Consider the following 56,482-nt stretch of genomic DNA (forward strand, 5'->3'; position numbering starts at 1 on the left):
CGTCTTGACTACGAAATTCTTCATGTGTCTGATCGTGACAGAAGAGATCGGATGCAAATAGTGAGGCGAGGGCGACAACCGCGATGAAGGCATTCCGGCTGGACGAACTGGAGGCGGAACGCGCCGCCAACGACGGGGCTTACCTGCAGTTCCTGCGGGAGCGGAACATGTCGGTCGGTCTCTACGCCCTCGACGCGGGCTCGCACGACCCGCAGCAGCCGCACAACCAGGACGAGGTCTACTTCGTCGTCAGCGGCCGCGCCGCGATCACCGTCGGCATGGAGACCACGCAGGTGGCGCGCGGCAGCGTGGTGTACGTTCCGGCCGGGGTGGCCCACAAGTTCCATCACATCAGTGAGGATCTGAGGGTTCTGGTCGTCTTCTCTCCCCCCGAGGCCTGACCTCGGCTCTCGGGGTTCCCTAGGGGAAGGGTCAGGGGAGGACAAGGGATCGGAGCTCTCCGAACGGCCCCCTCGCGGCTCTAGCATCGAGTGCAGGACATCGCATCGTGCGGGACGCACGAGACCGTACGTGCCGGAGCGCACGAGAAGGCGGAGGACAGGGCAATGCGAGAGATCTTCACGGGTCTGCCGTGGTGGGTGAAGTGGATCGCGGTGCCGGTCATCGCGCTGGTGGTGTTCGGCGGCCTGATCACGGCCGTGATCAGCTGGGTGGTCTTCCTGCTCTTCAAGCTGCTGATCTTCGTGGCGCTGGTCGGCGGACTGATCTACATCGTGCGGAAGTTCATGTCGAACTCCTCATCGAAGAGCGACTGGTGAGGACCGTGGGAATCGGTGGCCGGTAACAGGAATCACCGGTTCCCTCGGGGGAGGGAAGTTTCCCGCACAGGCGGACCGGGAGCGGTGGCGGACGGTTAGAGTCGCTGACCCCCTCGCGCTCCGGGAGTGACCCTTGGCCACGCTTGACGCCGCCCCCGCACCCACGGAACATCCAGCACCCCCCGCCCAACGACGTTCCAGCACACCCCCCGTGCAGCGGCCGGCCGCCCCGGTCGACCCCGCACAGCCGCACTCGGCCACGCTCATCGGCTCCGTACAGCGCGCGATGCGCCTGCTGGAGTGCGTCGCCGGACACACACACGGCGCACCCGCCAAACAACTGGCCCGCGAGACCGGCCTCGCGCTGCCCACCGCCTACCACCTGCTGCGCACCCTGGTCCACGAGGGCTATCTGCGCCGCGACAAGGGGCTGTTCTTCCTCGGTGAGGCGGCGGAGCGGCTGAGCAGCAGCGGGGCGCAGCAGAAACGTCGCAGCGCGGTCGTCGACACCCTCGCCCACTGGCGCGATTCGATCGGTGTCCCGGTGTACTACGCCATGTACCGGGACGGCGAGATCGAGGTCATGTGCGTCTCCGACTCCCCGGGTACCCCGGCGGTCGAGGAGTGGGCCGGGTTCCGCGAGACCGGACACGCGCACGCCATCGGCCAGTGCCTCCTCTCCCAGCTGGACGAGGACGTCCGCCGCGACCATCTGGGCCGCTATCCCGTGCGCCCCCTCACCCCGTACACGGTCCGTGACGACCAGGCACTGCTGCGACGGCTGGAACGGACGCGGCGGATGGAACCGGTGGTGGAGCGCCAGGAGTACGCACTGGGGACGGTGTGCGCGGCGATTCCTCTCACCGTCGGCACCACGGCCGCCACGATCGCCGTCTCCCTCCCCCTCCACCAGGCCGACCGGCTGCTGCCAGCCGTGCACCAGCTGCAGGCCGAAGTGGGTCGCCATCTGGGGTCCCTGGCGATCGCTATCAGTATCTGAAAACTCACTCCTTGTGATCTCTCGTGTACGTTCAGCAAGATTTGACCACCATCAAAGGGATAGAACCCGGCCAGTCGGTGTCATATGACGGGGTAGGCAATGCGCGAGTCCGTACAAGCAGAAGTCATGATGAGCTTTCTCGTCTCGGAGGAGCTCTCCTTCCGCATCCCCGTGGAGTTGCGCTACGAGACCTGTGATCCCTATGCCGTACGGCTCACCTTCCACCTGCCCGGAGACGCGCCGGTGACCTGGGCCTTCGGCCGGGAGCTGCTGATCGACGGGGTGGGGCGGCCGTGCGGCGAGGGTGATGTGCACATCGCGCCCGCCGATTCCGAGGTGCTGGGCGAGGTGCTGATCCGGCTTCAGGTCGGCGGCGACCAAGCGGTGTTCCGGTCCTCCGCACCCCCGTTGGTGGCTTTCCTCGACCGTACGGACAAGCTGGTGCCGCTCGGCCAGGAGGGCTCGCTCGCCGACTTCGACGCCCACCTCGACGAGGCCCTGGACCGCATCCTGGCCGAGGAACAGAGCGCAGGCTGAAGCGTTGCGGCACGGGGCGCACGCCGCTCCGCCGAGCCGCGTGAGGACGCGCAGGAACGCTTCAGCGCGTTCGGCGCCGGGCCCCTGCCGGAACGCTTCTTCTCATGCGGACCGTCGTCCATGCCTCACTTCGTGGACGGCCTCCTCCCGGGCCGTCCACCGCGCCTCACCGCTTTCGGCGCCGTCCATGTCCGCCGCGGGCCGCGGCCGGCGCGGCCTCCACTGACACGGCTGTCTCCGTGCCCGGCCGGTCGGCCGACACCACCAGGGCCGCGAGCAGTGTGGTGACCGGCACGGAGGCGACCAGGCCGATCGAGCCGACCAGGGTACGCACGATCTCCTCGGCGACCAGCTCGCTGTTGGCGACCGTGGCCACACTGCTCTGCGCGATCGAGAAGAGCAGCAGCAGCGGCAGCGCGGCGCCCGCATAAGCCAGCACGAGGGTGTTGACGACGGACGCGATGTGGTCTCGGCCGATGCGGATGCCCGCCCGGTACAGCCCGCGCCAGCCCATCGTCGGGTTGGCCTCGTGCAGTTCCCAGACGGCCGAGGTCTGGGTCACCGTCACGTCGTCCAGGACACCGAGCGAGCCGATGATGACACCGGCCAGCAGCAGACCGCTCATGTCGATCGACGGATACAGGCCGTGGATCAGGCCGGTGTTGTCGTCGGTGTTGCCGGTGAGCGCGGCCCAGTCGATGAACTCCGAGCCGAGCAGGCCGATCAGGCAGAGCGAGACCAGCGTGCCGAGCACAGCCACCGAGGTCCGGGCCGACAGCCCGTGGCAGATGTACAGGGCGATCAGCATGATGGCGCTCGACCCGACCACCGCCATCAGCAGCGGATTCGAGCCCTGCAGGATCCCCGGCAGGATGAACATGGTCAGCACCAGGAAGCTGACGGCCAGCGCGACCAGCGCCATCACGCCGCGCAGCCGGCCCACCACCACGACGGCGAGCGCGAAGATCCCGGCCAGCAGCGCCATCGGGAACTTCCGGTTCACGTCGGTGACCGAGTACTGCAGGTCCTTGGGTGCGGAGGGCTCGTACGCGGCCACGACCTTCTCGCCCTCGTGCAACTGCCGCGGCTGGTCGGGCTGCACGATCTCGGTGAAGGTACGGCCCTTGTCCTTGCCGGCGTCGACCCGGACTGTGGCCTTCTTGCAGGTGCCGCCCTCCTCCTCCTTCGAGGAAGTGCCGTCGGCGGTGGAGGTGTCGCCGGTCGAGCCGCCTCCGGAGGCGTTGACCGACTTGCAGCTGACCGAGACGACCTTGGTGACCGTCGCCGCCTGCGTCTGGCGGTCGAAGCCGACGCCGGTGCGCTCGTGCGGCGGGGCACCGCCGGGCCAGAGCACCACCAGGCCGACCACGACCGCGGCGGTGAAGGGGATCAGGATCGCCGCGATGACCTTGCGCAGATGCTTGGAGACGGGCGCGGCGGGGCCATGGCTGTGGCTGTGTCCGTGCGAATGGCCGTGACCGCCGCCGGGCCCGGAGCCGCTCTGGCCGGTGCTCGGACCGGGCGAATGGCCATGGGCCTCTCCGTGGCCGTGGCCGTGGCCCTGGGCTTGGCCGTTGTCGTGGGCTTGGCCGTTGTCGTGAGGGTAGGCGTGGCTGAGGGCGTGCCCCTGGTCGTAGTACTCGCCCTGACCGTGGATGTGTCCGTCACCGGCACCATGGCCCCCGTGGCCGGGTCCGCCACCCTGCGAGGCGCCGTTGCCGCGCCGCGGGTCGGGGGGCGGGTAGGGGTGCTGCTGTGTCGAGGTCACCGCCCGATCATCGCAAGAACGGTAGGGGCCCTCTGTTCACCGCGCCCGAATTGACGCTAGCGTGGAGGCACCTTTGCACACGCGGGAGCTCGGAGCACCGGGCTGAGAGGGCGCTGACCTCCGTATTCGCGATGTTTCACGTGGAACGAGTGATGTTTCACATGAAACGCCGCCCGACGGAAGCCGCTGCGTCGACCGCCGAACCTGTTACCGGGTAATGCCGGCGTAGGGAGTAGGTCTCATGACCAACAAGGACGCACGCACGCCTGCCTTCAGCCAGGACGAACAGCCCATTGCGGGTGAAACGTCCCCGGAGGTCGGGAAGTCCATCGGCTGGCACAAGGGGTATGTCGAGGGTTCCCGCCCCGATCTGCGGGTGCCGGTCCGTCAGGTGCATCTCACCAACGGGCAGTCGGTCACGCTCTACGACACCTCAGGCCCGTACACCGATCCGCTCGTCGAGACCGACGTCCGCAGGGGTCTGCCGCCGCTGCGAGAGAACTGGATCATCGCCCGAGGCGACACCGCCGAGTACGCGGGCCGGCCCGTCCGCCCCGAGGACGACGGGATCAAGCACACCTCGCCGCGTGGTGGCCTGCGCAACCTGGACGCGGTCTTCCCGGGCCGCCCGCGCCAGCCGCGCCGCAGCCGGGACGGCGAGGCGGTGACGCAGCTCGCGTACGCCCGCCGGGGCGAGATCACCCCGGAGATGGAGTACGTGGCCATCCGCGAGAACGTTTCTCCCGAGGTGGTCCGCGAGGAGATCGCGGCGGGCAGGGCCGTACTGCCCGCCAACGTCAACCACCCGGAGATCGAGCCGATGATCATCGGCAAGCGGTTCCTGGTGAAGGTCAACGCCAACATCGGCAACTCCGCGGTCACCTCCTCCATCGAGGAGGAGGTCGAGAAGATGACCTGGGCGACCCGCTGGGGCGCCGACACGGTCATGGACCTCTCCACCGGCCGCAACATCCACACCACCCGCGAGTGGGTGCTGCGCAACTCCCCCGTCCCCATCGGCACGGTGCCGCTCTACCAGGCCCTGGAGAAGGTCGACGGCAGGGCCGAGGAACTGACCTGGGAGATCTACAAGGACACGGTCGTCGAACAGGCCGAGCAGGGCGTGGACTACATGACCGTCCACGCGGGCGTGCGCCTCCCGTATGTGCCGCTCACCGCCAACCGCAAGACCGGCATCGTCTCGCGCGGCGGCTCCATCATGGCGGCCTGGTGCCTCGCGCACCACAAGGAGTCGTTCCTGTACGAGAACTTCGAGGAACTCTGCGAGATCCTCGCCGCCTACGACGTCACGTACTCCCTGGGCGACGGTCTGCGCCCCGGCTCCATCGCGGACGCCAACGACGAGGCCCAGTTCGCGGAACTGCGCACGCTCGGGGAACTCAACCGGATCGCGAAGCGTTTCAATGTACAGACGATGATCGAGGGCCCGGGCCATGTCCCGATGCACAAGATCAAGGAGAACATCGACCTTCAGCAGGAGATCTGCGATGAAGCTCCGTTCTATACGCTCGGCCCGCTGACCACGGACGTCGCACCGGCGTACGACCACATCACCTCCGGCATCGGTGCCGCGATGATCGCCTGGTGGGGCACGGCGATGCTCTGCTACGTCACGCCCAAGGAGCACCTGGGCCTGCCCAACCGGGACGACGTCAAGACCGGCGTCATCACCTACAAGATCGCCGCCCATGCGGCCGACCTCGCCAAGGGCCACCAGGGTGCGCAGGAGTGGGACGACGCGCTGTCCGACGCCCGCTTCGAGTTCCGGTGGGAGGACCAGTTCAACCTCGCCCTGGACCCGGACACGGCTCGCGAGTTCCACGACGAGACGCTCCCGGCGGAGCCGGCGAAGACGGCCCACTTCTGCTCGATGTGCGGGCCGAAGTTCTGCTCGATGAAAATCTCGCAGGACATCCGCCGCGAGCACGGCGGGAGTCGGGCCGAGGTCGAGGCTGGGATGGCTCAGAAGTCGAAGGAGTTCGCGGCCGCGGGCAACCGGGTGTATCTGCCGATCGCGGACTGACGGCGGGCCCGGGAGTGTGCCGGAGGCTCGGGAAGCGGGCTCCGGCGCACTGCCCCGGCTATCGGGCTCGCCATGCCTCGACGTGGGCCAGCACGTACGCGGCGAGTTCGGGTGGATGCAGGTCGAGTGCGGCCACGGCGGTGGGATCCAGCGGGATCCGGACCGGCTCGAAGTCGCCGGTGTCGGGGGCGTCCACTTCGCGGCCGTCGCGGCGGTCCAGGTGCATGTCCAGCAGGTCGGCGAGGAAGAAGTGCTGTGTGACGGTGAGTGTCTCGCCCGGTTCGGTCACGGTCAGGAGGGGGGTGGCGGGGCCGATCGTGGCGCCGATCTCCTCCATGACCTCGCGGCGCGGTGCCGCGTCCAGACCGGCGTCGTCGGGTTCGACGCTGCCGCCCACGGTCGTCCAGTACGGGGAGCCACCCGGCCATCCCCGGCGCAGGAGAACCAGGTGGTCACCGTCGAGCAGGACCACGCGCACCTTGTGACGGACCTTTATGGACGGACCTTCATAGGGGGACGGTAGTGCCTCTCACGGGACCAGGACGAGCTTTCCGGTGGTGCGGCCGGACTCGATCGCGCGGTGGGCCCCGGCGGCCTCGGACAGCGGGTAGGTGTCCTGGACGAGTACCCGCAGCCGGCCCGACTCGATCCGTTCCGTGATCCGTTCCAGCAGCTCACCGGAGGGAGCAGCAGTGACCCACACATAGCGCACCCCGCGCTCGGCCGCCTGGAGTTCGTCCGTTCCCGGGTCGATCGACGCGCCGACGAGCAGGCCGCCGGGGCGCAGCACATCGAGGGAGCGTGGTCCGTAGGAGCCGCCGACCAGGTCCAGGACCGTGTCCACCGGAGCCACGGCGGACTCGAAGCCGGTGGTCGTGTAGTCGATCAGTTCGTCGGCGCCCAGCCCGCGCAGCAGGTCGTGCCGGCCGGCCCGGGCCGTGCCGATGACGTACGCCCCCAGCTCCTTGGCCAGCTGCACCGCGACATGGCCGACGCCACCGGCCGCCGCATGGATCAGCACCCGGTCACCGGGCCGGACCCGCGCCAGCACGGCCAGCGCCTGCCAGGCGGTCACCGCGGCCAGGGGAACGGCACCCGCGGCCACGAGCTCCAGGTTCCCGGGAGCGGGGGCCAGTGCCCCGGCCGGTACGGCGGTGAACTCGGCGTACGCACCACGCCGGGAGACCGGCAGCATGCCGTACACCCCGTCGCCCGGGGCGAACCGTGCCACGCCCTCGCCGACCCGCTCGACGACACCGGCGACATCGTTGCCCGGCGTCCACGGCAGCTCGACCAGCTCCGGCACCCGGCCGGAGCGGAGCACCGCATCGCCGGGATTGACCCCGGCACCGGCGACCCGCAGCAGCACCTCGCCGGGGCCCGGCTCCGGTATGCCGGTCTCGGCGTACTCCAGCGTCTCGGGACCACCGAACACGGACTGGACGACGGCATGCATACGGGCGGACATCAGGACTCCTCGTCGGCGGGGATCGGGTCGCGGGTCGCGGCGGGTCGCGGCGCGTCCCATGCTCGGTCCCGGCAACGGCCCTGTGGAAGAAGGCACTTCTCTGATATCGAGGTTCCTCATGGATACCGGCTTCGACCTGAGAGAACACGGCGGCGTGGACGTCTTCCTGCGCGACTGCCCCACCCGTGCCGTGCTGGACGTGATCGCCGGCAAGTGGACCATGCTGGTGCTGGTGGCCCTTGCGGACGGCCGGCCCATGCGGTTCGCGGAGCTGCGCAGACGGCTGGACGGCGTGACACCGAAGGTGCTGACGCAGACCCTGCGCGCGCTGGAGCGGGAGGGACTGCTGACCCGCACGGTGTATCCGACGGTGCCGCCGCGGGTGGAGTACCGGCTGACCCGGCTGGGCCAGGAGGCGGGCGGGCTCGTGCAGCGCATCACCGACTGGTCGCAGGCGAACGTCGCCGCCATGCAGGCGGCGCGGGAGGAGTACGACGGGCGCGCCGCCCGCCAGCTCCCCGACGCGGCCTCATAGACCGGGTGTCCGGCCTGCGCCCCCTGGCCGGGGGCGCAAGCCGGGTTATTCCGGCTGGTGTTCCGGGCCTCCGAAGTCCGGGCTGGTGTAGTCCGGGCTGGTGAAGCTCGGTCGGGGGGCGGGGGCGGCGCCGTCGTCGGTGCTGAAGCCGGGACGGCCGTAACCGAGACGCGGCATCCGGCCCGCCGGGCTCGACGGGGCGGTATGGCGCAGCCCGGCCGTGCCGGTGTCGGTGGCCAGCGCTTCCCGCAGGAAGGGCAGGATGCCGCGCTCCAGCAGGGCGTCCCGCCAGGCCTCCCGGGCCTTGGCCACCTCCCCGCCGGGTTCGCCGTAGGCTCCCGCTTCCAGCGAGGGGCTGTTGCGCAGTGCGGTGAGCAGCAGTCCCGCGCCGGCCATGACGATGGCGGCCGCGGTCACGACGCCGAACACCCAGCCCGCGGTGAGCATGGTCTGGGCGAACGCCGGGGCCGGGTCCAGCATCTTCAGGACGTAGCCGACGAGCAGGAAGATCGCGGCGGCGGTGCCGGCGAGCACCGGCGCCAGGACCAGGGCGAGGGCGAAGCCTCCGGCGCCGGTGGTCTCGGCGGCCTCGCCGAGGGTGGTGGCGAGCCCCATCGCGCCGCCCGTGCCCGGCTCCGCGGAACCGGACTCCTGGACGGCGGCCGGGGTGGACCGCGCCGGATTGCGCAGTTCCTCGCGGACCTTCACATAGTGCTGGTACTCGGTCGCCGCGGCCGCCGTGATCAGTGCGGTGGCGTTGAGCGCCATGGTGCGCAGCTGTTCGGTGTTCAAACGCTGGCCTATACCGGCCAGTTCAGGACGGTACTGGGCGGAGCGCAGCGCCTCATCGAGGATCCGCTCGTATTCCTGGCGGTCCTCGCTGTGCAGGTGCTGCGGAACGCTGTTCATGTGCATCCCCCGATGCTCCGTAGGGCTTGTGGCTCGCACGCCGGCGAGCCGTCGGGCAGAAACGGAGGGGAGCCTGCTACGGATAAACCGATGGTAGAGCCGTTACGGCACGCGGTGACAGGGGGTTGCCGGAAATTGGGTGTGGCCCGCGTGTGACGTCGGGGGGATGAAACAGCCCGGCGAACGCTCAGTTGGCCAGCGGAAGTTGCCTCACCAGCAGCTTTCCGGCCATGGTCACGCCGCCGTCCATGGCGATGGCGAGCCCGTCGGCGTAAACGTGCGGTCCCTCCACAACGGGGCCGCTGCCCTCTTCGCCCTCCTCGGAGCCGACTTCCCCCAGTAGATAGGGAATCGGGCTGTGTCCGTGAACGATACGGGTGCCGCCGTACGTATCGAGAAGGGAACGGACGGCGTCTGCACCCCCCTCGTCGCGGAAGGAGAAGCGCTTGGTGAACTTGCGGAACAGATCCCACACCTCGTCCGCGTCGTTACGCGTGATGGTCTCGCGGACGGTGTCGTTGACCGCCTCGATCGAGTCGCCGTAGTCGAGGTAGGCGGTGGTGTCGGAGTGGACCAGCAGATAGCCGTCGACCTCCTCGACGGCGTCCAGGCGGGCCATCCACTGGAGGTGGTGGTCCTGGAGCCGGTCCATGTCGGTCTTCTGGCCGCCGTTGAGCAGCCAGGCCGCCTGGAAGGTGGCCGTGCCCGCGCCGGAGTTGACGGGCGTGTCGCCGAACCGCTTGGCGCCGAGCAGCAGCAGTTCGTGGTTGCCCATGAGGGCCTTGCAGTAGCCGCCGGCCGCGGCCGCCTCGGCGGACAGCCGCATCACCAGGTCGATGACGCCGATACCGTCCGGACCCCGGTCGGTGAAGTCGCCGAGGAACCACAGCCGGGCGGTGCCCGCGCACCAGTGCCCGTCGGCGTCGATCAGGCCCTGCTCCCGCAGCGCGGCGAACAGCTCGTCGAAGTAGCCGTGCACGTCACCGACGACGTACAGCGGGCCGGGGCCGTTCGCGGGCTGCGCGGCAGGGCCGGCGGCCGGTTCGACGGGCGTCTGGAGCGTGTCGCCGCGGTTGATGACCGGCAGGTCGCGCTGGGTGGGCGTGTACCCGTCCGGATACCCCTCGGGGTACATGTCGTCGAGCGGCGGTACGACGTCGCCGGGGTGGGTGCTGGGGGCGTACGGACCGGTCTCGTTGACGTACCCGGGCACCCGGAAGTCGCGCAACGTCGCCATCCGCTCCGCCTCGGGTCCCTGACCGGCCCCCTGAGTCATCAGACCCCTCCACCATCGCGCCGCATCTGCACCGCTTCGGACTGCCTGGTCGCAGCGGCCCGCGGTGTCGTGGGCCCATCATAGGAATGCCCGTCGCGCCGTGTGATGACCCAGGGGTGGTGAATCCGGGCAGGAGTCCGGTTCAGCGTGGCTTTCGCCCCGGTTGGGCAGGGGTTCGACACCCAGCCGTTCAGCTGCCGGCCGTCGTCCGAAGACGCCCGGCAGCCGCGCCGCCCCGCTCTCCACGCGTTCGTGCTACTCCTCCTCCGGTGCCCGCGGCGGGCTGACCGTGGTGCGCTGCGTGCGTCGCTGGGAGGAGGTACGCACGATCAGTTCGGTCGGTATCACCTGCTCGACCGGCTGGTCCGACTCGACCCCCTCGATCGCGTCGATGAGCAGCTGCACCACCGCCGTGCCGATGCGCCGCGGCTTCAGGGAGAGCGTGGTGATGGGCGGCTCGGTGTTGGCGTACACGGTCGACTCGCTGCAGCACACCAGGAGCAGGTCGTCGGGGACGCGCAGCCCGTAGCGGCGGGCGGCGGCGAGCAGGTCGGTGCCGTTGGGGTCGAACAGGCCGTAGACGGCGTCGGGGCGGTCCGGGCGGGCGAGCAGCCGGTCGGCGGCGACGGCGCCCGCGCACGGGTCGTGCGCCGGGTAGGCCTCGTAGACCGGGTCCTGGCCGACGCGTTCGCACCAGCGCAGGTAGGCGGTGGTCGACAGGTGCGTGTACGTGTCCGTCGTGGTGCCCGTGAGCAGGCCGATCCGGCGGGCGCCCGCGTCGGCGAGGTGGTCGAGGATGCCGAGGACGGCAGCCTCGTGGTCGTTGTCCACCCAGGCGGTGACCGGGAGCGAGCCGGCCGGGCGGCCGTCGGAGACCACCGGCAGGCCCTGCCGGACCAGTTCGCTGACCACCGGGTCCTGGTCGGAGGGGTCGATGACGACCGTGCCGTCCAGGGCGACGTTCGACCACACGTCGTGGCGTGAGGTCGCGGGCAGGATCACCAGGGCGTAGCCGCGGGCGAGTGCGGCCGAGGTGGCGGCCCGCGCCATCTCGGCGAAGTACGCGAACTCGGTGAAGGTGAAAGGTTCATCCCCGTACGTCGTCACGGTCAGGCCGATGAGTCCCGACTTGCCGGTACGGAGGGTGCGGGCGGCGGCCGACGGACGGTACCCCAGCCGGTCGGCCACTTCTCTGACATGGCGGCGGGTGGCATCCGGGAGCCGCCCCTTGCCGTTCAGGGCGTCGGAGACGGTCGTGATGGAGACTCCGGCGGCGGCGGCCACGTCTCTGATGCCCGCCCGGCCCGGCCGGCTGCCTCGCCGAGAGGTTTCCGCGCGGCTCACCTGGTGCTTCCCTGCTGCTGTCATGGCGAGCCGATAGTAGGGCTCATGCGGTGGGGTAGTGCGGACGCATATGCACGCGTTGACAGGCACGTTTCTGCAAGGTCAATATGGGTCAACTACCTTAGAAAGAAAGTCAGTTGAACGATCCAATAGTGAGACGTGACTTGTCGGCACGGATGGGCCTGCCAAGTGCCCGATGTTTCGAAGAGGTCTCAACTCACCTGCACGGGTGATGCGCGCCACGGCGCGAGCCACCGGCGCGTAGATATATGTAGGGCGCGCCCCCGAAAAATGCGCCTTCGTGCGGTGATGCCCGTGATGCCAGTGGGGCGGATGAGGTTCGCCGCTCCGGTTGATCTCCCACTTGGCTGTTGCGTTGCTCCGGCTCTGCGCGCTTCTTCGCTGTACGCGGCGGCGCCGAATCCTCATAAGGTGAGGAGTATTGGATGCCGGCGGCGCGGACGGTCCGCCGGTGGTCGCGAGGAGGACTGCGGTGAGCGAGACGAGCCCCAAGCTGCGCGCCGAGCTGGAGGGTATCCCCACCTACAAGCCGGGCAAGCCGGCGGCGGCCGAAGGCCCGGTCGCGTACAAGCTCTCCTCCAACGAGAACCCGTATCCCCCGCTGCCCGGTGTGATGGAGTCCGTCACCGCGGCCGCCTCCTCCTTCAACCGCTACCCGGACATGGCGTGCACGGGGCTGATGAACGAGCTGTCGGACCGCTTCGGCGTCCCGCTCGGCCACCTGGCCACCGGCACCGGGTCGGTCGGTGTCGCCCAGCAGCTGATCCAGGCCACCAGCGGCCCCGGCGACGAGGTGATCTACGCGTGGCGGTCCTTCGAGGCGTACCCGATCATCACGCAGATCAGCGGCGCCCGGTCGGTCCAGGTGCCGCTCACGCCCGGTGATGTGCACGACCTGGACGCGATGGCGGACGCCGTCACCGACCGCACCCGCCTGATCTTCGTCTGCAACCCCAACAACCCGACCGGCACGGTCGTGAAGCGGGCCGAGCTGGAGCGGTTCCTGGACCGGGTGCCGAGTGACGTGCTGGTGGTCCTCGACGAGGCCTACCGGGAGTTCATCCGCGATCCCGAGGTGCCCGACGGCGTCGAGATCTATCGTGAGCGGCCGAACGTCTGCGTGCTGCGGACCTTCTCCAAGGCGTACGGCCTCGCCGGGCTGCGCGTCGGATTCGCGATCGCTCATGAGCCGGTGGCGGCGGCGCTGCGCAAGACGGCCGTCCCCTTCGGCGTGAGCCAGCTCGCCCAGGAGGCGGCGATCGCCTCGTTGCGGGCCGAGGACGAGCTGCTCGGCCGGGTCGGCTCGCTGGTGTGCGAGCGGCAGCGCGTGGTCGAAGGACTGCGCGGCCAGGGCTGGACGGTGCCTGAGACCCAGGCCAACTTCGTGTGGCTGCGGCTGGGGGAGCGTACGACCGCCTTCGCGCAGCTCTGCGAGGAGCACGGCGTGGTCGTCCGGCCGTTCCCGGGCGAGGGGGTCCGGGTGACGATCGGCGAGACCGAGGCGAACGACATCTTCCTGAAGGTGGCGGAGGCGTTCAGCAAGGAGCTGTAGAGCCCGCGGGGCCTGCGGGGGACTCTCCGCGGGCCACGGTGGGTGCCGCAGGTGCGGGGTCGTAGGGCCGACATGAGGGCCGGACGGCCCCGTACGCATCTCCCGGAGGGTGCCGAACGGCTCAAGCGCGACCCCCCTTCGATGGTCGACCATCAGTGCGTCATAATGGCTTGTGAATGTGAATGCATTCACAAGCTCGACCCTTTTGCTCCGTTATGCACGTCACAAAGGGGTCATGTGCCGCTGTACCACGGCGACGTAAGGAGACTGACGACGTGTACCTGGCTCTGGCGCCGGAGACACTGGCGCGCTGGCAGTTCGGCATCACCACCGTCTACCACTTCCTGTTCGTCCCGCTGACGATCTCGCTGGCCGCTCTCACGGCCGGCCTGCAGACCGCCTGGGTGCGCACGGAGAAGGAGAGGTACCTCAGGGCGACCAAGTTCTGGGGCAAGCTCTTCCTGATCAACATCGCGATGGGCGTGGTCACCGGCATCGTGCAGGAGTTCCAGTTCGGTATGAACTGGTCCGACTACTCGCGGTTCGTCGGCGACATCTTCGGTGCCCCGCTCGCCTTCGAGGCACTGATCGCGTTCTTCTTCGAGTCCACCTTCATCGGGCTGTGGATCTTCGGCTGGGACAAGCTGCCCAAGCGGATCCACCTGGCCTGCATCTGGATGGTCTCCATCGGCACGATCCTGTCCGCGTACTTCATCCTCGCGGCCAACTCGTGGATGCAGCACCCCGTCGGATACAAGATCGACAAGGCGAAGGGGCGGGCCGAGCTCACCGATTTCTGGGCGGTCCTGACCCAGAACACCGCGCTGGCCCAGGCCTTCCACACGCTGTCCGCGTCCTTCCTGACCGGCGGCGCGTTCATGGTCGGCATCGCCGCCTTCCACCTGTTCCGCAAGAAGCACATCTCCGTGATGAAGACCTCGCTGCGGCTCGGTCTCGTCACCGTCGTCATCGCCGGCATGCTCACCGCGATCAGTGGTGACACCCTCGGCAAGGTCATGTTCAAGCAGCAGCCGATGAAGATGGCCGCCGCCGAGGCCCTGTGGGACGGCCAGAAGCCGGCGCCCTTCTCGATCTTCGCCTACGGCGACGTCAGCAAGGGCCACAACACCGTCGAGCTGTCCGTCCCCGGTCTGCTGTCGTTCCTGGCCGACGACGACTTCAACTCGTACGTCCCCGGCATCAACGACACCAACAAGGCCGAGCAGCAGAAGTACGGCGCCGGCGACTACCGGCCCATCATCCCGGTCACCTTCTGGGCGTTCCGCTGGATGATCGGCTTCGGCATGGCGTCCTTCGCCATCGGCCTGGCCGGGCTCTGGCTGACCCGCAAGAAGTTCATGCTGCCGCAGCACCTGAGGGTCGGTGAGGACGAGGTGCCGCATCTGGTCCTGTTCAAGAACAAGGCGCTCAGCCCCAAGCTCGGCCGGCTGTACTGGCTGGTGGCGATCTGGACGCTCGGCTTCCCGCTGATCGCCAACTCCTGGGGCTGGATATTCACCGAGATGGGCCGTCAGCCCTGGGTCGTCTACGGCGTCCTGCAGACCCGTGACGCGGTCTCCCCCGGTGTCTCCCAGACCGAGATCCTCATCTCGATGATCACCTTCACCGCGCTCTACGCCGTCCTCGCCGTCGTCGAGGTCAAGCTGCTCGTGAAGTACGTGAAGGCGGGCCCGCCCGAGCTCACCGAGGACGACCTCAACCCGCCCACGAAGATCGGCGGCGAGCACCGTGACGCCGACAAGCCGATGGCCTTCTCGTACTAGGCCGAGGGAGACGCAGTCATGGAACTTCACGACGTCTGGTTCGTCCTGATCGCCGTCCTGTGGACCGGCTACTTCTTCCTGGAGGGGTTCGACTTCGGGGTCGGCATCCTCACCAAGCTGCTCGCCCGGGACCGCCTGGAGAAGCGGGTGCTGATCAACACGATCGGCCCGGTCTGGGACGGCAACGAGGTATGGCTGCTCACCGCGGGCGGCGCGACCTTCGCAGCCTTCCCCGAGTGGTACGCCACGCTCTTCTCCGGCTTCTACCTTCCGCTGCTGGTGATCCTGGTCTGCCTGATCGTCCGGGGCGTCGCCTTCGAGTACCGGGCGAAGCGGCCCGAGGAGAACTGGCAGCGCAACTGGGAGACCGCGATCTTCTGGACCTCGCTGATCCCGGCATTCCTGTGGGGCGTGGCCTTCGGGAACATCGTGCACGGCGTGAAGATCGACCGGAACTTCGAGTACGTCGGCACCCTCTGGGACCTGTTCAACCCGTACGCCCTGCTCGGCGGACTGGTGACGCTGACCCTTTTCACCTTCCACGGCACGGTGTTCACCGCGCTCAAGACTGTCGGTGACATCCGGGTGCGGGCGCGGAAGCTGGCGACCAAGGTCGGTGTCCTCACCGCCGTACTGGCGCTGGTCTTCCTGCTGTGGACCCAGGTCGACAGCGGGGACGGCAAGAGCCTGGTGGCCGTGATCGTGGCTGTCGTCGCGCTGGTCGCCGCCCTCGGGGCCAATCTGCGGGGCCGCGAGGGATGGGCGTTCGCCCTGTCCGGCGTGACCATCGTGGCCGCCGTGGCGGTGCTCTTCCTGTCGCTCTTCCCGAATGTCATGCCGTCGTCGCTCAACGGGGACTGGAGCCTCACGGTCACCAACGCCTCGTCGAGTCCGTACACCCTGAAGATCATGACGTGGCTGGCGGCGATCGCCACGCCACTCGTCCTGCTCTACCAGGGGTGGACCTACTGGGTGTTCCGCAAGCGGATCGGTACGCAGCACATAGCGACCGAAGCCGCGCACTGAGTCCGAGGGGAGGGTGTCTCATGGTGATGGTCGCGGCGGTCTGTGACGTTTCACGTGAAACACCCTCTCCGGGCCGAAGGGCATGTTTCACGTGAAACCAATCGATCCGCGTCTGCTGCGTTACGCCCGTGCCACCCGCCTCTTCCTGGTGGCCGTCGTCGGCCTCGGTGCCGTCGGTGCCGGGCTGGTCATCGCCCAGGCCATGCTCCTTGCCGAGGTGGTGGTCGGCGCCTTCCAGCATGGGCACTCGGTCTCCGAACTCCGCACCCCGCTTCTGCTGTTGGCGGCCGTGGCGGTCGGCCGGGCGCTGGTCTCCTGGCTCACCGAGCTGGCCGCGCACCGGGCGAGCGCGGCGGTCAAGTCCGAGCTTCGAGGCCGGCTTCTCGACCGAGCGGTGGCGCTCGGTCCCGGCTGGCTGAGCGGCCAGCGGACCGGGTCGCTGGTCACCCTCGCCACGCGCGGGGTCGACGCCCTCGACGACTACTTCTCGCGCTATCTGCCGCAGTTGGGGCTGGCGGTGGTCGTGCCGGTCGCGGTGCTGGCGCGGATCGTCACCGAGGACTGGGTGTCAGCGGCGATCATCGTCGGGACGCTGCCGCTGATCCCGCTCTTCATGGTTCTGATCGGCTGGGCCACCCAGTCCCGGACGGACCGTCAGTGGCGGCTGCTGTCCCGGCTGTCCGGCCACTTCCTGGACGTGGTCGCCGGGCTGCCCACACTGAAGGTGTTCGGGCGGGCCAAGGCACAGGCCGAGTCCATTCGCCGGATCACCGGCGAGTACCGGCAGGCGACCATGCGGACGCTGCGGATCGCCTTCCTCTCGTCCTTCGCGCTGGAGCTGCTGGCCACGCTGTCGGTGGCGCTGGTCGCCGTGACCATCGGCATGCGGCTCGTGCACGGCGACATGGACCTGTACATCGGGCTGGTCATCCTGGTGCTGGCGCCCGAGGCGTATCTGCCGTTGCGGCAGGTGGGCGCCCAGTTCCACGCGGCGGCGGAGGGGCTGGCGGCGGCGGAGGAGATCTTCGAGGTGCTGGAGACGCCGATGCCGGCGTCCGGGGCGGGTGAGGTCCCGGTGGGGGCCGGCCTGGCCTTCGAGGGGGTGACGGTTCGTTATCCGGGCCGGTCGGCGGACGCGGTGACCGATGTGTCGTTCACCGTCGAACCCGGGGAGACCGTCGCCCTGGTCGGCCCCAGCGGGGTGGGGAAGTCGACGCTGCTGAACGTGCTGCTGGGGTTCGTACGGCCGGTGGCGGGGCGGGTGCGGATCGGGGGAGCCGACCTCGCCGAACTCGACCTGGAGGAGTGGCGGTCGCGGATCGCATGGGTGCCGCAGCGGCCGCATCTGTACGCCGGGACGATCGCCGAGAACGTACGGCTCGCGCGTCCCGACGCGGACGACGACGCCGTACGGAGGGCGTTGCGGGACGCCGGGGCGCTGGAGTTCGTGGATGCGCTGCCGGAGGGGGTGGAGACGCTTCTCGGCGAGGACGGGGCCGGTCTTTCTGCCGGGCAGCGGCAGCGGCTGGCGTTGGCGCGGGCGTTTCTGGCCGACCGGCCTGTGCTGTTGCTGGATGAGCCGACGGCTGCGCTGGACGGGGTGACCGAGGGGGAGGTCGTGGCGGCGGTACGGAGGCTCTCCGAGGGGCGGACCGTGTTGCTGGTGGTGCATCGGCCGGCGTTGCTCTCGGCGGCGGACCGGGTGGTGCGGCTCTCCGGCGGCGAGGTCCCCAGGGGGCTCCGCCCCCTGGACCCCCAGAACCTTCGCCCACCCACCACCCGACTCGGTCAATTGGAAGGCGAGGCCGCGGAGCGGAGCGGCCGACCGGGAAGCGAGGGTGTGGGGCGGGACGGGCAATCGGAAGGCGCGGTCGCGGAGCGGCTCGGTGGGCTGGGAAGTGAGGCCGTGGGGCGGGGCGGGCAATCGGAAGGCGCGGTCGCGGAGGGGCTCGGTGGGCTGGGAAGCGAGGTCGACGGCCGGGTCGGTCAATGGGAAGGCGACGACGCGGAGCGGCTCGGTCGATTGGGAAGCGAGGTCGCGGACCGGGTCGGTGGGATGGGAAGTGCGGGTGTGGAGGCGGGGGGTGGGCGTCGGCAGGGTGTTCTGGGGCGGGTCCGTGCTGCTTCTGGGCGTTGGCGGGGGCGGCTGGTGTTCGCGCTGCTGCTTGGGGCTCTCGCGCTGGGTAGTGCTGTCGGGCTGATGGCGACCTCCGGGTGGTTGATCTCGCGGGCCTCGGAACAGCCGCCGGTGCTGTATCTGATGGTCGCCGTGACGGCCACGCGGGCCTTCGGGATCGGGCGGGCCGTGTTCCGGTACGGCGAGCGGCTGGTGTCGCACGACGCGGTGCTGCGGATGCTGGCCGATACGAGGGTCGCCGTGTACCGGCGGCTGGAGCGGCTCGCGCCTGCCGGGCTGCGGACGACCAGGCGGGGTGATCTGCTCAGCCGGCTGGTCGCCGATGTGGACACTTTGCAGGACTACTGGCTGCGGTGGCTGCTGCCCGCCGGGGTCGCGGTGGCCGTGTCCGCCGGGGCCGTGGGGTTCATGGCCTGGCTCCTGCCCGAGGCCGGGGCCGCGCTGGCGGTGGGGCTGCTGGCCGCCGGGGTCGGTGTCCCGCTGGTGACCTCGGCCGTGGCCCGGCGTGCCGAGCACCGGCTGGCGCCCGCCCGCGGGTTGCTGGCGACGCGGGTCACCGACCTGCTCACCGGCACCGCCGAACTGACCGTCGCCGGTGCGCTGCCCGCCCGTACCGACGCGGCCCGGCGGGCCGACGGCACGCTCACCCGGATCGCCTCGCGGGGAGCCACGGCCACCGCACTCGGCGACGGGCTGACCGCACTGCTGACCGGCCTGACCGTCGCGGCCACCGCGCTGCTGGGCGCCCAGGGGGTCGCCGACGGCCGGCTGAGCGGCGTGGCGATGGCGGTCGTCGTACTCACTCCACTGGCCGCCTTCGAGGGCGTACTGGGGCTGCCGCTGGCCGTGCGGCACCGGCAGCGGGTGCGCAGGAGTGCCGAGCGCATCTACGAGGTGCTGGACGCGCCCGAGCCCGTGCGTGAGCCGGAGCGGCCGCGCCAGGCGCCCGCCGCGCCCTTCCCCGTCGTGCTGAAGGGCCTGACGGCTCGGTACCCGGGGCAGGCGCGGGACGCGCTCACCGGGCTCGACCTCGCCTTGCACGAGGGGCGCAGGGTCGCCGTGGTCGGTGCCTCCGGCGCCGGCAAGTCGACCCTCGCCCAGGTCCTGCTGCGGTTCCTCGACCCGGACGCGGGCTCCTACACGCTCGCCGGCGTGGACGCGTACGGCATGGACAGCGACGACGTACGGCGGCTGGTCGGGCTGTGCGCCCAGGACGCGCATCTCTTCGACAGTTCCGTGCGCGAGAACCTGCTGCTCGCCCGGAAGGACGCCACCGAGGAGGACCTGCGGGACGCGCTGGGCCGGGCCCGGCTGCTCGACTGGGTGGACGGGCTGCCCGACGGGCTCGACACCCTGGTCGGCGAGCACGGGGCGCGGCTGTCCGGCGGGCAGCGGCAGCGGCTGGCGCTCGCCCGGGCACTGCTCGCCGACTTCCCGGTGCTCGTGCTGGACGAGCCCGCGGAGCATCTCGACCTGCCCACGGCCGACGCGCTCACCGCGGACCTGCTGACCGCCACCGAGGGCCGTACGACGCTGCTCATCACGCACCGGCTGGCGGGCCTGGACGCCGTGGACGAGGTGATCGTCCTCGACGAGGGCCGGGTGGCGCAGCGCGGGACCTACGCGGAACTTGCCGCCGTGGCCGGACCGCTGCGCGGGATGGCGGAGCGGGAGGCGGCGGCGGAGTCGCTGGTGGGAGTGCGGTAGTCCGGCGCGGCGGGCGGTCTCAGGCGCGTGCGGCCAGCAGCTTCTCGATCACGACGGCCACCCCGTCCTCGTTGTTGGCGACCGTGCGGCCGGAGGCGGCGGCGACGGCGGCGGGGTGGGCGTTGCCCATGGCGTACGACTGGCCGGCCCAGGTCAGCATCTCGACGTCGTTGGGCATGTCACCGAAGGCCACGACCTCCGCGTGCGAGATGCCGCGCTCGGCGCACTCCAGGGCGAGCGTGCTGGCCTTGGAGACGCCGGGGCCGCTGATCTCCAGCAGGGCGCTGGGGCTGGACCGGGTGACGGTGGCGCGCTCGCCGATGGCGAGGCGGGCAAGGGTGAGGAAGGCGTCCGGGTCGAGGTCGGGGTGGTAGGCGAGGATCTTGAGCACGGGCTCGCCGGCACTCGGACCGTCGACCGCGAGGATCTCCTCGGCGGACAGCAGGTGGTCCGGTATCTCCATGTGCAGCTTGGGATAGGCCGGCTCCTGGTGGAAGCCGTACGTCTGCTCGATCGCGTACACCGTGCCGGGCGCGGCCTCGCGCAGCAGGCCCACGGCGTCCAGCGCGTTCTCCCGGGCCAGGTCGCGCACCTTCACGAAGCGGTGGGCGCCGGGGCCGCCGTGCAGGTCGACCACGGCCGCGCCGTTGCCGCAGATCGCCAGGCCGTGGCCGTGGACGTGGTCGCTGACGACATCCATCCAGCGGGCCGGGCGGCCGGTGACGAAGAAGACCTCGATCCCCGCCTCCTCGGCGGCGGCCAGCGCGGCGACGGTCCTCGGGGAGACCGACTTGTCGTCGCGCAGCAGAGTGCCGTCGAGATCGGTGGCGATCAGCCGGGGCGGGGTCGCGAAGTCAGGGGTCTCGGGCTGTCGGGTCGCTGAGGTCACCGGCCCATTCTCGCGCATATGCCCGCACGGCCGTGCGGGCGGGCGCACAGATGAGATACAGACGACTTCCTGCTCAGCTCAGCTGGGTCAGGGTCTCCATGGCGATCAGTTCGAAGACCTTCTCCTCGGCCGCGAACTGCGAGTCGGGGATGGGCCAATGGATCACCAGCTCGGTGAAGCCCAGCTCCTGGTGGCGGCCGGCGAAGTCGACGAAGGCGTCCAGGGACTCCAGCGGCCGGCCGCGGTCCGGGGTGAATCCGGTGAGCAGGACCTTGTCCAGCTCCGACACGTCCCGGCCGGTCGCCGCGCAGGTCTCGGCGAGCTTGCCCAGCTGTCCGCGCAGCGCCTCGAACGACTGCTCGGGCGTACCCGTCTCGTAGAGCTTCGGGTCGCCGGTGGTCACCCACGCCTGGCCGTGCCGCGCGGCCAGCTTCAGCCCGCGCGGGCCGGTGGCGGCCACCGCGAAGGGCAGTCTCGGCCGCTGCACACAGCCCGGAATGTTGCGCGCCTCGTCGGCCGAGTAGAACTCGCCCTCGTACGTCACGGCGTCCTCGGTGAGCAGCCGGTCGAGCAGCGCCACGAACTCCGCGAACCGGTCGGCCCGCTCGCGCGGGGTCCACGGCTCCTGGCCCAGCGCGGTGGCGTCGAAGCCGGTTCCGCCGGCGCCGATGCCGAGCGTCACCCGGCCGTCGGAGACGTCGTCCAGGGAGATCAGCTCCTTGGCGAGCGTCACCGGATGCCGGAAGTTCGGTGAGGTGACCAGCGTGCCCAGCCGCATCCGGTCGGTGACGGAGGCGGCGGCGGTCAGCGTCGGTATCGCACCGAACCACGGGCCGTCCCGGAAGCTGCGCCAGGACAGGTGGTCGTACGTGTACGCGGTGTGGAAGCCCAGCTCCTCCGCGCGGGTCCAGGCGGAACGGCCGCCCTCGCTCCAGCGGCGGTAGGGGAGGATCACGGTGCTCAGACGCAGACTCATGGGTCCGAGACTAAGGGGACCCGCCGACAGCGGACGAAACGGTCACCGTATGCGGCTGCTCAGCCACGGGGTGAGCAGGTGCGCGGCGAGGTGCTCCTTGTACGTGCGGTCCCCGGCCAGCGGCACGACCAGGGTGGCCGCGGGCGGGAAGCGGCGGGCCCGGACATGGGCCAGGCCGCCGAAGACGGAGTGCAGGAAGGCGGGCACGTCGTCGCGCGGGACGTCGTGGAACTGCACGCCCTCGACGGTGATCAGCGCGTCGTCTTCCGGGAAGAGCCGCACGCTCACCCGGGGCAGGCCGCCGAAATCGGCGTACGCCTCGTGCGGCAGCGAACCGTCGGGGTCCGTGGTGACACCGAAGCCCGCGGCGCTGCGCCGCGAGGTCTGGTCGGCGCCGATGTCGTGCGTGACCTCGATCTCGCGTCCGTGCTCGGCGGCGATCGCGCGGAGCGCGCCGACGGCCGCCTCCGTGGTCGGAAGGTGTTCCCCGTGCAACGGGTACTCCGAATGGTCCATACCACTCATGATGCCGGGGTCAGTGCGGCTCGGGGAAGAGCAGGTAGCGCGGCGGCACGGCCTGGGTCAGCCACACCCCGTTCGCGCTGATGTGGAAGACGTGCCCGTCCCGGTGTATCGCGCCCGCGTCGACCGACAGCACCACGGGGCGCCCGCGCCGGGCACCGACCCGCGTCGCGGTCTCCCGGTCCGCCGACAGATGCACGTCGTGCCTGTTCATCGGCCTGAGGCCCTCGCTCCGGATCGCGTCCAGATTCCTTGCGACGGTGCCGTGGTAGAGATACGGCGGCGGGGTCGCCGGAGGCAGTCCGAGGTCGACGTCGATGCTGTGGCCCTGGCTGGCGCGGATCCGGGTGCCGTCGATCGCGAACCGCTGCTTGTCGTTGGCGGCGACGACGTGGTCCAGTTCCTCGCGGGTGACCGGGAAACCGTGCGCCGCTGCCGCCGCGAGCAGCGTGTCGATCTCCACCCAGCCCGCGTCGTCCAGGCTGAGCCCGATGCGTTCGGGCTGGTGGCGCAGGTGTTTCGAGAGGTACTTCGACACCTTCACGGTGCGCCGCTCGTCCTGTGCTCCTTCGTTGTGTCTTGTGTTCATGCCATCAGAGTGCCGGGCGAGACGCGGATCACGCAGATATTTTCCGCCGCAGGTTTGATCCACAACCAAGTGCGGTTATCCACAAGGAAATTGGCCGAGTTGTGGACAAGTGCTGGGCATTTCACGGTGTTTCGTCAAGATCGTTAACAGGGTTGTGATGTGCGGCGAGCACGTCCAAACGCCGGGCCCGGACCTCGCGTTCGGCGGCGATCGCGATGAACTCGGCGATGCGGTCCGGACCAACGAGCCGTCGTACGGCCTGAATCGTGTCGGCGGGGAGGGACACGGAACGTGTCTCGTCCGGGGTCTTCGGCTGCTCCCCCGCACCGAGTCGCCGACGCACCTCACGGGTCGCGAACAGGCGCATGGCACGGGCCAGTTCGGCGTCCACCGTCTGCTGGGCCAGGGGACGCAGCCGGCGAACGAGCGAGGCCGCCTCGGCCGCGCCGGCGTCGGTTCGGTGGTCCGGGTCGTCGAGGTAGCGGGCGAAGACGTGCTCGGTGGTGAACTCCAGGAAACGGGCGGCGATGTGCTCGACCTGGACCCTCAACTCCCGCAGGTGCCCGGAGATCGCGGAGAGGGGGACGCCCGCTGCGTACAACTCGGCTGCCACGGCGAGTTCTTGGGGGCTCGGAACGAGGAAGGAGGCGGGGTCGCCGTCCACCGGTTCCAGTACGCCGAGTGCCACGGCCTCGGCCACGGCCGTGTCGTCGGGGGTGCCGCCGAAGCGGGCGTCGAGATCGGCGCGGGACAGGCGCACCGGTTCCTCGTCGGTCCACGGACCCTCGGCCTCGGTGACCAGTCCCAGGACGCCGGCCAGGCCGCGGCCGGTGTCCCACGCGTCGAGCAACTCCCTGATGGAGGCGAGGGTGTAGCCGCGGGCGAGGAGGTCGGCGATCTGGCGGAGGCGGGTGAGGTGGGCGTCGGAGTAGAGATTGGCGCGGCCCTGGCGTTCGGGGCGGGGGAGGAGACCTTTGTCCTGGTAGGCGCGGATGGTTCGGACGGTGGTGCGGGAGTGGTGGGCCAGATCCTCTATGCGGAAAGTGGGGGTGGCCGGGGGGTCGGTCATGTGGGGTTCCTTGGCTGGTGACCGGGGTTGGAGGCGGGGGGTTTCGCTTACCGGCGCTGGCCGGGTGCCGCTGCGCCCACCCGTGCCGCCCCAGCGGCACGACTGCCCGCAGCTATGAAGCTGACGCGACTACAGCGCCCCTTCAGGGGCGCGGGGCTGTATCTGATTTGCGGCTACCGCCGCGTGGGCGCGACCAGCCCCCACGCACCCGCAGTTGGACCACTGCCCCCTACAACTTCGGCTCCACCCGCGCGATCCGCCGCAGAACCCCCGGCGCCACCCGCGAAAGCCACCGCGCGCCCCTCGCCTCCGGCGTCACCGGAACCACCGCGCGGTTGTGTTCCACCGCCTCCAGGATCGCCGAAGCCACCTTCTCCGGCGGGTAGTTGCGCATCCCGTACAGCCGCGCCGAGCGCTGCTGCCGACGTCGTTCCTCCGCCTCGTCGACCCCCGTGAAGCGGGCCGTGGAGGTGATGTTGGTGTTGATGAGGCCGGGGCAGATCGCCGTCACCCCGATCCGCTGGGAGGCGAGTTCGGCGCGCAGGCACTCGGACAGCATCAGGACCGCCGCCTTGGAGGTGCTGTAGGCCGGCAGGGCGCGGGAGGGCTGGTACGCCGCGGCCGATGCCACGTTCACGATGTGGCCGCCCTGGGCGCGTTCCGCCATCCGGGCGCCGAACAGGCGGCAACCGTGGATCACACCCCAGAGGTTGACGTCCAGGACCCGCCGCCAGTCCTCGGTCGTCGTCGTGAAGAAGGAACCCGACAGACCGATGCCCGCGTTGTTGACCAGTACGTCCACTACCCCGTACTCGCGGTGGACCTTCTCCGCGAGCTTCTCCATGGCCTGCTCGTCGGAGACGTCCGCCGTTTCGGGCCAGGCGTCGGCCGCTCCGATCAGCCGGGACAGCTCGGCGGTGCGTGCGGCGGCCTCCGCGTCCCGGTCCACCGCCACCACCCGCGCGCCCGCCTCCGCGAACGCGAACGCCGTCGCCCGCCCGATGCCGCTGCCCGCACCGGTGACCAGGACCAACTGGCCCCCGAACCGCTGGGCGTGGCGGTCCGCACGCTTCGGCTCCGCACCTCGGCCGTCCTCGACGGACATCACGAACTCCTCGATCCAGGACGCCACCTGGTCCGGGCGCGTGCGCGGGATCCAGTGCTTGTCGGGCAGAGTGCGGCGGGTGAGCCGGGGCACCCAGCGCTCCAGGTCGTCGTACAGCCGCTCGGAGAGGAACGCGTCGCCGAGGGGCGTGATGAGTTGCACGGGCGCGTGCGCGTACGCGTCCTCGCGCGGGCGGCGCAGCCGGGCCCGTACGTTGTCGCGGTACAGCCAGGCGCCGTGTGCCGCGTCGGAGGGCAGGGAGGAGGTCGGGTAGTCCCCCGCGGGGAGCCTCTCGGCCCGCTGGAGGATCCTCGGCCAGGCCTTGCCCAGGGGGCCGCGCCAGGCCAGTTCGGGCAGGGCCGGGGTGTGCAGCAGGTACACGTACCAGGACTTGGCGCCCTGCCCGAGGAGCTGGCCCACCCGACGGGGTGTCGGGCGCTGCACGCGTGCGTTGATCCAGTGCCCGAAGTGGTCCAGGGACGGCCCGGACATCGAGGTGAAGGAGGCGATCCGGCCCTCGGTGCGCCCCACCGTGACGAACTCCCAGGACTGCACCGATCCCCAGTCGTGGCCGACCAGGTGCACCGGGCGGTCCGGGCTGACCTCGTCGATCACCGCCAGGAAGTCGTCCGTGAGTTTGGCGAGGGTGAAGCCGCCGCGCAGGGGCTGGGGGGCGGTGGAGCGGCCGTGGCCGCGGACGTCGTAGAGGACGACGTGGAAGCGGTCGGCGAGGCGGGTCGCGACCTCGGTCCAGACCTCCTTGCTGTCCGGGTAGCCGTGGACGAGGACGACCGTCGGGGCCGCCGGGTCGCCCAGCTCCGCCACGCACAGGTCGACGCCGCCCGTCCGCACCCGCCGCTCGCGCGCGCCTTCGATGCCGGTCACTTGTCCTCCGCCCAGCGCCGCACGTGCGGCAGATCGTCGTCCAGCCAGAAGGCGCTCTGCTCGGGGTCCCGGGAGTCGGTGACCACGAGGATCTCCTCGAACTTGGCGCCCGTGCCCCGGAAACCGAGGTGCGGTTCGACCGCCCACAGGCCCGGCCGGGGCGGGTGGTCGGAGAAGCGGTACGGCGACCACAGGGGCGACCAGCCCTCCCGGTGGCCGTGCAGCGCGTCGGCCGCGAGGCCCTTCAGGGACTGGGTGCCGAACCCGAAGAGGTGCGGTGACCAGCGGCGCTGCCGCACCCGGTCCACCTTGTGGGCGATCACGCCGAAGGGGTACGCGCGGTGCCGGTTGGCGTAGCCCTGGCGGACCATGAGGCGGTCCACGTCCTCGTAGATCTCGCGCAGCGGGCGCCGCTCGCGCACCTCGCGCAGGATCAGCTCCCGGTGCGCCTCCAGGTCGGCCATCAGCCGGTCCTGCACGGGGTTGGGCCCGAGGGAGCCGGAGTAGCCGATGTCGGCCGTGCAGCCCTCGTACACCGGGGCCAGGTCCAGGATGAAGGGCATCCCGGGCGCGAGCCGGCGGTCGGTCGGGAAGAACTGCAGCGGTATGCGGAAGTCCGTGAACGCCGTGCGGTCGCCGAACCAGGCGAAGGGGAGGTGGAACCAGTCCCGCACGCCCCGCGCGCGCAGCCACTCGCGCTGCATCCGGGCCGCCTCGCGCTCGGTGATCCCCGGCTCCAGCCGGGCCGCGACCGCCTCCGCGCACTCGTAGGCGAGCCGCTGCACCCGGCGGAAACCCTGGAGTTCCGCCGAACGTTCTTCCTGCACTGCCGTCGTCACCCGATCCGCCCCGTCTCCGTCGACTGCGGTACGTGCCCGTAACTTGACACTGGTGAATGTGACAGTTGTTAGAGGGAACGTCAATAGGAGAGATGAGGCCTGTGGATAACTCTGCGTAGCTCTCAAGCAGGGGTTCCCCTAGGGCCCCGTAATACTCGAGGCTGACGCGAAGACGGCTCCAAGGTCTGACGACCGCAGTGGCCCGGGTCACTACCTTCTATGACGTGACTGTGATCGCGACCGAAAGCCTGAGCAAGCGGTTCCCCCGGGTGACCGCGCTCGACCGGCTGTCCGTGGACATCGGACCCGGTGTGACCGGGCTCGTCGGGGCCAACGGCGCCGGCAAGTCCACCCTGATCAAGATCCTGCTGGGTCTGTCCCCCGCGACCGAGGGCCGCGCCGAAGTGCTCGGCCTCGACGTCGCGACCAAGGGCGCCGCCATCCGCGAGCGCGTGGGCTACATGCCGGAGCACGACTGCCTGCCGCCCGACGTCTCGGCCACCGAGTTCGTCGTGCACATGGCCCGCATGTCCGGCCTGCCGCCCGCCGCCGCCCGCGAGCGCACCGCCGACACCCTGCGCCACGTCGGGCTCTACGAGGAGCGGTACCGGCCCATCGGCGGATACTCGACCGGCATGAAGCAGCGCGTCAAGCTCGCCCAGGCCCTGGTGCACGACCCGCAGCTGGTCTTCCTCGACGAGCCGACCAACGGCCTCGACCCGGTCGGCCGCGACGACATGCTCGGCCTGATCCGCCGCATCCACACCGACTTCGGCATCTCGGTCCTGGTCACCTCGCACCTGCTCGGCGAACTGGAACGCACCTGCGACCACGTGGTCGTCGTCGACGGCGGCAAGCTGCTGCGCTCCAGCTCCACCACCGACTTCACGCAGTCCACGACCACCCTCGCCATCGAGGTCACCGACAGCGACGAGCACCCGGACGGCACCCGCGCGGTGCGCGACGCGCTCCACGCGCGCGGGGTGGAGACGGACAACGAGGGCGGCGGCCTGCCCGGAGCCGGCCACATCCTGCTGCTCACCGCCCAGGGCGAGGAGACGTACGACCTCGTCCGCGACGTCGTCGCCGACCTCGGCCTCGGCCTGGTGCGCATGGAGCAGCGCCGGCACCACATCTCCGAGGTGTTCACCAGCGACGACGAGCAGCGGAAGGAGGCGACCGTCCATGGCGGTTGAGCAGCCCCTGGCCACCCCCGCGGGTGACCAGTCCCGAATCCACGACATCGGCTACCGCGGCTACGACGGCCCCCGCCTCGGCCGCGCGTACGCCCGCCTGTCCCTCTACTCGCAGACCCTGCGCGGCTCCTACGGCCTCGGCCGCTCGGTGAAGTCCAAGGTGCTGCCGATGCTGCTGTTCGCGGTGATGTGCGTGCCGGCGGCCATCATGGTCGCCGTCGCCGTCGCCACCAAGGCACACGACCTACCGGTGCCCTACACCCGGTACGCGATCATCATGCAGGCCGTCATCAGCCTGTACGTCGCCTCACAGGCACCCCAGGCCGTCTCCCGCGACCTGCGCTTCAAGACCATCCCGCTGTACTTCTCGCGGCCCATCGAGACCGCCGACTACGTCCAGGCCAAGTTCGCGGCCCTGGCCTCCGCGATGTTCGTCCTCACCGGCGCCCCGCTGGTCGTGCTGTACATCGGCGCCCTGCTCTCCAAGATGGACTTCGCCCACCAGACCAAGGGGTTCGGCCAGGGACTGCTCTCGGTGGCCCTGCTGTCCCTCCTCTTCGCCGGTATCGGCCTGGTCATCGCGTCGATCACCCCGCGCCGCGGCTTCGGCATCGCCGCCGTGATCGCCGTACTGATCGTCTCCTACGGCTCGGTCTCCACCCTCCAGGCCATCGCCGACTCCCAGGGCAGCACCAGCGCCATCCCCTGGATCGGACTGTTCTCGCCGGTCACCCTGATCGGCGGCCTGAGCACCGCCCTGCTCGGCGGCACCAACACCTTCCCGGGTGGCGACGGACCCTCCCACGCCCAGGGCGCGGTGTACCTGCTCGTCGTCCTCGGCCTCATCGCCGCGAGCTACGGCCTTCTGCTGCGCCGCTACAAGAAGGTGGGACTGTGACCACGCTCTCCATCGACCACGTCTCCCGCTGGTTCGGCAACGTGGTCGCCGTCAACGACGTCACCATGACCATCGGCCCCGGCGTCACCGGCCTCCTCGGCCCCAACGGCGCCGGAAAGTCCACCCTCATCAACATGATGGGCGGCTTCCTCGCCCCCTCCACCGGCACGGTCACCCTCGACGGCAAGCCGACCTGGCGCAACGAGGCCATCTACAAGCACATCGGCATCGTCCCCGAGCGCGAGGCGATGTACGACTTCCTCACCGGCCGCGAATTCGTCGTCGCCAACGCCGAGTTGCAGGGCCTCGGTGCCAAGGCGGCCCAGAAGGCGCTCGCCACGGTCGAGATGGAGTACGCGCAGGACCGCAAGATCTCGACGTACTCCAAGGGCATGCGCCAGCGCGTGAAGATGGCGTCCGCCCTGGTCCACGAGCCGTCCCTGCTCCTCCTCGACGAGCCCTTCAACGGCATGGACCCGCGCCAGCGCATGCAGCTCATGGACCTGCTGCGCCGCATGGGCGACGAGGGCCGTACCGTCCTCTTCTCGTCCCACATCCTCGAAGAGGTCGAGCAACTCGCCTGGCACATCGAGGTCGTGGTCGCCGGACGGCACGCGGCCAGCGGCGACTTCCGCAAGATCCGCCGCCTGATGACCGACCGCCCGCACCGCTACCTGGTCCGCTCCAGCGACGACCGCGCCCTCGCGGCCGCCCTCATCGCCGACCCCTCCACCTCGGGCATCGAAGTGGACCTGGCCGAGGGCGCACTGCGCATCCAGGCCGTCGACTTCGGCCGCTTCACCGCCCTGCTGCCCAAGGTCGCCCGCGACCACGGCATCCGGCTGCTCACGGTCTCGCCGTCCGACGAGTCCCTCGAATCCGTGTTCTCGTATCTGGTCGCGGCGTAGGAGGCCCAAGATGTACGACCCCACAGTCGCCCGGCTCACCTACCGAGCCCTTCTCGGCCGCCGCCGGGCCCTCATCCTGGGCGCCCTGCCGCTGTTGCTGATCGCGATCTCCGTCGTCGTCCGCGGCCTCGCCGGCGCCGACGACCAGACGGCCTCCGACCTGCTCGGCGGCCTCGCCCTCGCGACCATGGTGCCGATCATCGGCGTCATCGCCGGCACGGGTGCGATCGGCCCGGAGATCGACGACGGCTCGGTGGTGTACCTGCTGTCCAAGCCGATCAAACGGCCGACGATCATCTTCACCAAGCTGATCGTGGCCATCGGCGTGACGATGGTCTTCTCCGCCCTGCCGACCCTGATCGCGGGCTTCATCCTCAACGGCAACGGCCAGCAGATCGCCATCGCCTACACCGTCGCCGCGCTGGTCGCCTCCATCGCCTACGCCGCGCTCTTCCTGCTCCTCGGGACGGTGTCCCGGCACGCGGTGGTCTTCGGGCTCGTCTACGCCCTGGTCTGGGAGGCCCTGTTCGGCTCCCTGGTCCCGGGGGCGCGGACGCTGAGCGTCCAGCAGTGGTCCCTGGCGGTCGCCCACAAGGTGACCGGCGGCGAACTGGTCACGTCCGACGTGTCCCTGACGACGGGCACGGTGCTGCTGGTCGCGGTGACCGTCCTGGCCACCTGGTACGCCGGCCAGAAGCTGCGCTCGCTGACGCTGGCGGGCGAGGAGTAGAGGCCCGCTTTATTGACGGGGGCTTCATCTGGGTCCGAGCACACTGGGCAAAGGGGATGTTCTGTGGAGAGGAACGGGGATGGCTGAGGGTTTCCGGGACGCCGACGCAGACTGGGACGGCGTGGTGCTGGACGAGGAGTTCATACGGTCCGCGGGGGCGGCGGAGCCGTCCGCGCGAGCGCGGATGCTGGCAGCTCGCTGGAAGGCCGAGAAACCCGAGCCGCAGCCGTGGCGGTCGGACGAGCCGCCGGCGGGGTGGTTCTTCAGCAAGGGCCGGCGTAAGTGGTGGCGTCGGTAGGTGGTTCTTCGGCTGCGGGCCGGTGGGGGCCGGTCGCGCCGTTCCCCGCGCCCCTGACGGGGCGCTTCAGTGGGCGTCTTCTAAATAATCAGTAGCGGCCAACTCGGCTCAAAGGCACAGTTGTTGTGTCACCCCACCATCTGGGAGAGGAGCCGGACGATGTCCATGCACGACAGTACGTCCCGCTCCCGTCAGGGCAGCCTTCGGCGGATCGCCGTGTAGCTGCCCGGGGCGGCCGCTTCGAGCACGCGATGGTCGCTCTCGCGTGGGCCGCCCACCCGGAGGATTGGCCGAGTGGTAAGGCACTGGCTTGCGCTGTGTTTGATTAAAAGCAAGTCATGGTCGGGCCTGGAAAGCCCGCGCACGTTCGATCCGTGCATCCTCCGCAACACGTTGTCACTGAGACTTGGCCAACAGGCAGGGCTGGAGCTGGTCAAGAAGGTCCCGGCGCCGCAGGCCGTGCCCACCCTCCCCCACTCTCGGCTTCGCTCGAGCGGGGGGACCCCCATCGCCCTGCGGAACGACTGCCCACGGCGGTTAGCTCAGGAGTCGCTCCACGACCACCGCGATCCCGTCCTCCTCGTTGGAAGACGTCACCTCGTCCGCCACGGCCTTCAGTTCCTCATGAGCGTTGGCCATGGCCACGCCCCGAGCCGCCCAGGCGAACATCGGGATGTCGTTCGGCATGTCGCCGAAGGCGATCGTGTCGGCGGACTTGAGGCCCAGCCGGCGCGCGGCCAGCGAGAGACCCGTCGCCTTCGACAGACCCAGGGGCAGCAACTCGACGATTCCCTCGCCCGCCATGGCCACCGCGACAAAGCCCCCGGCCGCCTGCCGTGCCGCTTCCGCGAGCTCGTCGTCGGACAGATCCGGGTGCTGTATGTAGATCTTGTTCAGCGGGGCCGCCCAGAGGTCGGCCACGTCCGTGAAGGGGGTCGACGGAAGATGGCCCGTCACCGCGTACCCCGGCCCCACCAGCACGTCGCCGTCGAGGCCGTCACGGCTCGCCGCCAGGTACAGCGGGCCGACCTCCGCCTCGATCTTCGCGAGGGCGACCCCGGCCAGCTGCCGGTCCAGTGTCACGGACGTCAGCAGGCGGTGCGCCCCGGCGTCGTACACCTGCGCCCCCTGGGCGCACACGGCGAGACCGTCGTAGCCGAGGTCGTCGAGGATGTGCCGGGTCCAGGGGGCCCCGCGGCCGGTGACGACGATGTGCGTGGCGCCCGCCGCGGTGGCCGCGGCGAGCGCGTCACGGGTGCGCTGCGAGATCGACTCGTCGGAGCGCAGCAGCGTCCCGTCGAGGTCGGTGGCGATGAGCCCGTAGGGGAAGCTCACCGGGACACCGGCTCCAGGACCTCCCGGCCGCCCAGGTACGGGCGCAGCACCTCGGGCACGTACACCGAACCGTCGGCCTGCTGGTGGTTCTCCAGGATCGCCACGATGGTCCGCGGTACGGCGCACAGCGTGCCGTTGAGCGTGGCCAGCGGCTTGACCTGCTTGCCGTCGCGGACCCGGATCGACAGCCGGCGGGACTGGAACTCGGTGCAGTCCGACGTCGACGTCAGCTCGCGGTACTTGCCCTGCGTCGGGATCCACGCCTCGCAGTCGAACTTGCGGGCGGCCGAGGCGCCGAGGTCACCGGTGGCGACGTCGATGACGCGGAACGGCAGCTCCAGCGAGGTCAGCCACTGCTTCTCCCAGGCCAGCAGACGCTGGTGCTCCGCCTCCGAGTCCTCGGGGGCGACGTAGGAGAACATCTCCACCTTGTCGAACTGGTGGACGCGGAAGATGCCCTTGGTGTCCTTGCCGTGCGAACCGGCCTCGCGGCGGAAGCAGGGCGAGAAGCCGGCGTAGCGCAGCGGGAGGCGCTCCGCTTCGATGATCTCGTCCATGTGGTACGCGGCGAGGGGCACCTCGGACGTGCCGACCAGGTAGAGGTCGTCCTTGTCGAGGTGGTAGACGTCCTGGGCCGCCTGGCCGAGGAAGCCGGTGCCCGCCATGGACTGCGGGCGGACCAGCGCCGGGGTCAGCATCGGCGTGAAGCCGGCCTCGGTGGCCTGCGCGATCGCCGCGTTGACGAGCGCGAGCTCCAGGAGCGCGCCGACGCCGGTCAGGAAGTAGAAGCGGGAGCCGGAGACCTTGGCGCCGCGCTCGACGTCGATCGCGCCGAGGAGCTGGCCCAGCTCCAGGTGGTCCTTGGGCTCGAAGCCCTCGGCGCCGAAGTCACGGATCGTGCCGTGCTCCTCAAGGGTGACGAAGTCCTCCTCGCCGCCGACGGGGACGTCGGGGTGGACGAGGTTGCCGAGCCTGAGCAGCAGCTCATGGGCCTCGGTGTCGGCGGCGTCGCGCTCGGCGTCGGCGGTCTTGACGTCGGCCTTCAGCTGCTCGGCCTTCTTCAGCAGCTCGGCCTTCTCGTCGGCGGAGGCCTTGGGGATGAGCTTGCCGAGCTGCTTCTGTTCGTTGCGCAGCTCGTCGAAGCGGACGCCGGAGGACCTGCGCCGCTCGTCGGCAGAGAGGAGAGAGTCGACGAGCGCGACGTCCTCTCCACGGGCGCGCTGGGACGCGCGCACACGGTCGGGGTCCTCACGGAGCAGGCGAAGGTCAATCACGCAGCCAAGGCTACCGGTGCGGGGTTGCCCCTCACGAATCACTATTCGTACGTGTTCCGAATCGCGGCTTACGTTCCGTTGTGGGGGAATTGCCGAGCGTGTCAATAAAAAGTGTCTCACTCCCTGGGACGGGGCAAGCGCGGGGCCTGCGGTTGACTGGATTCCCTTGTGGAGAGCGGGACTTGGGGGTGCGGTTGTCCACAGGAATCCACGCCCTCCCAAGAGTTATCCACAGGGTGTGTGGATGGGGTGTGGACTTCGGAATTGATCACTCCGCGGGCGACCCGTGAAGAGGGGAATTCCCGGTTCAAACCATGACAACACCCTCTTTCGAGTGGAAAGGCGTCGCTCCAAAAGATGAACCATGGGAAACGGGTGGACGAAGGGTGATGTGGGTGAGCGGGGCGGCGCGGGGGGTCTGTAGGGCGATTTATCGACAGACTCATGCCTCGCTGTCGACTTGTCCCCAGGTCGAGATGGACACCTGTGGATAACTCCTGTGGATAACGAAGATATGAGGGTACGACCGGCTAGAAGCGGCCGTCCTGGCAGCGCGCCACCCAGTCGGCGGCCGCCATGAACTCCTCGTCCGACGTCCCCGGCCGGGTGGGCTCCGCGGCCTCGCCCGGCTTGATGTCCGCCCGCGGGTAGGAGCCCAGGAACCGCACCTGGCGGCAGATCCGCTTCAGCCCCATCAGGGCCTCCGCCACCCGCCGGTCGGAGATGTGGCCCTCGGCGTCGATGCAGAAGCAGTAGTTGCCGATGCCGGCGCCGGTCGGCCGGGACTGCAGCAGCATGAGGTTGATGCCCCGGGTGGCGAACTCGCCGAGCAGGTCGCGCAGCCCGCCGGGGTGGTCGTCGTTCTGCCAGAGCACGACCGACGTCTTGTCCGCTCCCGTGCGGGCGGCGGGCCGGGCCGGGCGGCCGACCAGGACGAACCGGGTCTGCGCGTTCTCCGCGTCGTGGATCCCGGTCTCCAGGGCCTCCAGGCCGTACCGCTCGGCTGCGAACTCACCGGCGAACGCGGCGTCGTAGCGGCCCTCCTGGACCAGGCGGGCGCCGTCCGCGTTGGAGGCGGCGGACTCCCAGAGGGCTTCCGGGAGGTGGGCCCGCAGCCAGTTGCGGACCTGGGGCTGGGCCACGGGATGGGCGGTCACCGTCTTGATCTCGGAGAGCTTGGTGCCGGGGCGGACCAGCAGGGCGAAGGTGATCGACAGCAGCACCTCGCGGTAGATCGTCAGCGGCTCGCCCGCGACCAGCTCGTCGAGGGTCGTGGTGACCCCGCCCTCGACGGAGTTCTCGATCGGCACGAACGCGGCCTCGGCCTCGCCGTTGCGCACGGCGTCCAGCGCGGACTGCACGGAGACGTACGGGATCAGCTCCCGGGTGGCGGACTCCGGAAGGGTGCGCAGGGCGACTTCGGTGAAGGTGCCTTCGGGACCGAGATACGCATAGCTCGCTGGCATGTCCCTCACCCTAATGGGCGCAGGGAGACGCGGCTCACTTGTCTCATCGGATCCACTCGACCGGGTGGTTTGAAAACCGGAAACGCACCAATAGTGATCAGAAACCACTGTGGTAACCAGGCACCGATCGGGTAGCAACCGGGTGTACCCAGGTCCACCCGGGTACACCCGGGAATCAGCCCTCCAGGAGCCGCTGCCCCACGTACTCCCCGGCGGCCGCGCCGCCCGGCACCGCGAACAGGCCGCTCGCCTCGTGCCGGATGTACTGCGACAGCGCGTCCCCGCGGTCCAGCTTCCGCTGCAGCGGCACGAACCCGCGCAGCGGATCGGCCTGCCAGCAGACGAAGAGCAGCCCCGCGTCCGGCGTCCCGTCCGCGTCGATGCCGTCGTGGTACGAGAACGGGCGCCGCAGGATGGCCGCACCCCCGTTCTGGTCGGGCCGGGTGATCCGGGCATGGGCGTTGATCGGGACGACGTACTCCCCGTCCGCCCTGGCCTTCTCCAGGTCCATCGCCGTCGTCTCGGTGCCCCCGGACAGCGGCGCCCCGTTCGACTTCTTCCGCCCGATCACGTTCTCCTGTGCCGTGAGCGACAACTTCTCCCAGTCGTCGAGGAGCATGCGGATCCGGCGTACGACGGCATAGGAGCCGTTCGCCATCCACCCGGGCTCGCCCGACGACGGTACGAAGATCCGCTGGTCGAAGTCGGACTCCGTCGGCTTCGGATTGCGCGTGCCGTCCAGCTGGCCCATGAGGTTGCGGGCGGTCATGGGGTGGGCGGTGGCGCCCGGGGTGCGGTTGAAGCCGTTCATCTGCCAGCGGACCTTCGCCGCGCTGCCCGCGTCCTTCTGGATCGCGCGCAGGGCATGGAAGGCGACCAGGGCGTCGTCGGCGCCGATCTGCACCCACAGATCGCCGTTGCTGCGGGTCTTGTCGAGGTGGTCGGAGGAGAAGTCGGGCAGCGGGTCCAGGGCGGACGGCCGCTGCTTCTCCAGGCCGGTACGGCTGAAGAAGCTGTTGCCGAAGCCGAAGGTGATCGTCAGCGCCGAGGGACCCGCGTCCCGGGCCACGTCCGTGTCGTCCTGCGTCATCGGCTCACCGGCCATCAGCCGCCCGGCCGTCGTCGACCAGCGGCGCAGCAGCGCGGCGGCCTCGGTGCGGCCCGCGCCCGCCGCCAGGTCGAAGGCGACCAGATGGCCGCGAGCCTGGAGGCCCTCGGTGATGCCGGGCTGATGTTTCCCGTGAAACATCGCCCGGTCGGAGCCCACCGAGCTGAGCGGGGTGGCCTGGGCGGGGGCGGCCGCGTAGCCGACGCCCGCGCCCGCCGCGCCGAGCACGAGCCCGGTGGCCCCGGCGGTGCCGAGCAGCGCGCGTCGGCTGACGCCCCCGGCCGGAGGAGCCTCGGCGGCTGCGGTACGGGCCTCGGGGACGGACTGGGACTGTTCAGGCATGGTGCGGTTCAGCCGATCTGAGCGTTCTTGGAGACGGTCACCTGGTCGATGTCGGAGGTCCGCACGGTGACGGAGACCTGCCAGTCGCCGGCCATGGGGATCTGCACGCCGTTCGCGGCCCAGTGCCCGGTGGTGACGTGGTCGGGGGCCACGGGAAGCGGCCCGATCTTCTTGGCGGCGAGGGTGAAGGCGACCTTCACCTCGGGGACGTCGAAGGCCCGGCCGTTGGGGCGCTGGACGTAGACGTGCATCTCGTTGCTGCCCACGGTCGCGGGGTCGAGGTCGACGCGGACGACGCCCTTGCCGTCCGTGCCGCCGGTGTCGAACGACATGTCGAGGGTCAGTGCGCCAGAGGAGGAGCTAGACGCCGAGGAGGACGAGGAGGACGAGGAGGCTGCCTTGGCGTCCTGTTCGGTACGGCCGGGCTCGGTCTGTGTCAGTACGGTCGTGACGGCGAGCAGCACGACGGCGACCCCGGCCTCGGCGAGCACCGAGCGGCGCAGGCCGAAGCGGTGCGGGTCGGCGTCGCGGAGGCGCTTCTGCCGGGCGGTGTCCATGGCGGACTGCTGGCGGGCGAGTTGGGCGGCGCGCTCGGGGGCGTCGTCGGCGGACACGACCTTGCCGGATACGCCGGATACGCCGGATGCACCGGATGCACCGGAGACGCCGGTGCCGGCCTTGGCGGGCGCCTCCTTCGTGGCGGCGGACGCCTTGACCGTCTCCCTCTCCTCCTCCGCCTCTTCCTCGGCCTGTCCCTCAGCCTCAACCTCGGCCTCGGTCTCTTCCTCCGTCTCCGTCACCGCCGCGTTCGCGAGCCGCCCCGTCCACCGTCGCGAGATGGACGCGATGCCGACGAGCAGCACCACGAGCCCGATCTTGACCAGCAGCAGCTCGCCGTAGGCCGTGTCGGTGAACGCCGACCAGGAGCCGAGCTGGCGCCAGGACTGGTAGATGCCGGTGCCGACCAGGGCGAGCACCGATCCGAAGGCGACGCGGGAGAAGCGGCGCACGGCGGCGGACTCGACGGGGGTGTCGGCGGGCGCCCGGTAGAGGGCGACCAGCAGGGCGGTGAGGCCGCCCAGCCAGGCGGCCACGGCGAGCAGGTGGACGACGTCGACCGGCATCGCGATGCCCGGCTGGAGCCCGGTCGAGGCATGCTCGGCCATGGCCCAGCTCGCCGCGAGCCCGGCGGCCACGACAGTGCCGCCGATGGCGAGCCCGAAGGTCAGGTCGCGCTTCTCCTCTTCCTCCTCGCGCTTGTCGTACGCGCCGAAGAGGACGGCGATGAACAGCGCGGCCGCCGCGAGCAGCAGCAGCCGGGAGACCAGGGCCGCCCCGGCCTTGGTCTGCAGGACCTGGCCGAGCAGGTTGAGGTCGAAGATGTCGCCGACACTGCCGGAGGTCGTGTAGGAGCCGCGCAGGAGCAGCAGCCAGAGGGTGGCGGCGGTGAGCGTCAGCCAGCCGCCGACGACAAGGCGCTGCATGGCCCGCACCCCGGAGCCGCGCTGCCAGCAGGCGAGGACGAAGGCGGCGCCGCCGACGAGCACGATGTACCCGGCGTACGACATGTACCGCCCGAAGCCGTACAGCCAGCCGACGACCCCGCCGCCCACGTCCTGGTCCGGGACGGAGGCGACGGTCTTGGAAGGCGTGCCCACGGAGAAGGTGAAGGCGCCGCCGACGGGGTGGCTGTCGGCGGAGACGACCTGGTAGGCGACGGTGTACGTGCCCTTGCCGAGCCCGCTCTTGAGCTGCACGGCGTAGGTCGTGCCGCTCAGGTTGGTCGGCTTGCGCAGGTCGACCCGCTTGCCCGCGGGGTCGAGGACCCGCAGGGAGTTGTCGTTCATCGACACGTTCTCGGAGAACGTGAGCGAGACCTGGTCGGGCGCCTTGGGGACCACCACCCCCTGGGAGGGGTCGCTGCCGGTCAGCGCGGCATGCGCGGAAGCCGGCCCGGCGCCGGCCAGCAGCGCGCCGGTGACGGCGAGGAACAGCAGCACCAGGGTGCGCAGGCGGGGCGTGATGGTCCGCGTCAAGGTCGGTCCCTCCCTCAGTGTCCGGTCGACGGGTTGTACGTGGCGGACTTCACCGGCATCTCGACGGTGAGCGGACCGGATTCGGCGAACTTGAGTTTCAAGGTGATCGTGTCGCCCTGTTCCGGGCGGCGCTTCAGCTTCTCGAACATCAGATGGTTGCCACCGCTTTTGAACACGAGTTGACCGTGTGCGGGCACCTCGAAGGAGGTGACCTCCTCCATCGCCCCGCCGTTGGTCTCGTGCATGGTGATCTCACCGGCGGAGTCACTGGTGACGGACGTCAGCTCGTCCTTCGTGCCGCCTTTGTTGGTGATCGTCAGGAATCCGGCGGCCATGTCGGCGGAGACCGGCTGGGGCATGTAGGAGGCGCCGACGGACAGTTCGGCCCCCGAGGAGCCCGAGGAGCCCGAGGAGCCCGAGGAGCCCGAGCCGCCGCAGCCCGCGAGGGCCAGCGCCCCCGTGATCGCTATCCCGGTCAGAGCGAGGCGCTTTCCGGGCTTGACGGCCCTGACGGGCTTCACGGGTTCTCTCCCTTGATCAGCTTGGGGAGGTCCTTGGTGTAGTCGTCGACGGTGGCGTCCTCGCCGTAGAGGACGTATCCGCCGTCGGTCTCCGGCGAGAACGCGATGACCTGGGTGCCGTGCACCGAGACGACCTTGCCGGTCTTCTTGTCCTTGTGGGTCGGCTCGATGGAGATGCCGAGGGTGCGGGCGCCGGCCTGGATGGTGGCGAAGTCGCCGGTCAGTCCGACGAAGCTCGGGTCGATGCCCTTGAGCCACTTGCCGAGCTCGGCCGGGGTGTCCCGCGCCGGGTCGGTGGTGACGAACACGACCCGCAGCTTCGCCTGGTCGGCCTTGGACAGCGCCTTCTTGGCCACCGCGAGGTTGTTCATGGTCAGCGGGCAGACGTCGGGGCAGTGCGTGTAGCCGAAGTAGATCAGCGTCGGCCTGCCCTTGGTCGCCGCGCGCAGGTCGTACTTCTCGCCGTGGGTGTCGGTGAGCACCAGGTCCGGCTTCTCGAACGGCGTGTCCAGGATGGTCGCGGCCTTGTTCGAGGTGTCCCCGGAGACCACGGTGACGGGTGACTTGGCGTCGTCGTCGCCGCTGCCGCAGGCGGAGAGGGTCAGGGTGGCGGCGGCGAGCAGCGCGGCCGCGGCGAACGTCTTCTTGCGCATACGAAAATGTCCCAGATGTGAGAGATCCGGCGCGCACCGGGGGGCCGGACGACAGCCGTACGACAGCTGCGACAGCGTCGCACGACCCCCTGTGCGCGTTACGGACGAGGGGCTCAGGCCTCGGTACCGGTGGTGGACCGGCGGCGGCCGGCGAGGACGCCGTAGGCGACCCCGGCCGCGCCCACGGCGATGCCTACGACGCCGAGGACGCGGGCGGTGGTGTCACTGCCGCCGGAGGAGCCGGAGTCGTCGGACGTGGTGGTCTCGGTCCTGGCCGAGGTCTCCTCGGCCGTGTCCTCGGCTGTGGCGGACCCGTGGTGGTCGCCGGTGGCGGCGGACAGCGCGAGGACCGGGGCCGGGTTCTCCGGCTCGTCCTGGCCCTCCTGCTGGACCTCGATCCAGCGGACGACCTCCTTGTTCGAGTACGTCTGGATCGCCTTGAAGACCAGCTCGTCGGTGTTCTCGGGCAGGGCGCCCACGGAGAGCGGGAACTTCTGGAAGTAGCCCGGCTCGATGCCCTTGTCCTCGGCGGTCCAGGTGACCTTGGTGACCGCCTGGTCGATCTTCTCGCCATGCATCTCCAGCGGCTTGGCCAGCTTGGACTTGGTGACCTCGATCTTCCAGCCGGCCATCGGCTGCGGCATCACGGAGGCCACCGGGTGGTCGGTGGGGAAGTTGACCTCGACCTTGGTGGTCGAGGCGTCGTCGCGCTCGTTGGGGACCTTGAAGTCGATGACCGCGTAACCGCCCTTGGCGGCGGTGCCCTCGGGCTCCACGCTGACGTGCGCGAACGCGGGCGAGGTGACGGCCAGTACGGCGGTACCCGTGACGGCGGCGACGGCGGCGATACGAGAGGCCTTCATGGCGGAAGCCTTCATGGCAGGGAGCACTCCACTCCGAGTGAGTTCTGTCGTTGAGGGGGCGCGTGGGGAGCCGAAAGCCGAAAGCGGCCATCGGAAACGGCACGCGCGTGTGCCGCACGACGGCGGCAGGCCCCTCCGGATCCGGGCAGAGACCCCGGGGAGTGCTCTGGTCGCGTCGTGTCAGGCGGCGAGAACGAGTACGGCGGCGGCCGTGGGCGGCCCGCGCCGGATCACGGAGTGCTGGAGCGCGACGGTGTGCGGGACGGGCGGTACGTCCCAGGCGCTACGACGGCCACGCGCGGGCGCCTCGGGTACGGCCACGAGCCCGGCGCACAGAGCGCACGCCAGCGTGAGCGCCCCGCGCAGGGAACGGATGAGCGCCCCCTCGGCGACCCCGTGCGCCGAATCGGCCGACAGCTGGATCAGTCGCAGCAGTGCCAGGTCGCCCCGGCGCAGCAGCCATCCGGCCACGACGGCCGCGAGGACGTGTCCGAGCAGCATGGGCACGGAGGGCAGCAGCGAGGCGGAGGCCCCGGTGGCGTCCGCGGCATGGGCCGCCCCGCTCGTACCGGTGGCCGGAACGGAGGTGCTGAGATGCGCGTCCGCGAGGATCTTGTACGCGTGGGCGGGGCTGATCTGCGCGGCCCCGGCCCCGCACACCAACCGCGCGGCCCGCTCCACCAGCGAGGCGTCACCGGTGGACATCGACGTCATGGAAGTCATGGACGACATCGATGACATGGAGGACATGGACATCGAGCCGCCGGACATCACGGAGCCGCCGTGCTGACCGAGCCCGAACAGCGTGTGGAGCACCGTCTGCAGCACCGCGAGCAGGGCCACGATCCCCGGCAGCGAGCGGGCCCGGCCGGTCAGCGGGGCGACGAGCGCCAGGGTGCCCAGGAAGCCCGCGCCGAGCGTCCACAGCGGAACGGTCGCGCAGGAGGCCAGGGTGTGCCCCGCCGCGGCCAGCACCACACAGAGCGCGGCGAACACCGCGGCCCGCAGGAGCCGCAGTCCGCTTCCGGTGCGCGCCGCGCGCGGGTGGGGGGCAGTCATGGCGCGCTCATCATCGCACCGGACCCCTGCCCGCTTTACGTCAGGTCCAGAAGATTCCGTTACGTACGGAAGCGCTGAGAGGACCCGGACGGACGGGAGCGGTAAGGACCGGACAGAAGGTGATCGAGAGAAAGAACCGAAAGATCATCCTTGTGACGAACCACCCGCTCATACACCGAAACCTCCCCCCGCGCATCCCCCGGATGGGCGTTCTCACATGAACGGAGTGCTTACACCCGCGCACGGGTGGCAATAGGTATCGGTATGTCGAGCCGCGGCCAGGAGGCTGGAGCATGAGCATCTGGTGGTCACTCCATCTGCGGCGTGAGGCCGCGAGCGTGCCGCTCGCCCGCAGGCTGCTGATCGGCACGATGGAGACGGCGGGCGTCGACCCCGACATCTCCTACGACCTCTCCGTCGCCCTCAGCGAGGCCTGTGCGAACGCCGTCGAGCACGGCGGGGCCGGCCGTACCTCGGAGGCGTACCGGGTCACCGCCTACCTGGACGGCGAGAAGTGCCGTATCGAGGTGGCGGATTCGGGGCCGGGGCTCGGTCCGGGGTTCGCCCGCACCCAGGGCGTCAGACCCGCCCGTCCCGACGCCGAGCACGGGAGAGGTCTCTGTCTCATCAGAGAACTCGCGGATCACGTCCACATCGGCAACAAGCCGGGCCGCGGCGGCACCGTGGTCAGCTTCGACAAGATCCTCAAGTGGAAGAAAGATCCTTCTCTGCTTTCGGCATGACCCTCGCCCCCGCATAACACCCGCGCTAGGGTGCGCGCATGATTCTCAGAAAGATTAAAGAAAGCCTGCTCCTGCCCGGGGTGATATTGCGTCCCATTGCCGTCGGCGACGCGAAAGCGCTGTGCGCCGCATACGTCGGCAACCGAAGGCATCTCGAACCCTGGGAACCGCTCAGACCCGAGTCCTTCTTCACCGTCGAGGGGCAGACCGAGCGCATCGATGGCCTGCTGGGACAGGCCGCCGACGGCCTCCTGGCCCCCTGGATCATGGAGTCGGCCGAGGACGGCCGGATCGTCGGCGCGATCACCCTTTCCGGAATTTCCCTGGGTCCTTTCTGCAGTTCCTACGTCGGCTATTGGGTGGCCGGTGATCAGCAGGGCCGTGGTCTGGCCACCGCCGCCCTGGATCGGGTCTGCGAGATAGCCCGGGATGTCGTGGGACTTCACCGGATCGAGGCGTCCACCCTGATCGAGAACACGACGTCCCAGCGCGTGCTGAAGAAATGCGGGTTCGAGACGATCGGGGACGCGCCGCAGTATCTGCACATCAATGGAGAATGGCGGGACAGCCGGCTGTTCCAGCGGATCCTGCACGACCGCGCCCCGGCTCTGTGACCAGCGGCTTCCCGACGGGTTCAGCTTCCTGGGCGTTCACAGGTCGTTGCCAGCTCCCGCCCATGCCCCTGACAAACGGCGTTCATAGCTTCGTCGGCCATGACGGGAAACCACAAAAACACGTCGATCACCCGCCGCCGCGCCCTCGCGGTCTCCGGCGGCACGGTGGCGGCCGGCGGCCTCGCGGTCGCCGGCTTCCAGTCGGCCTTCGCCGACACGACCGACACCAGTACCGATGCGGATGCCACGGCCTCCGCGAGTTCCACCAGCAGTGAGTGCATGACGCTGATGAGCAGCGTCACGGAAGGGCCGTACTACCTCGATGGTGCCTTGGTGCGCAAGGACATCACCGAGGGCAAGGCCGGCGTTCCGCTGACCCTGCGGTTGACCGTCGTGGACGCCACCGACGGCTGCACTCCGGTCAAGGGCGCCGCGGTCGAGATCTGGCACTGCGACGCCTGGGGCTACTACTCCGGCTACACCACCGCCAACCCCGGCGGCTCCGCCCCCGCGGAGAGCGAGGAGGGCGACTCCGCCAACGACAACACCTACCTGCGCGGCTACCAGATCGCCAACGCCAACGGGGTCGTCAAGTTCGAGACGATCTTCCCGGGCTGGTACACCCCGCGCACCTGCCACATCCACGTGAAGGTGCACACGGGCGGCGAGAAGGAGGACGGCACCTACGAGGGCGGCAAGGTCAACTACACCGGCCAGCTGTTCTTCCCCGACGACATCGCCGAGGAGATCTTCACGCTCGAGCCCTACTCGAAGCACACCGGCGACTACACGGTCCTCGCCAACGACATGGTGTACGACGGCGGCGGCGCCTCCAGCGGTCTGCTGACCCTGAAGGCCGTGCACAAGAAGGACCCCTCGAAGGGCTACAAGGGCTCCCTGACCCTGGGCGTCGACCCGGACGCCGAGAACACGGGCGCCGGCAGCGGCGGCGGGGGCACCCCGCCGAGCGGCGCCCCGACGGGCGCCCCGCCGAGCGACAGCGCCTCCCCTTCGGCCTCCGCCTCCTCATAAGGTAAGGGACATGACAAGCCGCGAGGATGACGCGCTGGCGCAGGCCGCCGTGGCCGCGCTCACCGGTCAGCTGGCCCTGGCCCCCAAGCCGGGCCTGCCCGACCCCCGTGACCTGGACGCCCGCAGCACGCGCCGGGAGCACGACAGTCTGCGCTGGTCGGCCAGGGCGCTGGCGCCCGGCCTCGCGGCGATGGCCGCCTCCGCCCGCCGTACCGGCGAAGCCACGCCGGTGCTGCGGGCGGAACTGGGCGCGATCGGCCGGTGCACCGAGCACTCGGTCGGCCTGGCCGGCGGCGGCCACAAGGGTGCCCTGTGGGCCCTCGGCTTTCTGGTCGCCGCGGTCGCCCTGGATCCCCGGGCCAAGGCCCGCGAGATCGCCGCGAACGCACGGAAGATCGCCGCGTTCAACGACAAGGGCGCCCCCAAGCGCCCCTCCCGGGGTTCGTCGATCTCCGTGAAGTACGGCGCGGCCGGCGCCCGGGGCGAGGCCAGGGCCGGATTCCCGCACGTACGCCGGGCGTTGGACGCGCTGGCGACGGCCCGCAAGGCGGGCGCCACCGAGAACCAGGCCCGCCTGGACGCGTTAATGACGGTGATGTCCACCCTCCAGGACACCGAACTCCTCTACACGGCGGGCCCGTTGGGGCTGCGCCAGGTCCAGGCAGGGGCGCGGGAAATACTGGAGGCGGGCGGCACGGCGACAGAGGCAGGCGCGGAGGCGCTCCGCACCCTTGACGCGGACCTGCACGAAAAGGGCTGGAGCCCAAGAGGTAGTGCGGGGCTCTTGGCCGGCGCACTGTTTCTGGACGGGCTCTCTGGAGCGCCCCTTTAGGGGCGCGGGGAACTGCGCGCTCAGCCCCCACCCACCCGCAGAACGCAACGATGGCCGGGCACCCACTCAGGTACCCGGCCATTCACATCACACGTCAGCCCTTAAGAGAACCCATCCACGCCTCAACCTCGTCCGACCGCCGGGGCAGCCCCGCGCTGAGGTTCCGGTTCCCGTCGGCCGTCACCAGGATGTCGTCCTCGATCCGGACTCCGATCCCCCGGTACTCCTCCGGCACGGTGAGGTCGTCGGCCTGGAAGTACAGCCCCGGCTCGACGGTCAGCACGACCCCCGGCTCCAGGACGCCCTCCACATACGTCTCGGTCCGCGCGGCAGCACAGTCGTGGACGTCGAGCCCGAGCATGTGCCCCGTCCCGTGCAGCGTCCACCGGCGCTGCAGGCCCAGCTCCAGCACCCGCTCCACCGGCCCCTCCACGAGCCCCCACTCGACGAGCCGCTCGGCCAGCACCCGCTGCGCGGCATCGTGGAAGTCGCGGTACTTGGCGCCCGGCTGCACCGCCGCGATCCCGGCCTCCTGGGCGTCGTACACGGCGTCGTAGATCTTCTTCTGGATCTCGCTGTACGTGCCGCTGATCGGCAGCGTGCGCGTGACGTCGGCGGTGTACAGGCTGTGCGTCTCGACGCCGGCGTCCAGGAGGAGCAGGTCGCCGGAGCGCACCGGGCCGTCGTTGCGGACCCAGTGCAGCGTGCAGGCGTGCGGGCCGGCCGCGCAGATCGAGCCGTAGCCGATGTCGTTGCCCTCCACGCGCGCGCGGAGGAAGAACGTGCCCTCGATGTAGCGCTCGCTGGTGGCCTCGGCCTTGTCGAGGACCTTCACGACGTCCTCGAAGCCGCGGACCGTGGAGTCGACGGCCTTCTGCAGCTCGCCGACCTCCCACTCGTCCTTGACCAGCCGTGCCTCGGAGAGGAAGACCCGCAGCTCCTCGTCGCGCTCGGCGGTGACCTTGTCGGTCAGCGCCTCCTGGATGCCGGCGTCGTACCCGCGTACGACCCGCACCGGGCCGGTGGCCTCGCGCAGCTTGCCGGCCAGCTCGCGCACGTCGGCGGCGGGGATGCCGTAGAGCGCCTCGGACTCGGTCAGCGAGTGCCGGCGGCCCACCCACAGCTCACCCTGCCCGGAGAGCCAGAACTCGCCGTTCTCGCGGTCGGAGCGGGGCAGCAGGTAGACGGTGGCCACATGGCCGTCGTCCTTCGGCTCCAGGACGAGTACGCCGTCCTCGGTCTGGTTGCCGGTGAGATAGACGTACTCGACCGACGCCCGGAACGGGTAGTCCGTGTCGTTCGAGCGGGTCTTCAGGTTGCCGGCCGGGATCACCAGGCGCTCGCCCGGGAAGCGGGCGGACAGCTCGGCGCGGCGGCGGGCGGTGTGCCCGGCCTGCTCGATGGGCTTGAGATCGTGCAGCTCCGTATCGGCCCAGCCGGACTTCATGCTCTCGGCGAGCTCGTCGGACACGCCCGGGTACAGGCCGTTCTTGCGCTGCTTGATCGGCTCTTCCGACTCGGTCTCCGGGGTCTCCGGAGTCTCCGGGGTGAGCTCGTCGGACACGGTCATCCTCCTCGACACTGCAGTGAATCCCGTCCATCGTACGGTCGTACCGAACGGCGTCCCAGGGACTTGGGGCCCACAGCGGTGTGAGGTGTGTCCGCCTCTGCCTTTCTGACTGACCGATCAGTCGAACCGGGCCGCCAGCAGGACCACGTCCTCCTCGCTGTCGGCCTCGTCCAGGCCGTCCGGCAGCACCGTGCGCAGGACGTGGTCGGCGATCGCCCCGGGGTCGTGGCGCAGCGAGCGCGGGATGCTCGCGGCGGCGGTGTGCAGCCGGGCGAAGGCGCGGTCCATGGGGTCGCCGGTGCGGTGCAGCAGCCCGTCGGTGTAGAGGAGCACCGTTTCGCCGGCCTCGGCCTGGACCTCCACGCTGGGCGCCTCCCAGCAGGCGAGCATGCCCAGCGGAGCGGACACGGAGGTCTCCGCGAACTCGGTGCGGTGCTCCCCGATCAGCAGCGGCGGGCTGTGGCCGGCCCCGGCGAGGGTGACCTTGCGCAGTGCCGGCTCGCAGTAGGCGAACAGGGCGGTGGCGGAGCGGGCCGGTTCGGTCAGCCGCAGCAGCAGTTCCAGGTCGGAGAGGACCGCGACCGGGTCCTCGCCCTCCATCACGGCGTACGCCCGCAGGGAGGCGCGCAGCCGGCCCATCGCGGCGACCGCGCTCGGCCCGGAGCCGGTGACCGAGCCGACGGCGAGGCCCAGTGCGGCGTCGGGCAGCGGCAGCGCGTCGTACCAGTCGCCGCCGCCGCGCGGGCCGGTGCGGTGCCGGGCGGCGAGCTGGACGCCGGCCACCCGGGGCAGCCGGGAGGGGAGCAGCTCCTCGGCGATGGTCGTCATGCACGCGCGCGTGCGCTCCACCTCCAGCAGCCGGGCCAGGTGTTCGGCCGCGTACCGGACGTACAGGCCGACGAGGTGGCGCTGGCGCTCGTGCGGCTCGGCGGGCTCGTCGTACAGCCAGGCGACCGCGCCGAGCCGGTCGGCCGCGTCGGTGACGAGGGGGAGTGCGTAGCTGGCGGCGTAGCCGAGGCGGGCGGCGACCTCGCGGTGGCGCGGGTCGAGGCCGTCCTCGGCGAACAGGTCGGGGTGCACGATCTCGGCGGCGGCCCCGCCGTCGTACGGCAGCGCGCCGCGCGGGACGGTCTCCAGGTGACCGAGGTCCGCGCGGCCGAGGCCCAGGCCGAGCGTGGTGTGCGGGCCGAGTCCGTCGGCGGGCTCCAGTGCCACGAGACCGCGCCGGGCGCCCACGAGGGCGGCACCGGCGCGCAGGAGTTCCTGGAGGGCCGGCTCCAGAGTGCCGGTCCGGGCGAGCCGTTCGGTCAGTTCATGGAGGGTGGTGAGGTCGGAGACCCAGCTGGCCAGCCGGTCCTGGAGGACGGTGCCGGGCGCCGGGGCGGCGGGGGTCTTCGGGACGGGAGGTGCGGCCGGGGCGGGGGGTACCGGCGCGACAGTGTGTGCGGGCGTGGGAACCGTTGAATCGATTCCAGCCACTTTCGGAGGGTGCGGGGCGTTCATCGCGTCCGGCTTTCAGACCTGTGCGTATTGCTCAAAAGCATCGCAAACCCCCATGTCTTTCTGCGCCGCTAGCAGTGTCTCCACATGTACACGCACTCGTGAGGAGATGTCCAGCATTGTCCTGCCGGGATTCCTGGTGTCCGTGGGCCTCTTGGGGTCTTGCCGAGGTCTTCTCCCGGACGACTTGCGCAAAAGCAAAGTTGGCTTAAAACTGACTCGGGTATCGGTTCATTGCGGTCGACTGGCCTTGCTCCACAGAGCGTCACAGCGGTCGTGATGGGTACGTACTCGGAGAAGGCCAGGGGTGGTTGGGGACCACCCGGAACCTGGCGACGGACCCGGGCGTCTTAACCACCGACGACCGTGCCCCATCCTCCCGTGGCGGAGGCGGAGAGAAACACTCGGAACGGCAAAACGCCAGACTTCGCCACCCCCACGCCGTGGCCGTGCTTTTGATAGACGCAGTACGAGCAGTACGACGCAGTTCTTGTGAACGCGGGCGCGGTCCCCGCTCGACCCCCAGGGGTTCCCCTTGCCCAGGGCAGGGGTGTGATGCGCCAACAGGTACGCACAGTGAAGTGATCGACACATGATGTGATGTGGTCCACGGTGTTGCCAGCGGTGCAACGGAAAGGAACGAGCGCTCATGCGCGAGATCCTCGGAAGGCGACGCAGGCTCCTGTCCAGGCGGAACGACAAGGGGCCTGAGTTTCTCGGCGCGGCCCTGACCTTCGCGACGGAATGGCAGTGGCCCGTACTCCCGGGCGTGGCTCCCGACCCTCAGGGGCGGGCCCGGTGCGCGTGTCCCGACCCCGAGTGCACGGTGCCCGGTGCACACCCCTTCGACCCCGGCCTGCTCGCCGCCACCACCGACGAGCGCATGATCCGCTGGTGGTGGGGCAACCGGCCGACGGCCCCGATCGTCCTCGCCACCGGAGCCGCCGGCGGGACGGCGCCCTGTGCGGTCAGCCTGCCCGCCCTCGCCGCTTCCCGCGCCCTCGCCCTCCTCGACCGCCGCGGCATGCGGCTCGGTCCGGTGGTGGCCGCGCCCACCCGCTGGGCGCTGCTCGTCAAGCCGTACTCCATGGAGCAGTTGGGCGAGCTGCTCTACGCCAAGGACTTCGTCCCCGGCTCGCTCCGCTTCCACGGCGAGGGCGGCTACCTCGCCCTGCCGCCCTCCGAGACCGGCCAGGGCGCCATCCGCTGGGAGCGGGCCCCGCTGCCCGGCTCGGCCAAGCCCTGGGTGCCCGATGTGGAGGCCGTGGTGGACGCCGTGGTCGACGCCCTCACTCGTACGGGTGTGAGCGCACCCGAGTTGTAAGGGTGTCGGGCGCGAGAACACGGCTTGTCGCGTCCGCCTGGTTACTCTCCGCACATGCTGCGTAATTCTGGGGGCCGTCCCTCAGACCCCCGACTACGTCTGCTCGCCCTCGTGGGCGTCATGGTGAGCGCGGTCGTGCTGCCGCTGACCGTGGCGTCCGCGGGACAGGTGGGCGACGCCGCCGTACACCCCGCCCGGCACGACGACGAGAAACTGCCGGCGCCGGTCCGGTCCCCGCTGGTGCTCGGTCTGGGCCTGGCCACGGCTGCCCGCTGCGGTCCCGAACTCACCTCGCCCGACGGCGTCGAGGCGCAGACCTGTGTGATGGCCCAGGGTGCGGACACCTGGGCGCGCACCTACTACCGCAACGCCACCGGGGCGGCCCTGGAGGCCGTGCTGAGCCTGCTGGGCCCGCACGGCCGCACCGTGCAGACGCACTGCGCGGCGGACGCCGACGACGAGCCAGCCACCTGTGAGACGCCCCGGGAGCACACCCGGGGCACCCTGGACGCCTACACGGCCGTCACGGAGTTCGCGGCACGCGGCGGCGACGGTCCCCTGCTGCTGCGTTCCGCGAGCAACTCGGGAGACGGCTCCGGGGACTCGTCCGCGGACAACTCCCAGCGGTCAAGCGGGAGTTGACGAATCGCTACGGTCCGTACACCGGACGCGGGCATGAAAAGGCCCGGTTGCTGGCGACGGGGGATGCACCAGCAACCGGGCTACTGAGACGGTAACAAGAGATCGGCGGTTCGCAAATTCGATCTCGGCTATTCGGACACGTATTTGCTTGCCGTGTAGGGAAGTTGTGACAGGAGTCACCCGCTTCGACGGGCCTGGTGCGGCTGACCGACCGGTCAGCCGCACCCCTGTGTCCGCGCTGATCGTCAGCTGAGCGTGACCTGTCGGTTGGTCAGTCCGCCGCGGGCCCGCCGCTCGTCCGCCGTGAGCGGTGCCTCCGAGGCCAGGGCGGTCGCGAGGCGCTCGGCGAACTCGGCGGCCGGCTTCTCCACGTCCTCCGCGCCGACCCCGCTCGGCAGGTCCCAGACCGGCACGGTGAGACCGTGGGCGCGGAAGGAACCGACCAGCCGGGTGCCCTCGCCGAGGCTGGACCGGCCCGCCGCGTGCAGCCGCGCCAGAGCGTCCAGAAGCTGCTCCTCGGGATACGGCATGACCCACCGCAGATGGTTCTTCTCGGGCGTCTCGCACCAGTAGGCGGAGTCGACGCCGGTCAGCTTCACCGTCGGGATGGCCGCCGCGTTGGCCCGCTCCAGGGAGGCGGTCACGTCCGGGGTGGCGTTCTCCGCGTCCTGCACCCAGAACTCGAAGCCGTCGTGCACAACTGGCTCGAACGGGCCCTTCGGGTCGAGCAGGTCCTGCAGCCGGGGGCTGTCGGCGGGGGCGCGGCGGCCCTGCACCGGGGTGCCCGGCTCGGCGGCGAGGGCCCGCTGCAGGGTGTCGGCGAGGTCGCGGCTGATGTCGCCGGACGCCGTGTCGTTCTGCAGGCCGAGCAGGACCGTGCCGTCGTCGCGGCGCAGCGCCGGCCAGGCCATCGGCAGCACCGTGGCGAGCGTGACCGAGGGGACGCCCTCGGGCAGACCGTCCTTCAGGGTCAGCTCGACCGTGGCGGCGGGGACCAGCTCACGCAGCGCCACCCAGTCGCCCTCGCCCGCCAGCCCCTCGAACGGGCGGTGCACCAGCTCGGTCGCCGCGTGCGCCGCCGCCCGGCCGTGGCACGCCTTGTAGCGGCGGCCGCTGCCGCAGGGGCAGGGTTCACGGGCACCGACAACCGGAATGTCTCCATCAGCGCCTCCGGCGCGGGCCGCATCGCTGAGCTGCGGCCGCGTGGCCGTCGTCTGGGGTCGCTTCTTGGCCATCTGGGTGTCTCCCGGTTACGGCTCGTCTCGTACGGGCGGGAGCCTAGCCGTTCATGCCCTGGGTCACGGGAACCTGTGGACGGAGCCGCCGTCGCGTATCCGGTCGGTCCAGGTCGGTCCGGTCTGTCCGGTCGGTCCAGCCCGGTCAGTCGAGGTCGTCGAACGCGTCCGCGAAGTCCAGGTCGGCCATCTCCGGGACCGACGGCCCCGAGGGCGCGATGACGCGCGTAGCGAAGGCGTCTCGGCGGTCCCGGGTGTTCCCGGTGTCAGGATCACGCACGTCCTTGTGGACCACGACCCAGACCGTCACCTCGCCCCGGGCGTCGTCGCGGACACCCCAGTCGTCGGCCAGGGCCGTGATGATGTTCAGCCCGCGGCCGCCGTGTGCCGTGACCGACGGGGTCATGGGAGCCGGGCGGGTCGGACCACCGCCGTCCGTCACCTCGACGACCAGCCGGCCGCGCGTGTCGACCTGCCAGGCGGCCCGGACGTCGCCGTCCCCGGCCAGCGCGTCGCCCAGGGGGCGCCCGTGCTTGCAGGCATTGCTCAAAAGTTCGGAAAGGATCAGTACGGCATCGTCGATGACCGATTCCGATAGACCACCCGTGCGCAACTGATCGCGCATACGGTGCCGCGCCTTCCCCACGCCCGCAGGGCCATGGGGTACGGCCATGCTCGAAGACGTGGGCACCTCCTGTGCCACCACCAACGCCACCCCCGAGACCTCCTTTGCCCCACGCCACGGTGTGGATGCCCCATCGGCCTGAACCGGAAACCGGCCAATGAATGTCCGGTGACGCATTCGCAACCAACGAATACATGCCGAACGCGCCGGAGCACTCCCTGTGACGGGTCGTCGCCATATCCCCCAGATACGGCTTCGTGTGGCTGGATTTCGATGGTATGGCCGAGAAGTGAGGATGCTGTGGGCGGGCTGTCGGGTCAAGAGGTGCGGGGTGTCCTTACTTGACTCTTTATCTGAGCCCTGATCAGGACAGCTCCGGATTTACCGTCCCCGATGCCCCCGTCACCCGTGACCCGTCACCCCTCGCAGTCCTTCACCGCCCCAGTCGGTCCAGCACCGCCGCCGGCCGGTTGGTGATGATCGCGTCGATGCCGAGCTCCACGCACAGGTCCACGTCCTCCGGCTCGTTCACCGTCCACACGTGCACCCGGTGGCCGTTCCGCTTCAGCCGCTCGACGTAGGCCGGGTGATTGCGCACGATCCGGATCGAGGGCCCCGCGATCCGCACCCCGGCCGGCAGCCGCCCGTCGCGCAGCCGCGGCGAGAGGAACTGCAGCAGATAGACCGTCGGCAGCGTCGGCGAGGCCGCCCGCACCCGGGCCAGCGACCGCGCGGAGAAGCTCATGACCCGCACCGGCGACTCGGCGGGGGCGGCCGGAGCGTCCAGCCCGAACCGCTTGAGCAGGACCAGCAGCCGCTCCTCGACCTGCCCCGCCCACCGCGTGGGGTGCTTGGTCTCGATCGCCAGCTCCACCCGCCGGCCGGCGTCCGACACCAGCTCCAGCAGCCGCTCCAGCGTCAGTACGGAGGTGTCCGCGCGGTCCTCGGGCCGGAACTCCCAGTCGGGCTCCTCGTCCCGCCCGTGCCAGGCCGGGCCCTTCTTCCACGAGCCGAAGTCCAGGGCGGCCAGGTCCGCGAGCTCCAGGGCCGAGACCGCGCCCCGCCCGTTGGACGTACGGTTGACCCGTCGGTCGTGGACGCACACCAGATGGCCGTCGGCGGTCAGGCGTACGTCGCACTCCAGGGCGTCGGCGCCGTCCTCGATGGCCTTCTTGTACGCGGCCAGAGTGTGCTCGGGGGCGTCCTCGGAGGCCCCGCGGTGCGCGACGACCTGGATGCGATGCTGTGGTGCGTGGGTCACCGCGTCATGGTGCCACCGAGCGGGGGTACCTGGGGGCACCCTGCATGCCGGTAAAGGGAACTTTTGTCGGACAGGCCCTATATAAAGGTTGTCCGTGTACCCACAGCCACCGCTTATGGTGCTCTGACGGCCTGTGGGAAAAGCTGACGGCATACAAAAGCACATGCACAGCTGAATCGCGCCGGAGCGACAGCAAGCGTGAAAGAGCGTGACCGAGTGCGACCGAGAAGAAAAGCCGTGGACCGAGGAGAGAAGTTGTGAGCACCGAGAACGAGGGCAACCCGGTACCTCCGGCCCCGTCCGCACCTCCCGTGCCGCCGACGTCTCCCGCTGCCTCGCTGCAGGCTGCTGCGTCCGACGGCGGGGAAGCACCGACCGCACCGATCCCGCCGGCGCCGCAGGGCGCGCCCGCGAGCGACCCTTACGGGACCGCACCGCAGGCCCCCGAGAGCTCCTGGCCGCCCCCGCCGCCCGCGACCCCCTCCTACGCGGACGCCGGTGCGGGTGCGGGTGCCGCCTGGGGCTCGTCGTACGACCAGCAGTACCAGCAGTATCAGCAGCCCCAGCCGTTCCAGCAGCCGCAGCTCGCGCCGAAGAAGGGCAGCGGGCGGGGCGGTCTGATCGCCGCCGTCCTGGTGGCCGCGCTGGTCGCGGGCGGCATCGGCGGCGGCCTCGGCTACACGCTGGCGAAGAACAACGACGACAGCGGCTCCACGACCATCTCGTCCTCCAGCGGTGGAGCCACCCAGGTCAAGCGTGCCGCCGGCACCATCGCGGCGGTCGCCCAGAACTCGCTGCCCAGCACGGTCACCATCGAGTCCGAGTCGACCAGCGGCGAGGGCGGCACCGGCACCGGCTTCGTCTTCGACAAGCAGGGCCACATCATCACCAACAACCACGTGGTGGCGGACTCCCTCGACGGCGGCAAGCTGACCGCGACGTTCCCGGACGGCAAGAAGTACGACGCCGAGGTCGTCGGCCACGCACAGGGCTACGACGTCGCGGTGATCAAGCTCAAGAACCCGCCGTCGGACCTGAAGCCGCTCGCCCTGGGCGACTCCGACAAGGTGGCCGTCGGCGACGAGACGATCGCGATCGGCGCCCCCTTCGGCCTGTCCAACACGGTCACCACGGGCATCATCAGCGCCAAGAACCGCCCGGTCGCCTCCAGTGACGGCAGCTCCACCAGCAAGGCGTCCTACATGAGCGCCCTGCAGACCGACGCCTCCATCAACCCGGGCAACTCCGGCGGGCCGCTGCTCGACGCCTCCGGCGCGGTGATCGGCATCAACTCCGCGATCCAGTCCGCCTCCAGCGGCGGTCTGGGCAGCACCGGGCAGTCGGGCTCGATCGGCCTCGGCTTCGCCATCCCGATCAACCAGGCCAAGTACGTGGCCCAGCAGCTGATCAAGACCGGCAAGCCGGTCTACGCGAAGATCGGTGCGTCGGTGTCCCTGGAGGACGGCACCGGCGGCGCGCAGATCACCGACTCCGGCTCGGGCGGCTCCGCCGCGGTCGAGTCGGGCGGCCCCGCGGACAAGGCCGGCCTCAAGCCCGGCGACGTCATCACCAAGCTGGACGACTCGGTGATCGACAGCGGCCCGACCCTGATCGGCGAGATCTGGACCCACAAGCCCGGCGACAAGGTCGCGATCACCTACAAGCGGAGCGGCAGCGAACACACGGTCACCGTCACCCTCGGCTCCCGCGTCGGCGACAACTGACCCGCACACGCCCGCACGAACCGGTTACTCTGTTCCCCGCGCCGATCTCCGTCGGCGCGGGGTGGGTTGCCCGAGCGGCCTAAGGGAACGGTCTTGAAAACCGTCGTGGCGCGAGTCACCGTGGGTTCAAATCCCACACCCACCGCGTGACGCTTACGGCCCCTGACCAGGCAAGACGGTCGGGGGCCGTTGTCCGAGGCCCGGGCCGGAGCGGTTGTCATTTCAGGAAGTAGCCGGCCAGGCCTACCAGCGTGATGGTGGCGGTGAAGGCGCCTCCCGCCGTGTACCAGCGCTTGGATTTGCGCATGTGCGGCGCGCCCGTGGCGGGGTTGACGCCGCTGGTCGCGTGGTACGCGCCCAGAGCCGAAGCGGTCGCGCAGACCACTCCGAAGCTGACCCAGCCGATCCGGACGGCACTCGGCGCCCCGGCCGGAAGCCCCAGTGAGGCAGCGACGGCTGCCACATTGACCAGCGTGCCCACGAAGCCGCTGCCCGCCGGCAACAGGGCCATGCCGGCCGGGGCGCCATCGGCCACGGCCAGGCGAAATCCGAAGAGGCTGATCATCAGCGCGACGAGGATGAAGATCCCGTACAGCGCCGGTGCGACACTGGACACGATGTGCCCCCAGAGGTGTGATCCGGCCGAGGGTTTGAGGGCATGCCGAAGGAGTGCCGTCAGGGCGGTCCGAGACCCCCAAACCGTGTTCCATAGAATACGCACTAATGGAACGATGGGGAATGAATGGAGGTGAGAGCTGATGGCCGGACGCCGTGAGGAGCCGTTGTCCTCCCACATCTCACCTGCACAGCGCCTATTCGCGCAGCGCCTGCGCGATCTGCGCAGGCCGGCGGGGCTGACGCACGCCGAGATCTCGAAGCGGACCGGATACAGTGCGCCCTCGCTCTCCCGGATCCTGAGCGGGGCACGTCTGCCCAAGGCCGAGCTCCTGTCCGACCTGCTCCGGGTGCTCGACGCCGGGCCTGACGACACGCGAGAGATCCTGGACCTGTGGAGCCGTGCCCACATCGAGCAGCGTGAGCGTGACACCACGGCATCCGGCGACGAGGGGCATCCGGCCGACGAGTTGAGGAACGCGCTCGACGAACTACGGGTCGGTGCGGGGCAGCCGAGCGTGCGTCGCATCGCGGAAGAGGCGCGCCTGTCGCCGACGACCGTTCACCGGGTGTTCCGCGACCCTGAAGAACGCCCTGATCAGGTGTTCCAAGTGGCTCTGACGTTGGCGCAGTTGCTACCGCCCGAGATCGTCGACCGGAACGGCGGGCTGATCAAGGTGCAGGAGGCCCTCAGCCGTGTGCGTCGTGCTTCGGCCACCGGGCAGGACCGCATCATCGACCAGGAAACCGACGGGCAAGCGGGGGACCCAGTGAGTGACAACCGCGTAATCCTCGTGGAGTTGCCGGACGGCACCCCTGTGTGGGCGCGTGTCTCGGGCGGACAGGAGTTGGCCGCGGCCGGGTCGTACGGCGACTCCGGCTACTCCGACGGCTTCTCCGTGCGAGTGGAGAATCTCCGGCCGCTGTTCACCGGGGTGGCCGGGTCGATCGCCGAAGCGGCGCGTGCGGCGCGGCCGGACGAGCTCACCGTCCAGTTCGGCATCGAGCTCGCGAACAAGGGGGGCAGGGTCGTCGGCATCCTCGCCGACGGGGTGAGCAAGGGCGCGATCGCTGTCACGCTCACCTGGCAAGGCGGTCCTCCGCAGGCGCAGGCGGACGGTGAGAGCCAGGTCTGACCCGGCGGGGAGACGAGGCGCAGGCCGGCACTCCGCGAGCGGAGGCGGACGAGACGGCAACCGGCCCTGCCCCGCCGACCGTCAGGGGCGGGAGAGGTCGTGGGGCAACTCGCAGGCGTCGTCCCGCAGGTGCAGCCTGCGGAGATCCTGGACCGGGCCGGCAGGGAAGGGATGCAGCACC

At 70.2% G+C, this 56,482-nt stretch carries 53 protein-coding genes, 2 tRNA genes and 1 riboswitch (2 of these 56 running past the window's edge); of the genes, 25 read left to right on the top strand and 30 right to left on the bottom strand.

Features of this window, described 5'->3' with window-relative positions:
- Positions 1–24: the beginning of a phage holin family protein gene (locus tag KVT45_RS09035; protein ID WP_217545982.1), read on the bottom strand. It extends 354 nt beyond the left edge of the window; 24 of the gene's 378 nt are visible here — the first part of the coding sequence; it begins with the start codon at positions 22–24; its stop codon lies off the left edge, out of view.
- A gap of 59 nt (positions 25–83) precedes the next feature.
- Here KVT45_RS09035 and KVT45_RS09040 point away from each other — a divergent pair, with 59 nt between their 5' ends.
- The 4 genes from KVT45_RS09040 to KVT45_RS09055 all read left to right on the top strand — a co-directional run bounded on the left by KVT45_RS09040 (position 84) and on the right by KVT45_RS09055 (position 2,316).
- Positions 84–401, top strand: a complete 318-nt coding sequence (locus tag KVT45_RS09040) for a cupin domain-containing protein (RefSeq protein WP_089100494.1) — start codon at positions 84–86, stop codon at positions 399–401.
- A gap of 165 nt (positions 402–566) precedes the next feature.
- Positions 567–779 carry a DUF5326 family protein gene (locus tag KVT45_RS09045; protein WP_089100495.1) on the top strand — a complete coding sequence of 71 codons (213 nt, stop codon included), beginning with the start codon at positions 567–569 and terminating at the stop codon, positions 777–779.
- A 211-nt stretch (positions 780–990) separates the two neighbouring features.
- Positions 991–1,779 carry a helix-turn-helix domain-containing protein gene (locus KVT45_RS09050; protein WP_308310682.1) on the top strand — a complete coding sequence of 263 codons (789 nt, stop codon included), beginning with the start codon at positions 991–993 and terminating at the stop codon, positions 1,777–1,779.
- Positions 1,780–1,878: 99 nt separating this feature from the next.
- Complete coding sequence (locus KVT45_RS09055) at positions 1,879–2,316, top strand: SsgA family sporulation/cell division regulator (protein ID WP_189262811.1); 438 nt, start codon at positions 1,879–1,881, stop codon at positions 2,314–2,316.
- 166 nt (positions 2,317–2,482) lie between these two features.
- Here the strand turns inward: KVT45_RS09055 and KVT45_RS09060 are convergent, their stop codons facing one another.
- Complete coding sequence (locus KVT45_RS09060) at positions 2,483–4,084, bottom strand: YibE/F family protein (protein ID WP_217545983.1); 1,602 nt, start codon at positions 4,082–4,084, stop codon at positions 2,483–2,485.
- Between the two features lie 71 nt (positions 4,085–4,155).
- A riboswitch (TPP riboswitch) is annotated at positions 4,156–4,333 on the top strand.
- Between KVT45_RS09060 and thiC the strand changes: the two genes are divergently transcribed.
- Positions 4,326–6,128, top strand: coding sequence for a phosphomethylpyrimidine synthase ThiC (gene thiC / locus KVT45_RS09065; protein WP_254646488.1), 1,803 nt, complete (start codon positions 4,326–4,328; stop codon positions 6,126–6,128). (Overlaps the previous riboswitch by 8 nt.)
- Before the next feature lie 58 nt (positions 6,129–6,186).
- On the opposite strand, the gene KVT45_RS09070 is transcribed toward thiC, so the two are convergent.
- Positions 6,187–6,606: an NUDIX domain-containing protein gene (locus KVT45_RS09070; protein ID WP_308310683.1), complete on the bottom strand. Its 420-nt coding sequence runs from the start codon at positions 6,604–6,606 to the stop codon at positions 6,187–6,189.
- 51 nt (positions 6,607–6,657) lie between these two features.
- The gene (locus tag KVT45_RS09075; RefSeq protein WP_217545984.1) at positions 6,658–7,596 is read right to left on the bottom strand and encodes an NADP-dependent oxidoreductase; all 939 of its coding nucleotides are present in this window, start codon (positions 7,594–7,596) and stop codon (positions 6,658–6,660) included.
- A 118-nt stretch (positions 7,597–7,714) separates the two neighbouring features.
- Here KVT45_RS09075 and KVT45_RS09080 point away from each other — a divergent pair, with 118 nt between their 5' ends.
- Positions 7,715–8,131: a helix-turn-helix domain-containing protein gene (locus KVT45_RS09080; protein WP_217545985.1), complete on the top strand. Its 417-nt coding sequence runs from the start codon at positions 7,715–7,717 to the stop codon at positions 8,129–8,131.
- Positions 8,132–8,176: 45 nt separating this feature from the next.
- On the opposite strand, the gene KVT45_RS09085 is transcribed toward KVT45_RS09080, so the two are convergent.
- From KVT45_RS09085 to KVT45_RS09095, 3 genes are all read right to left on the bottom strand, one after another.
- Entirely contained in the window at positions 8,177–9,046 is an 870-nt protein-coding gene (locus KVT45_RS09085; RefSeq protein WP_217545986.1) for a hypothetical protein, read from the bottom strand.
- A 181-nt stretch (positions 9,047–9,227) separates the two neighbouring features.
- Positions 9,228–10,316, bottom strand: a complete 1,089-nt coding sequence (locus KVT45_RS09090) for a metallophosphoesterase (RefSeq protein ID WP_217545987.1) — start codon at positions 10,314–10,316, stop codon at positions 9,228–9,230.
- Positions 10,317–10,571: 255 nt separating this feature from the next.
- Entirely contained in the window at positions 10,572–11,684 is a 1,113-nt protein-coding gene (locus KVT45_RS09095; protein WP_089100504.1) for a LacI family DNA-binding transcriptional regulator, read from the bottom strand.
- 469 nt (positions 11,685–12,153) lie between these two features.
- Between KVT45_RS09095 and hisC the strand changes: the two genes are divergently transcribed.
- From hisC to cydD, 4 genes are all read left to right on the top strand, one after another.
- Complete coding sequence (gene hisC / locus KVT45_RS09100; protein WP_217545988.1) at positions 12,154–13,233, top strand: histidinol-phosphate transaminase; 1,080 nt, start codon at positions 12,154–12,156, stop codon at positions 13,231–13,233.
- Positions 13,234–13,508: 275 nt separating this feature from the next.
- Positions 13,509–15,017 (top strand): cytochrome ubiquinol oxidase subunit I, encoded by a 1,509-nt coding sequence (locus KVT45_RS09105; protein ID WP_217545989.1) that lies wholly within the window; start codon positions 13,509–13,511, stop codon positions 15,015–15,017.
- A gap of 18 nt (positions 15,018–15,035) precedes the next feature.
- Positions 15,036–16,043: a cytochrome d ubiquinol oxidase subunit II gene (cydB, locus tag KVT45_RS09110; RefSeq protein WP_217545990.1), complete on the top strand. Its 1,008-nt coding sequence runs from the start codon at positions 15,036–15,038 to the stop codon at positions 16,041–16,043.
- Positions 16,044–16,134: 91 nt separating this feature from the next.
- On the top strand, positions 16,135–19,887 hold the full coding sequence (gene cydD / locus KVT45_RS09115) for a thiol reductant ABC exporter subunit CydD (RefSeq protein WP_217545991.1): 3,753 nt from the start codon (positions 16,135–16,137) through the stop codon (positions 19,885–19,887).
- Positions 19,888–19,906: 19 nt separating this feature from the next.
- On the opposite strand, the gene KVT45_RS09120 is transcribed toward cydD, so the two are convergent.
- From KVT45_RS09120 to KVT45_RS09150, 7 genes are all read right to left on the bottom strand, one after another.
- Positions 19,907–20,794, bottom strand: a complete 888-nt coding sequence (locus KVT45_RS09120) for an HAD-IIB family hydrolase (protein WP_217545992.1) — start codon at positions 20,792–20,794, stop codon at positions 19,907–19,909.
- A 55-nt stretch (positions 20,795–20,849) separates the two neighbouring features.
- Positions 20,850–21,752 (bottom strand): LLM class flavin-dependent oxidoreductase, encoded by a 903-nt coding sequence (locus tag KVT45_RS09125; protein ID WP_217545993.1) that lies wholly within the window; start codon positions 21,750–21,752, stop codon positions 20,850–20,852.
- A 42-nt stretch (positions 21,753–21,794) separates the two neighbouring features.
- Positions 21,795–22,268, bottom strand: a complete 474-nt coding sequence (locus KVT45_RS09130; protein WP_217545994.1) for a hypothetical protein — start codon at positions 22,266–22,268, stop codon at positions 21,795–21,797.
- A 19-nt stretch (positions 22,269–22,287) separates the two neighbouring features.
- Complete coding sequence (locus KVT45_RS09135) at positions 22,288–22,863, bottom strand: RNA 2'-phosphotransferase (protein WP_217545995.1); 576 nt, start codon at positions 22,861–22,863, stop codon at positions 22,288–22,290.
- Positions 22,864–22,984: 121 nt separating this feature from the next.
- Entirely contained in the window at positions 22,985–23,932 is a 948-nt protein-coding gene (locus tag KVT45_RS09140) for a MerR family transcriptional regulator (protein ID WP_217545996.1), read from the bottom strand.
- 229 nt (positions 23,933–24,161) lie between these two features.
- Complete coding sequence (locus tag KVT45_RS09145) at positions 24,162–25,922, bottom strand: SDR family oxidoreductase (RefSeq protein WP_217545997.1); 1,761 nt, start codon at positions 25,920–25,922, stop codon at positions 24,162–24,164.
- Positions 25,919–26,761, bottom strand: a complete 843-nt coding sequence (locus KVT45_RS09150) for a M24 family metallopeptidase (protein WP_217545998.1) — start codon at positions 26,759–26,761, stop codon at positions 25,919–25,921. Before KVT45_RS09150 ends, KVT45_RS09145 begins: the two co-directional genes overlap by 4 nt.
- Before the next feature lie 230 nt (positions 26,762–26,991).
- Between KVT45_RS09150 and KVT45_RS09155 the strand changes: the two genes are divergently transcribed.
- The 6 genes from KVT45_RS09155 to KVT45_RS09180 all read left to right on the top strand — a co-directional run bounded on the left by KVT45_RS09155 (position 26,992) and on the right by KVT45_RS09180 (position 31,177).
- Positions 26,992–27,957, top strand: coding sequence for an ABC transporter ATP-binding protein (locus KVT45_RS09155; protein WP_217546192.1), 966 nt, complete (start codon positions 26,992–26,994; stop codon positions 27,955–27,957).
- The gene (locus tag KVT45_RS09160) at positions 27,947–28,855 is read left to right on the top strand and encodes an ABC transporter permease (protein ID WP_217545999.1); all 909 of its coding nucleotides are present in this window, start codon (positions 27,947–27,949) and stop codon (positions 28,853–28,855) included. The genes KVT45_RS09155 and KVT45_RS09160 overlap by 11 nt, the downstream gene beginning before the upstream one ends.
- Positions 28,852–29,763, top strand: coding sequence for an ABC transporter ATP-binding protein (locus tag KVT45_RS09165; protein WP_217546000.1), 912 nt, complete (start codon positions 28,852–28,854; stop codon positions 29,761–29,763). Before KVT45_RS09160 ends, KVT45_RS09165 begins: the two co-directional genes overlap by 4 nt.
- A 10-nt stretch (positions 29,764–29,773) precedes the next feature.
- Complete coding sequence (locus tag KVT45_RS09170) at positions 29,774–30,493, top strand: ABC transporter permease subunit (RefSeq protein WP_217546001.1); 720 nt, start codon at positions 29,774–29,776, stop codon at positions 30,491–30,493.
- Positions 30,494–30,572: 79 nt separating this feature from the next.
- A complete protein-coding gene (locus KVT45_RS09175; RefSeq protein WP_217546002.1) occupies positions 30,573–30,791 on the top strand; it encodes a hypothetical protein in 219 nt (72 codons plus the stop codon).
- A gap of 280 nt (positions 30,792–31,071) precedes the next feature.
- Positions 31,072–31,177: transfer RNA gene (locus KVT45_RS09180), tRNA-OTHER, on the top strand.
- Between the two features lie 151 nt (positions 31,178–31,328).
- Here the strand turns inward: KVT45_RS09180 and KVT45_RS09185 are convergent.
- The 9 genes from KVT45_RS09185 to KVT45_RS09225 all read right to left on the bottom strand — a co-directional run bounded on the left by KVT45_RS09185 (position 31,329) and on the right by KVT45_RS09225 (position 41,448).
- Positions 31,329–32,126, bottom strand: a complete 798-nt coding sequence (locus KVT45_RS09185) for an HAD family hydrolase (protein ID WP_217546003.1) — start codon at positions 32,124–32,126, stop codon at positions 31,329–31,331.
- Positions 32,123–33,400: a serine--tRNA ligase gene (gene serS, locus KVT45_RS09190; protein ID WP_217546004.1), complete on the bottom strand. Its 1,278-nt coding sequence runs from the start codon at positions 33,398–33,400 to the stop codon at positions 32,123–32,125. The genes KVT45_RS09185 and serS overlap by 4 nt, the downstream gene beginning before the upstream one ends.
- A 530-nt stretch (positions 33,401–33,930) precedes the next feature.
- Entirely contained in the window at positions 33,931–34,866 is a 936-nt protein-coding gene (gene pheA / locus KVT45_RS09195) for a prephenate dehydratase (protein ID WP_217546005.1), read from the bottom strand.
- A gap of 175 nt (positions 34,867–35,041) precedes the next feature.
- The gene (gene efeB, locus KVT45_RS09200; protein WP_217546006.1) at positions 35,042–36,316 is read right to left on the bottom strand and encodes an iron uptake transporter deferrochelatase/peroxidase subunit; all 1,275 of its coding nucleotides are present in this window, start codon (positions 36,314–36,316) and stop codon (positions 35,042–35,044) included.
- Between the two features lie 8 nt (positions 36,317–36,324).
- A complete protein-coding gene (locus KVT45_RS09205; RefSeq protein ID WP_217546007.1) occupies positions 36,325–38,352 on the bottom strand; it encodes a copper resistance CopC/CopD family protein in 2,028 nt (675 codons plus the stop codon).
- Positions 38,353–38,366: 14 nt separating this feature from the next.
- Complete coding sequence (locus KVT45_RS09210; protein ID WP_308310684.1) at positions 38,367–38,873, bottom strand: copper chaperone PCu(A)C; 507 nt, start codon at positions 38,871–38,873, stop codon at positions 38,367–38,369.
- The gene (locus KVT45_RS09215; RefSeq protein ID WP_217546008.1) at positions 38,870–39,526 is read right to left on the bottom strand and encodes an SCO family protein; all 657 of its coding nucleotides are present in this window, start codon (positions 39,524–39,526) and stop codon (positions 38,870–38,872) included. The genes KVT45_RS09210 and KVT45_RS09215 overlap by 4 nt, the downstream gene beginning before the upstream one ends.
- Positions 39,527–39,639: 113 nt before the next feature.
- Positions 39,640–40,389: a YcnI family protein gene (locus KVT45_RS09220; RefSeq protein WP_217546009.1), complete on the bottom strand. Its 750-nt coding sequence runs from the start codon at positions 40,387–40,389 to the stop codon at positions 39,640–39,642.
- 180 nt (positions 40,390–40,569) lie between these two features.
- Positions 40,570–41,448 carry a hypothetical protein gene (locus KVT45_RS09225; protein ID WP_217546010.1) on the bottom strand — a complete coding sequence of 293 codons (879 nt, stop codon included), beginning with the start codon at positions 41,446–41,448 and terminating at the stop codon, positions 40,570–40,572.
- A gap of 293 nt (positions 41,449–41,741) precedes the next feature.
- On the opposite strand from KVT45_RS09225, the gene KVT45_RS09230 reads away from it, so the two are divergent.
- The 4 genes from KVT45_RS09230 to KVT45_RS09245 all read left to right on the top strand — a co-directional run bounded on the left by KVT45_RS09230 (position 41,742) and on the right by KVT45_RS09245 (position 44,669).
- On the top strand, positions 41,742–42,191 hold the full coding sequence (locus KVT45_RS09230) for an ATP-binding protein (RefSeq protein WP_217546011.1): 450 nt from the start codon (positions 41,742–41,744) through the stop codon (positions 42,189–42,191).
- A gap of 38 nt (positions 42,192–42,229) precedes the next feature.
- The gene (locus tag KVT45_RS09235; RefSeq protein WP_217546012.1) at positions 42,230–42,805 is read left to right on the top strand and encodes a GNAT family N-acetyltransferase; all 576 of its coding nucleotides are present in this window, start codon (positions 42,230–42,232) and stop codon (positions 42,803–42,805) included.
- 99 nt (positions 42,806–42,904) lie between these two features.
- Positions 42,905–43,837 carry an intradiol ring-cleavage dioxygenase gene (locus KVT45_RS09240; RefSeq protein WP_217546013.1) on the top strand — a complete coding sequence of 311 codons (933 nt, stop codon included), beginning with the start codon at positions 42,905–42,907 and terminating at the stop codon, positions 43,835–43,837.
- A 10-nt stretch (positions 43,838–43,847) separates the two neighbouring features.
- Positions 43,848–44,669, top strand: a complete 822-nt coding sequence (locus KVT45_RS09245) for a triphosphoribosyl-dephospho-CoA synthase (protein ID WP_217546014.1) — start codon at positions 43,848–43,850, stop codon at positions 44,667–44,669.
- 94 nt (positions 44,670–44,763) lie between these two features.
- Here the strand turns inward: KVT45_RS09245 and KVT45_RS09250 are convergent, their stop codons facing one another.
- Together KVT45_RS09250 and KVT45_RS09255 are read right to left on the bottom strand one after the other, a co-directional pair.
- Positions 44,764–46,233: an aminopeptidase P family protein gene (locus tag KVT45_RS09250; protein ID WP_217546015.1), complete on the bottom strand. Its 1,470-nt coding sequence runs from the start codon at positions 46,231–46,233 to the stop codon at positions 44,764–44,766.
- A 123-nt stretch (positions 46,234–46,356) separates the two neighbouring features.
- Entirely contained in the window at positions 46,357–47,742 is a 1,386-nt protein-coding gene (locus KVT45_RS09255; RefSeq protein WP_217546016.1) for a PP2C family protein-serine/threonine phosphatase, read from the bottom strand.
- Between the two features lie 646 nt (positions 47,743–48,388).
- Between KVT45_RS09255 and KVT45_RS09260 the strand changes: the two genes are divergently transcribed.
- Together KVT45_RS09260 and KVT45_RS09265 are read left to right on the top strand one after the other, a co-directional pair.
- On the top strand, positions 48,389–49,063 hold the full coding sequence (locus KVT45_RS09260) for a bifunctional DNA primase/polymerase (RefSeq protein WP_217546017.1): 675 nt from the start codon (positions 48,389–48,391) through the stop codon (positions 49,061–49,063).
- 54 nt (positions 49,064–49,117) lie between these two features.
- Positions 49,118–49,705, top strand: coding sequence for a hypothetical protein (locus KVT45_RS09265; RefSeq protein ID WP_217546018.1), 588 nt, complete (start codon positions 49,118–49,120; stop codon positions 49,703–49,705).
- Between the two features lie 245 nt (positions 49,706–49,950).
- Here KVT45_RS09265 and KVT45_RS09270 read toward each other — a convergent pair whose 3' ends face one another.
- The 3 genes from KVT45_RS09270 to KVT45_RS09280 all read right to left on the bottom strand — a co-directional run bounded on the left by KVT45_RS09270 (position 49,951) and on the right by KVT45_RS09280 (position 52,826).
- Complete coding sequence (locus KVT45_RS09270; protein WP_217546019.1) at positions 49,951–50,940, bottom strand: DUF5926 family protein; 990 nt, start codon at positions 50,938–50,940, stop codon at positions 49,951–49,953.
- Positions 50,941–51,085: 145 nt separating this feature from the next.
- Positions 51,086–51,742, bottom strand: a complete 657-nt coding sequence (locus KVT45_RS09275) for an ATP-binding protein (RefSeq protein WP_217546020.1) — start codon at positions 51,740–51,742, stop codon at positions 51,086–51,088.
- Positions 51,743–51,998: 256 nt separating this feature from the next.
- Entirely contained in the window at positions 51,999–52,826 is an 828-nt protein-coding gene (locus KVT45_RS09280) for a glycerophosphodiester phosphodiesterase (protein ID WP_217546021.1), read from the bottom strand.
- 257 nt (positions 52,827–53,083) lie between these two features.
- Between KVT45_RS09280 and KVT45_RS09285 the strand changes: the two genes are divergently transcribed.
- Together KVT45_RS09285 and KVT45_RS09290 are read left to right on the top strand one after the other, a co-directional pair.
- Positions 53,084–54,550 (top strand): S1C family serine protease, encoded by a 1,467-nt coding sequence (locus tag KVT45_RS09285; protein ID WP_217546022.1) that lies wholly within the window; start codon positions 53,084–53,086, stop codon positions 54,548–54,550.
- 60 nt (positions 54,551–54,610) lie between these two features.
- A tRNA-Ser gene (locus tag KVT45_RS09290) sits at positions 54,611–54,695 on the top strand.
- Positions 54,696–54,767: 72 nt separating this feature from the next.
- Here the strand turns inward: KVT45_RS09290 and KVT45_RS09295 are convergent.
- Positions 54,768–55,166: a hypothetical protein gene (locus KVT45_RS09295; protein ID WP_217546023.1), complete on the bottom strand. Its 399-nt coding sequence runs from the start codon at positions 55,164–55,166 to the stop codon at positions 54,768–54,770.
- Positions 55,167–55,308: 142 nt separating this feature from the next.
- On the opposite strand from KVT45_RS09295, the gene KVT45_RS09300 reads away from it, so the two are divergent.
- On the top strand, positions 55,309–56,301 hold the full coding sequence (locus tag KVT45_RS09300; RefSeq protein WP_217546024.1) for a CU044_2847 family protein: 993 nt from the start codon (positions 55,309–55,311) through the stop codon (positions 56,299–56,301).
- 81 nt (positions 56,302–56,382) lie between these two features.
- Here the strand turns inward: KVT45_RS09300 and KVT45_RS09305 are convergent, their stop codons facing one another.
- Positions 56,383–56,482, bottom strand: the final stretch of a protein-coding gene (locus tag KVT45_RS09305; protein WP_308310685.1) for a hypothetical protein. The gene runs 326 nt beyond the window's last position; 100 of the gene's 426 nt are visible here — the last part of the coding sequence; the start codon falls outside the window, past its right edge — the gene reads right to left on this strand; the stop codon is at positions 56,383–56,385.

It is taken from the genome of Streptomyces sp. GbtcB6, from assembly GCF_019091475.1.
Lineage (GTDB): Bacteria > Actinomycetota > Actinomycetes > Streptomycetales > Streptomycetaceae > Streptomyces > Streptomyces hyaluromycini.

Coding starts and splice junctions, on each gene's coding strand:
- KVT45_RS09040 (WP_089100494.1), top strand. CDS start 84: ATGAAGGCATTCCGGCTGGACGAACTGGAGGCGGAACGCGCCGCCAAC.
- KVT45_RS09045 (WP_089100495.1), top strand. CDS start 567: ATGCGAGAGATCTTCACGGGTCTGCCGTGGTGGGTGAAGTGGATCGCG.
- KVT45_RS09055 (WP_189262811.1), top strand. CDS start 1,879: ATGCGCGAGTCCGTACAAGCAGAAGTCATGATGAGCTTTCTCGTCTCG.
- thiC (WP_254646488.1), top strand. CDS start 4,326: ATGACCAACAAGGACGCACGCACGCCTGCCTTCAGCCAGGACGAACAG.
- KVT45_RS09075 (WP_217545984.1), bottom strand. CDS start 7,596: ATGTCCGCCCGTATGCATGCCGTCGTCCAGTCCGTGTTCGGTGGTCCC.
- KVT45_RS09080 (WP_217545985.1), top strand. CDS start 7,715: ATGGATACCGGCTTCGACCTGAGAGAACACGGCGGCGTGGACGTCTTC.
- KVT45_RS09085 (WP_217545986.1), bottom strand. CDS start 9,046: ATGCACATGAACAGCGTTCCGCAGCACCTGCACAGCGAGGACCGCCAG.
- KVT45_RS09090 (WP_217545987.1), bottom strand. CDS start 10,316: ATGACTCAGGGGGCCGGTCAGGGACCCGAGGCGGAGCGGATGGCGACG.
- KVT45_RS09095 (WP_089100504.1), bottom strand. CDS start 11,684: ATGACAGCAGCAGGGAAGCACCAGGTGAGCCGCGCGGAAACCTCTCGG.
- cydB (WP_217545990.1), top strand. CDS start 15,036: ATGGAACTTCACGACGTCTGGTTCGTCCTGATCGCCGTCCTGTGGACC.
- KVT45_RS09120 (WP_217545992.1), bottom strand. CDS start 20,794: ATGCGCGAGAATGGGCCGGTGACCTCAGCGACCCGACAGCCCGAGACC.
- KVT45_RS09125 (WP_217545993.1), bottom strand. CDS start 21,752: ATGAGTCTGCGTCTGAGCACCGTGATCCTCCCCTACCGCCGCTGGAGC.
- KVT45_RS09130 (WP_217545994.1), bottom strand. CDS start 22,268: ATGGACCATTCGGAGTACCCGTTGCACGGGGAACACCTTCCGACCACG.
- KVT45_RS09135 (WP_217545995.1), bottom strand. CDS start 22,863: ATGAACACAAGACACAACGAAGGAGCACAGGACGAGCGGCGCACCGTG.
- KVT45_RS09140 (WP_217545996.1), bottom strand. CDS start 23,932: ATGACCGACCCCCCGGCCACCCCCACTTTCCGCATAGAGGATCTGGCC.
- KVT45_RS09160 (WP_217545999.1), top strand. CDS start 27,947: ATGGCGGTTGAGCAGCCCCTGGCCACCCCCGCGGGTGACCAGTCCCGA.
- KVT45_RS09170 (WP_217546001.1), top strand. CDS start 29,774: ATGTACGACCCCACAGTCGCCCGGCTCACCTACCGAGCCCTTCTCGGC.
- KVT45_RS09175 (WP_217546002.1), top strand. CDS start 30,573: ATGGCTGAGGGTTTCCGGGACGCCGACGCAGACTGGGACGGCGTGGTG.
- pheA (WP_217546005.1), bottom strand. CDS start 34,866: ATGCCAGCGAGCTATGCGTATCTCGGTCCCGAAGGCACCTTCACCGAA.
- efeB (WP_217546006.1), bottom strand. CDS start 36,316: ATGCCTGAACAGTCCCAGTCCGTCCCCGAGGCCCGTACCGCAGCCGCC.
- KVT45_RS09215 (WP_217546008.1), bottom strand. CDS start 39,526: ATGCGCAAGAAGACGTTCGCCGCGGCCGCGCTGCTCGCCGCCGCCACC.
- KVT45_RS09220 (WP_217546009.1), bottom strand. CDS start 40,389: ATGAAGGCCTCTCGTATCGCCGCCGTCGCCGCCGTCACGGGTACCGCC.
- KVT45_RS09225 (WP_217546010.1), bottom strand. CDS start 41,448: ATGACTGCCCCCCACCCGCGCGCGGCGCGCACCGGAAGCGGACTGCGG.
- KVT45_RS09230 (WP_217546011.1), top strand. CDS start 41,742: ATGAGCATCTGGTGGTCACTCCATCTGCGGCGTGAGGCCGCGAGCGTG.
- KVT45_RS09235 (WP_217546012.1), top strand. CDS start 42,230: ATGATTCTCAGAAAGATTAAAGAAAGCCTGCTCCTGCCCGGGGTGATA.
- KVT45_RS09240 (WP_217546013.1), top strand. CDS start 42,905: ATGACGGGAAACCACAAAAACACGTCGATCACCCGCCGCCGCGCCCTC.
- KVT45_RS09245 (WP_217546014.1), top strand. CDS start 43,848: ATGACAAGCCGCGAGGATGACGCGCTGGCGCAGGCCGCCGTGGCCGCG.
- KVT45_RS09255 (WP_217546016.1), bottom strand. CDS start 47,742: ATGAACGCCCCGCACCCTCCGAAAGTGGCTGGAATCGATTCAACGGTT.
- KVT45_RS09260 (WP_217546017.1), top strand. CDS start 48,389: ATGCGCGAGATCCTCGGAAGGCGACGCAGGCTCCTGTCCAGGCGGAAC.
- KVT45_RS09265 (WP_217546018.1), top strand. CDS start 49,118: ATGCTGCGTAATTCTGGGGGCCGTCCCTCAGACCCCCGACTACGTCTG.
- KVT45_RS09270 (WP_217546019.1), bottom strand. CDS start 50,940: ATGGCCAAGAAGCGACCCCAGACGACGGCCACGCGGCCGCAGCTCAGC.
- KVT45_RS09275 (WP_217546020.1), bottom strand. CDS start 51,742: ATGCGTCACCGGACATTCATTGGCCGGTTTCCGGTTCAGGCCGATGGG.
- KVT45_RS09300 (WP_217546024.1), top strand. CDS start 55,309: ATGGCCGGACGCCGTGAGGAGCCGTTGTCCTCCCACATCTCACCTGCA.